Origin of the sequence: Rhodococcus jostii RHA1, assembly GCF_000014565.1 — a bacterium.
Taxonomy (GTDB): domain Bacteria; phylum Actinomycetota; class Actinomycetes; order Mycobacteriales; family Mycobacteriaceae; genus Rhodococcus_F; species Rhodococcus_F jostii_A.
Genome location: NC_008268.1, coordinates 1,005,001 through 1,062,671 on the forward strand (window position 1 = coordinate 1,005,001; position 57,671 = coordinate 1,062,671).

The window sequence follows — 57,671 nt, forward strand, 5'->3', positions numbered from 1 at the left end:
GCGGCCGTGCTGACACCGACCCGGGGGCCACTCACCCAGCCGTCCGACTCCGCGACCTCCAGTCGAACCGGCGAATCGGACTCGAACAGCGCCGCACCGTTCTCCGCGAGGGTCACGCCGGTCGCGGACCCCAGGTTGCCGGGACCGCGCGCCCACTCCGCGGGTCGCGTGACGCGGGGCCTGCGCGCCTGGACCGTCGCGCAACCGTCGAGCACTTCGCCCGCCCGGAGAAGCACCCCGCCCGCGACTCCGACCGGCCCGTACGACACGTTCATGCAGAAGTGCATCCCATAACTGCGGTAGACGTACAGGTGCCCGGCCGGTCCGAACATCACCTCGTTGCGCGGCGTCCTCCCCCGGTACGAGTGCGATGCCGGGTCGGGCCACGGGCCGTCCTTCTCCCCGCCGTACGCCTCCACTTCGACGATGCGGATGCGGACGTCTCCGACGACCAGCGTGGATCCGAGGACGATTCGCGCGGCGTCGACGGGTTCGGCCCGGTGAAGTCGTTCGATGGTCACGTCCCGATTCTCCACAACCGTTGACGCCGCCACCCCTGCGGTCGCATAATTCATCAAGCAATGAATTCACCCTGTGATGAATTGAGGCCCGCCATGACTGGCAGCCCGGCGATCGACATCAGAGATCTGCACGTGCGCAGAGGCAAGAACGAAGTGCTGCACGGCATCGACGTCCAGGTGCCGAGCGGTTCCATCACCGGCCTCCTCGGACCCTCCGGTTGCGGAAAGACCACACTGATGCGGTGCGTGGTCGGCACTCAGATCGTGGAATCGGGGACGGTCACGGTGCTGGGTTCCCCCGCGGGCTCGGTCTCGTTGCGGAGCCGCGTCGGATACGTCACCCAGTCCCCCAGCGTGTACGCCGACCTCTCGGTCAAGAAGAACGTCGCCTACTTCGCCGCGCTCTACGGTCAGCCGTCGAACGCGGTCACCGACGCCATCGACGCGGTGGGACTGACGCGCTTCGCGGCCCAGAAGGCGGCGGATCTGTCGGGAGGACAGTTGGGACGGGTCAGCCTCGCGTGCGCCCTGGTCGCGCGTCCCGAGATCCTCGTGCTCGACGAGCCGACCGTCGGCCTGGACCCACTCCTGCGCGTCGAACTGTGGGAACGGTTCGACGCTCTCGCCGACGCCGGCACCACCCTTCTCGTGTCGAGCCACGTCATGGACGAGGCCGAACATTGCGCTTCGCTGCTCCTCATGCGCGACGGCTACCTTCTCGCGCAGGTCTCTCCCGGCGAACTGCGGGAGCGGACCGGTGAGACGAGCCTCGAAGACGCCTTCCTGAACCTCATTCGCGCATCACATGTCGGGAGCGAGAACTGATGAACGTCACGATCTTCGCGGCCACTGCGGGCCGGATCCTCGCGCAACTGCGAACGGATCACCGCACCGTCGCCATGATTCTGGTGGTACCCAGTCTGCTGATGGTGCTGCTGTACTTCCTGTATCAGAACGTTCCGGCGCCACCCGGCCAGCAGTCGCTGTTCGAGCGCGTCGCGATCACGATGCTCGGCATCCTGCCGTTCGTCGTGATGTTCCTCGTCACGTCGATCGCGATGCAGCGCGAACGCACGTCGGGAACACTCGAACGCCTGCTCACGACCCCGATGGGCAAACTCGACCTGCTCGGCGGATACGCTGCCGCGTTCTCCACGGCCGCTGCTGCGCAGGCGGCGCTGGCCTGTATCGTCTCGTTCGGTTTCCTCGGCCTCACCACCGAGGGCAGCGTGACGTGGGTGCTGCTGATCGCCGTGCTGAACGCGATACTCGGCGTCGCCCTCGGCCTATTGTGCAGCGCCTTCGCGCGCACCGAGTTCCAGGCGGTGCAGTTCATGCCGGTGGTCGTGGTGCCCCAACTCTTCCTGTGCGGGCTGCTCGTACCGCGAGATCAGCTCCCCACGTGGCTCGAGTGGATCAGCAACGTCCTCCCGCTGAGCTACGCGGTCGACGCGCTGCAGCAGGTCGCCACCCATCCCGGCGCGACGGGCGTCATGTGGCGAGACCTGGCTGTGGTCGCCGCCTTCGCGCTTCTCGCACTGTCGCTGGGCGCCGCGACCCTGAGGCGTCGCACACCATGACCGGCCCCGTGACGCGCGCAGATCCCACCCCCGGGCTGCGCACGGGACGCCGCCCGGGCAACCCGGACACACGGTCACGAATCCTGGCGGCCGCACGGAAACTGTTTGCACAGAACGGCTTCGACAAGACCAGCGTGCGTTCCGTGGCCACCGGGGCCGGCGTCGACTCCGCCCTGATCCACCATTACTTCGGAACCAAGCGAGAACTGTTCCTCGCCTCGGTGGACATTCCCGTGGATCCGACGCAGGTGATCGCCCCGGTGCTGGACATCCCGACGGGCGAGGTCGGTAGTCACCTCGCCCGGGCCGTCTTCTCCGTCTGGGAGTCGCCGCACAAGCCCGCCGTGGTCGCGGCGTTCCGATCCGCGATGGCGGGGAACGAACCCAACCTGATTCGCACGTTCCTGCTGGAGGTCGTGCTCCGAGACCTCGGACCGCGCGTCGACGAACCGCCGGGAACCGGGATGCTGCGCATGCAGCTGGTGGCATCCCAGATGGCCGGGGTTCTGGTGACGCGCTACATCCTCGAATTCGAGCCACTGGCATCGCTGCCCGTCGACGACCTGGTCGCGATCGTCGGGCCGACGTTGCAGCGCTACCTCACCGGCGCTCTGCCGTGATCAGGCCTCGCCGGCAGCCCGCGCGAGCAGCGTCTCGTGCTCGTCCGCGCCGACGTCCCGGGCCTCGTCGATGAGGAGGACGGGAATCCCGTTCTCGATGGGATACGCCCGCCGCAGGCGAGGGTTGTAGAGCAGCTCGTCGCCGACCAACAGCAGAGGACCCTTGTCCTGTGGGCACGCGAGAATGCCGAGCAACGTCGGATCAATAACCACGGAAGTCCTCTCCAACCGTTCGGGTGAGCAGTGTCAGGTTACCGCGCACCGGCGGGCACCCCGGCTGAGCCGTTCTGAAACTCCGCGGCCACTGCCTTCGTCAGTCGCTTGTACTGCTGCGATTCCGGATCGACGTACCACACACGGGTTCCCGGCTTGGGCAGTCCGGCTGCGCTCAGCGCGTCTGCATTCGGACGGTACGAGGACCCCAGCGGGATGTCCCCCACCACCTGGATGATGTCGGGCCGCAACGCGGGAGGAAGCATCTCGAAAGCCTCGGAGATCTCCGCCAGCCTCGGCGCCCGCCCGTCGCGGAGAGTGAACGCGGCAACGGCCAGTGTCCTGCCGCCGACCTCCACCCCGTAGGCAACCGCGAGGTCGACCCGATCGACGGACACGAGCGCGTCGACGATCGGCTGGGTGAACACGGCCCCTCTCGGAGTCGCGATCACGGTCTTGCGGTGGTCGACCAGCCAGTAGTCCCCGTCCGCGTCTCGGCGGAAGAGGTTCTCCGTCGGAATCCAGGCGTCGCCCGCGGCGAAGATTCCCCGCATCGCGCCGCCGGACATCTCGGCGTTCACGCCCGCCCGGCCGAGGAGCAGACCGACCTCGTCGTCCTGGCATTCCCGGATGAATCCCTGCTCGTCCTCCAGCAGCCGTCCGGCGATCGGGTCGTAGGCCGCGAGCCGGACCTCCGCGCTCCCCGGGAGGGGGCGCCCCTTCGACCCGACCTTCGCGCCGGCGACGTTCGCGAGAACCACGTCGCCCTCCGTGGAGGCGTAGAACTCGAGGACCTTCGCCGGGGCGAACCGCTCTGTGGTGCGACGCCACAATCCCTGCGGCATTCCGGATCCGATGAAGAGCCGGACGGGGTGACTGCCGTCGAGCGCGAGGTTCTCGGCGTCGAGAATCTCGCGCATCATCGTCCACGTGTAGCTGACCACGGTCACCCCGTAGCGGTGAACTTCCTCGGCGAACCGCTCGGGATCGACTCCGCGCGAAAGCGCGATCCGCGAACCACCTGCCACGGCACCACCGATCGCAGCCAGCAGACTCGACGAATGATGCAGGGGTGCAAGGCAATATACGGTGTCGCCGCGGTCGAGATCGGCGGCCGAAGCCGTTCCGAACGCCGACAGCGCCCACCGGTAGTTGGTGATCTGCTTGGTCTCCCAGTGGCCGTTGGACTCACTGCAGATGATGAAGGCCAGTTCACGGGCCAGGCCGGGATCGGGCCGGTACCAGCCCGGCAGCATCACGGCGGCAGGGTCGATCTTCTCGAGGTCCACGACGTTCGCCGACGGATCCACGTCGAGGTCACGCTGGTCGCCGCCGCCGAGGACCAGGACCTGCATCCCGGTCGCGATCGCCGCGTCGAGATTCTCCGGGTCGGTGACGATGCGTTCGACACCGTCGATGCGGATGGCGGTGTGCACCTCCCGGCCCGGGGGAAGCAGAACAGCCACGGCACCGAGACGGGACAGCGCCGCGATGGTGGCGAGCGCACTCGGGCGCGTCTGCATCACGACGCCGACGTGAGCGGCGGGACGGACACCGGCCTGGATCAGGCCGCGCACCACGTTGTCGATCCGCTGATTGACCGCCTGGTAAGTGTGGACGCGATTGTCGAAGAGGAAGCACTCGCCGCCGGGCGCCTTCCGGGCCTGTTCGGCCAGCAACCGGCTGAGCGAGATCTGGGTGTGAGGCTGGATCTGACCGAGCCGGGCCAGCCGCGGCAGCGCCCGGGTGGCCTCGCCGGACAGCTCCACCGTCCCGCGCAACGCTCCCGAAGCGAAATCGCTGATTCCCTTACCGACACCGACACCGACCTCGGCGACCGACGCCACGGTGTGAATGATGCGGTCGCTGATGGAGACTCCGGACTCGCTGCCGAAATGTTCGTCGTAGCGCATGAGCTCGATGTTGGTGGGCCGCGGGCCGAGACCCTCGTTCCACAGCACCCACTTCCCGGTGGTGGGCCACGTGTGGGTGGCCGCGGCCGAACCGACGACGAGACCGAAATGCCCTGCCCGCAACGTCGATTCGTACACATTTGCCCGCGGGGCGGCCCGGCGGATACCACGGACCGCCAACGGCTGACCGATGTCATCGACCTCCCCGACGAACGCGAGGATGGGGCAGGTCAACTCCGCGAGCGACACCACCTGATCCTTGATCACGAACCCACCGGTCATCATGCGGTTGTGCACGATGAACTGCTTGAGCAACTCCGCGACGGCCGGACCGGACCACGCCACCCAGCCCTCGGTCGCGAGGAACCGTCGCTGCTGCTCCCGCGGCAACAACGCTTCCCGGTCGTGCAACTGACGCAGGAAGTCGAGCCTCGACTTCAGCGTCTTGACGGGATCGAGGAGCTGAAACCCGGTGCGCGCCATCCATCCCGACACCGCGAGCCGGTTGAAGACGTGGTCGGCGAGGAAGCCGGCGGCGTCGGTGGCAAACCCCGCCGGGATGCCGAACGGCAGGCCGGCGAGCGTGTCGACCGGACTGCCGAACGTCACGAGGCCGGCAATGTTGCGACTGCGGCGGTAGGCGGCAGCCTGGTAGGCGAACATGCCACCCTGCGAGTATCCGGACAGGTACACGTCGCGACCGGTGTGCGCCCGCACCTGGTCGATGATCTCGCTGATCGCGACGATGTGGTCGGCGAGATTCCGATCCCACCCGCCCTCTTCGGAATCCGGCGATCCGAAGTCGACCACCCACGGGTCGATTCCCATCGAGTGCAAGATGCCGACTGCGCCCTGATCCCGCGTCACGTCGTAGACGTCGGCCGACATCATCATCGGCGGGACCAGGACGATCGGGGGCCGAGCGTCGGCAGGATCGGTGTCGGGGAAATACCTGCGGAGCCGATACATCGGTGCGCGTTCGACCACCTCGAACGGCGATGTGGTGAGGTCCGTCTCGAGTCCGCCGAGGCGAACTACCTCCAACCCGTTCTGCGCCGTCGCCACCACACGACGGATCGGGCCCATCACCGTTTCGGTATTCAGTCCCACGAACACTCTCCCAGACTCTCGAACTGTGACGCACGTCTCACTGCCGCCCGCCCTCACCCTACTGCGCTCGACGCGTCACACGGCCCCTAATCCGGGGCGTTCGACGCGGGCGTCATCGACACCACTCACGCAGCGACTCGGACAGCTGACGGACCCCGCCCAACTGTTCGGCCACACGGATACCGGCCGTACCGCCGCGGGCGTTACGCGAGGCGATCGAACCCTCGACGGTGAGTACCTCCCGCACGTCCGGAGTGAGCGCCGGATCGACCCCGGCGAGTTCGTCGTCGGTGAGATCCTCGAGTCCGACGCCCCGCGCCTCGGCAACGCGGACACACGCCCCCGCCGCCTCGTGCGCGACCCGGAACGGGACGCCCTGACGAACGAGCCACTCGGCGATGTCGGTGGCCAGCGTGAATCCCGCCGGTGCCAGTTCCGCCATTCGGTCCGTGTGGAATTCGAGAGTGGAGACCAGTCCGGTGATCGCCGGGAGCAGCAACTCGAGTTGCGCCACCGAATCGAAGACCGGCTCCTTGTCCTCCTGCAGATCCCGGTTGTACGCGAGCGGCTGCGCCTTCAGCGTGGCCAGCAGACCCGTCAGGTTGCCGATCAGTCGCCCGGACTTGCCGCGGGTGAGCTCGGACACGTCCGGGTTCTTCTTCTGCGGCATGATCGACGAGCCGGTCGACCAGGCGTCGGCGAGCGTGATGTAGCCGAATTCCGGAGTGCTCCAGAGGATGACCTCCTCGGCCATCCGCGACAGGTCGACGCCGATCATCGCGAGCACGAACGCCGCCTCGGCCGCGAAGTCCCGCGACGACGTGGCGTCGATCGAGTTCTCGGCCGACGAATCGAAGTCGAGTTCCGCGGCGATCGCCTCGGGATCGAGCCCGAGTGACGAGCCGGCGAGCGCTCCGGAACCGTACGGCGACACGGCCGCCCGCACGTCGAAGTCCCGCAACCGCTGAACGTCACGAAGCAACGGATGTGTGTGCGCCAACAGGTGGTGCGCGAGCAGCACCGGCTGCGCGGCCTGCAGGTGGGTCTTGCCCGGCATCACCGCGGAAGGGTGCGCCGCGGCCTGCGTCGCGAGGGCGTCGACGACGTCGAGGACACCCGCCGCCACCCGGCGGACCGCGTCCCGCAGCCACATCCGGAACAGCGTCGCCACCTGATCGTTGCGCGAACGCCCGGCGCGCAGGCGCCCCCCGACCTCGGGACCGACCCGATCGATCAGACCGCGCTCGAGCGCCCCGTGCACGTCCTCGTCGGATTCGCTCGGGACGAACTCGCCGCTCGCGACGTCGGCCGCGAGCCTGCCGAGACCGTCGAGCATCGACGCCAGGTCCTCGTCACCGAGCAGGCCGGCCTTGTGCAGCACCCGGGCATGCGCCTGGGACGCGCGCACGTCGTACGGGGCCAGCACCCAGTCGAAGTGGGTGGACTTGCTCAGCGCCGCCATGGCGGCGGCCGGTCCGGACTCGAACCGGCCGCCCCAGAGGGCTCCTTCGTTGGTGCCGTGAGCACTCATACCTAGAGGCCCAGATCGCGCTTCGCCGCGACCTTCGAGGACAGTCCGTGGATCTGCACGAAGCCCTTGGCGTAGGACTGGTCGAACGTGTCGCCCTCGTCGTAGGTGGCCAGGTTGAAGTCGTACAGGGACTCGTTGCTGCGGCGGCCGTTGACGATGATCGCACCGCCGTGCAGCACCAGCCGGATGTCGCCGGAGACGCGTTCCTGCGTCTTCTCGATGAACGTGTCCAGCGCGACCTTCAGCGGGGAGAACCAGAGGCCGTCGTACACCAGCTCGCTCCAGCGCTGCTCGGTCTGACGCTTGTAGCGGCCGAGCTCGCGTTCCTGCGTGACGTGCTCGAGTTCCTGGTGGGCGTTGATGAGGACCATGGCTCCGGGAGCCTCGTAGATCTCACGGCTCTTGATGCCGACGAGACGGTCCTCGACGACGTCGAGGCGGCCGACGCCCTGTGCGCCTGCGCGGCGGTTGAGCTCCTGGATCGCTTCGAGGACGCTGACCGGCTTGCCGTCGATCGCGACGGGGCGGCCGGCCTCGAAGCTGATGATCAGCTCGTCGGGGGCCTGCCAGTTGACGGTCGGGTCCTGCGTGTAGTCGTAGACGTCCTTGGTGGGCGCGTTCCACAGGTCCTCGAGGAAGCCGGTCTCGACGGCGCGGCCCCACACGTTCTGGTCGATCGAGAACGGCGACTTCTTGGAGACGTTGATCGGGATCTCGTTCTCCTCGGCGAACGCGATCGCCTTCTCACGGGTCCACGCGTAGTCGCGGACCGGTGCGATGACGTCGAGGTCGGGGGCGAGCGATCCGAAGCCGACCTCGAACCGGACCTGGTCGTTGCCCTTGCCGGTGCAGCCGTGCGCGACCGTGGTGCCGCCGTGGGCACGCGCGGCCTCGACGAGGTGCTTGACGATCAGCGGGCGGCTGATGGCCGACACGAGCGGGTAGCGGTCCATGTAGAGGGCGTTGGCCTGGATGGTCGGCAGGCAGTATTCGTCGGCGAACTCGTCGCGCGCATCCACCACGACCGATTCGACCGCACCGCAGTCGAGTGCACGCTGACGCACGACCTCCATGTCCTCGCCGCCCTGGCCGAGATCGATGGCGACAGCAACAACTTCCTTGCCCGTCTCCTTGCCGATCCAGCTGATGGCGACTGAGGTGTCCAGCCCGCCCGAGTAGGCGAGTACGACGCGATCGGCCATGGTCCTTGTGCTCCTTAGGTTGAAGATCTGTAGAGATGATTCAGTTGTCAGGCGAGGGATTCGATCTTGGCCGCGAGTTCCGCCCCGCTCAGCGGCTCCCGTGCCACCACGAGAATGGTGTCATCCCCCGCGATGGTTCCCACGACGTCAGGTAATGATGCCCGATCGAGTGCACTCGCCAGATAGTGCGCTGCCCCCGGGGGAGTTCGCAGCACCGCCATGTTGCCACTGGCATCGGTCGACACCAGTAACTCCCCCAGCAACCGCGACAGCCGGTCGGTTCCGCCGGAGACGCCGCGGACGGGATTTCCGTCCTCGGGCACCACGTAGACCCCGGCGCCGCCGTCTGCGGCGCGAAGCTTCACGGCACCAAGTTCCTCGAGGTCCCGCGACAGCGTGGCCTGGGTGGCGTCGATGCCCTCGGCGGCGAGCAGCGCCGCGAGTTCGGTCTGGCTGCGGACCGGGTTGTTCGACAGGATCGCGACGATGCGCGCCTGCCGTCCCGCCCGTGTGGGTGCCGTCGCCGCGTTGGCGGTGCGCTGCGGCTGAGCCGCACGTGCATTCTGCGGCTGAGCCGCACGTGCACTCTGCGGCGGTGCCGCACCTGCGCGCTGCGGCTGAGCCGCACCTGCACTCTGCGGGGGTGCCGCACTCACGGACGGTCCCCGGTTCGCTGCGCGAGCAGCCACACGAGCAGTGCCTTCTGTGCGTGCAGCCTGTTCTCCGCCTCGTCCCAGACGACGCTCTGCGGTCCGTCGAGGACCTCGTCGGTGATCTCCTCCCCGCGGTGGGCGGGCAGGCAGTGCAGGACCACGGCGTCGGCGTCGGCCTTCGCGAGCAGCGCCTCGTTGATCTGGAACGGGCGGAACGGGCCGACGCGGTCGAGCCCGTCGTTCTCCTGGCCCATCGACGTCCAGGTATCGGTGACGAGTGCGTCCGCGCCGACGACCGCCGTCTGCGGGTCACCGGTGAGGGTGATGGTCGCGCCGGTCTCGGCCGCCCGCGCCCGGGCCGCCTCGACCACCCACGGCAGCGGCGCGAATCCCTCGGGGCTGGCGATGGTCACGTCGACACCTGCGGTCACACCGCCCAGCATCAGCGAGTGCGCCATGTTGTTGGCGCCGTCGCCGAGGTAGGTGAGCTTCAGCCCCTTCAGCGAACCCTTCCGCTCCACGAGGGTCTGCAGATCGGCCAGGACCTGGCACGGGTGGAACTCGTCGGACAGCGCGTTGACGATCGGGACGTCGGCGCCGGACGCCATCGCCTCGAGCCGCTTCTGCCCGAACGTGCGCCACACCACGGCGTCGACGTACCGCGACAGGACGCGGCCCGTGTCCTGCAGCGTCTCCTCGCGGCCGAGTTGGGTGCTGCGCCCGTCGACGACGATCGCGTGACCGCCGAGTTGCGCGATGCCCATCTCGAACGAGAACCGGGTGCGCGTCGAATTCTTCTCGAAGATCACGCCGACCCCACGGGGGCCTTCGAGCGGGCGCTCGGCGAACGGGGCCTTCTTCAGCCTGGCGGCGAGCTCGAGGACCTCGGCCTGCTGCGCAGGGGTGAGGTCGTCGTCCCGGAGAAAGTGTTTCACCACGGTCGTCACTGCTTTCCCGGCTGAGCGGCCGATTGTGCGTTGTCGAGAATCGCGGGCAGCGCCGCGACGAATCCTTCGGCTTGATCGTCCGTGAGGACCAGGGGCGGAGCCAGCCGGACGACGCCCGGTTGTGCGGCGTTGATCAGGTATCCGGCCTCGCGCGCGGAGTTCTCCACGGCGGGGGCCACGTCCTGGGTCAGGACGATGCCGAGCAGCAGCCCGGCGCCGCGGACGTGGTCGATCAGCGGATGCCCGAGACCTTCGATGCCGGCTGACAGCGACTTGCCGAGCGTGTCGGCGCGGGAGATGAGGTCGTCTTCGGCGATCGTCCGCAGCACGGCGAGCGCCGCCGACGCGCAGACGGGGTTCCCGCCGAAGGTCGTGCCGTGCTTGCCCGGCCCGAACAGGTCCGCGGTCGCGCCGGTCGCGATGCATGCGCCGATCGGCATCCCGCCACCGAGTCCCTTCGCGAGGGTCATGACGTCGGGCACGATCCCGACCGCCTGGTGTGCGTAGAACCAGCCCGTGCGCCCGATCCCGGTCTGCACTTCGTCGAGCACGAGCAGGGCGCCGCGATCGGCGGTGATCTGCCGTGCGCCCGCGAGGTATCCCTCGGGCGGAACGACGACACCGCCCTCGCCCATCATCGGCTCCAGGAACACGGCCGCGGTGTCGGCGTCGACGGCGCGGTCGAGTGCGTCGAGATCGCCGTACGGCACGTGCTCGACGCCCGGGGGCATCGGCTCGAACGGCGCGCGCTTGGCGGCCTGGCCGGTGAGCGCGAGCGCACCCATCGTGCGGCCGTGGAAGGAGTTCTCCGCGGCGATGATCTTCGATCGTCCCGTGGCGCGCGCGAGCTTGAACGCCGCCTCGTTGGCCTCGGTGCCGGAATTGCACAGGAAGACACGTCCCGGGGCGCCCAGGTGGGAGAGCAGCTTCTCGGCCAGTTCGATCGCCGGCTCGCTGGCGTACAGGTTCGACACGTGCCCGAGGGTCGACAACTGCATCGTGACGGCCTCGATGATCGCCGGGTGCGCGTGCCCGAGGATGTTGACGGCGATGCCGGCGAGGAAGTCGACGTACTCCTTGCCGTCGGCGTCGGTCAGCACCGCTCCCTGACCACGCGTCAGTGCCACCCGGGGGACGCCGTACGTGTTCATCAGAGCGCCGGACCAGCGCTGCTGGAGCTCCGGGGTTCCGGTCATGAGGCAACTCCCTCGGTAGGTGAAGTAGGGCCGGGCGTGACCATCGTGCCGATGCCCTCGCCGGTGAACAGTTCGAGCAGAACGGAATGGGCGACACGGCCGTCGATGACGTGCGCGGTGGGCACACCGCCGCGGACCGCGCGCAGGCAGGCCTCCATCTTGGGCACCATGCCGGCGTCGAGGCTGGGCAGCAGTTGCGCGAGCGCGTCCACGTCGATCTCGGTGGCCAGCGAATCGCGATCCGGCCAGTTCGTGTACAGCCCTTCGACATCCGTGAGGACCACGAGCTTCTCGGCGCCGATGGCCTCGGCGAGCGCGGCGGCGGCGGTGTCCGCGTTGATGTTGTGCACCACACCGTCCGAGTCGGGGGCGATGGTGGACACCACGGGAATTCGGCCCGCACGGATCAGATCCAGGACGGCCTCCGGGTTCACCGTCGTGACGTCGCCGACGAGACCGATGTCGGTCGGCTTGCCCTCGACCATCACGGTGCGCTTGGTGGCGGTGAACAGGTGCGCGTCCTCACCGGAGATGCCGACGGCATACGGTCCGTGCGCGTTGATCAGTCCGACCAGTTCGCGGCCGACCTGACCGAACAGCACCATTCGGACGACGTCCATCACCTCGGGGGTGGTGACGCGGAACCCGCCCTTGAATTCGCCTGTCATGCCGAGCTTTCCGAGCATGGCATTGATCTGGGGGCCGCCGCCGTGCACGACGACCGGCTGAATTCCGACCGTCCGCAGGAACGCCATGTCGGCCGCGAACGCCGTCTTCAGCGCGTCGTCGACCATGGCGTTGCCGCCGTACTTCACGACGACGACCTTGTCACGGAACTGCTGCAGCCACGGCAGAGCCTCCGCCAGGACGTGCGCCTTCTGGTGATCGGTGATGCCGCTGAGTGCCTCGCTGATCGCTGTCATGACGAATACGCCGAGTTCTCTTCGACATACGCGTGCGACAGGTCGGTGGTCCGGATGGTCACGGCGTGCTCGCCCAGACCGAGATCGATGTCCAGGGAAATGTCGATGTCGCTCAGGTCCACGTCCCGCGCACCCGGTGCGCCCACGCCGTCGATGCAGACGGGAGCGCCGTTGAACGACACCGAGATCGTGTCGGGGTCCAGTTCGATCGGCGCGATGCCGATGGCGGCGAGCACCCGGCCCCAATTGGGGTCGGATCCGAACAGCGCCGTCTTGACGAGGCTGTCCCGCGCCACCGTCCGGGCGCCGATCAGGGCGTCCTCCTCGCTGACCGCGCCGCGGACCGTGATCCGCACCCGCTTGGTGACGCCCTCCGCGTCGGCCATCATCTGATCGGCCAGATCGTCGCAAACGGCCGTCACGGCCGCATTCAGTTCTTCCTGGGTCGGTGTCACGTTGCTCGCACCGGACGCCAGCAGCAGCACCGTGTCGTTGGTCGACGTGGCACCGTCGACGTCCAGCCGATCGAACGTCACCCGGGTGGCCGCCCGCAGCGCGGCGTCGAGTTGCGCCGCGGTCGCGACGGCGTCGGTCGTGACCACGCACAGCATCGTCGCCAGCGCGGGGGCCAGCATGCCTGCGCCCTTCGCCATACCACCCACGTTCCACTTGTCCGCATGGTGCAGGGCGGCCTGCTTCGGCACCGTGTCGGTGGTCATGATCGCGTACGCGGCGTCGGTGCCACCCGAGATTCCCCCGGCGAGTTCGTGCACGGCCTCCGTGACCCCGGCCAGAACCTTGTCCATCGGCAGGCGGTCGCCGATCAGACCCGTGGAACACACCGCGACCTCGACGGCGCCGGTCTCGGTTCCCCAGTTGCTCAGCGCGGACGCCACTTCCTCGGCCGTCTTGTGCGCGTCCTGGAACCCGCCCGCACCCGTGCACGCGTTGGCCCCACCGGAATTGAGCACGACGGCGCGCAGCCTGCCCGTGGTGAGCACCTGCTGCGACCACAGCACCGGGGCGGCCTTCACCTTGTTCGCGGTGAAGACGCCGGCCGCTGCGAGCTCGGGTCCCTCGTTGACGACGAGAGCCAGGTCGGCGTTGCCGCTCGCCTTGATACCCGCCTTGATCCCGGCCGCGCGGAACCCCGCGGGCCCCGACACTCCCTGTGTTCGGACCAGCGTGCCGCCGGCGACCTCCCGGGTCGGGTGCGGATCGATCGTGCTGTCACTGCTCACGGGGCAACTCCCACTGTCGAGAGACCGGCGGTCTCGGGTAGTCCAAGCGCAAGATTCATCGATTGCACCGCTCCGCCGGCGGTGCCCTTCGCAAGGTTGTCGATCACCGCGACCACGACGATCTGACCGGCGTCGGCGTCGACCGTCACGGCGATCTGGACCGCGTTCGATCCGACGACGGCACCGGTCTGCGGCAACACACCCTGGGGCAGGACGTGCACGAACGGCTCGTCCGCGTAGGCCTTTTCGTAGATCGCGCGCACCTCGTCCTCGGACGCCGTGGTGGCCGCGGTGCACGTGGCGAGGATGCCGCGCGGCATCGGCGCCAGCACGGGGGTGAACGACACGGTGACGCGCTCACCGGCGAGTTCGGAAAGGTTCTGGATGATCTCCGGGGTGTGGCGGTGCACGCCACCGACACCGTAGGCACGGACCGAACCCATCACCTCCGAGCCGAGCAGATCGGCCTTGGGTGCGCGGCCCGCGCCGGAGGCACCGGTGACGGCGACGATCGTGACTCGCGGTTCGACGACACCCGCCGCGACCGCGGGGGCCATCGCCAGACTCGACACCGTCGGGAAGCACCCGGGGACGGCGATGCGTGTGGCGCCGACGAGTTTCTCGCGGGCACCCGGCAGTTCCGGAAGTCCGTACGGCCAGCTACCTGCGTGCGGGCTCTTGTAGTACCGCTCCCAGTCCTCGGCGTTCGTCAGCCGGAAGTCGGCGCCGCAGTCGATGATGACCGTGGACTCGGGCAGCGCCTTCGCGTACTGCGCCGAATTGCCGTGCGGCAGACCGAGAAACACCACGTCGTGGCCGGCGAGCGTCTCGACGGTGGTGTCCTCGAGCACTCGGTCGGCGAGAGGAAGCAGGTGCGGATGGTGCGAGCCCAGAGTCGATCCGGCATTGCCGCCGGCAGTGAGCGCGCCGATGACGAGCGAACCGTCCGCGTACGACGGGTGCCCCAGCAGCAGACGCAGCACTTCGCCACCGGCGTATCCGCTCGCGCCGGCGACGGCAATCCTGATCGGTTTTCCCGCGTGCTCAGTCATACGATTGATTATGCATCATCATGCAAGCTAATACACACCGCGGTCTCTCGACGGGACGGAATGCGTGGTCACTGCTTGCCGAGCGACCGCCGAATCTCGTCGAGCTTGGCCTTTCCCGCCTTCTCCCGCTTCTCCCACGCCTCGTCCAACGACTGCCCCGACGGGCTGTCGTGCGCGAGTTCGGAGGAGCCCACCGCCGTCCCGAACCGTCCCTCGATCCGCTCACGCACGCGGTCGAACGTCGGGACCCCGCCCGGCGTGTAGTCCGGCTCGGGCACAGCGGGCGCGATGTGGGGCACGATCTCCGCGGTCACCGGATCCTCCGCCGGAATCGTCGCGCCCACGTCCACCGCCGCGAGGAGCGCCCCGAGGCCCGGACGACCCGCGGCCACCGCGCGCACCACCTCGAGGAACTCGGCGTCGGTCAACTGACTCGCCGCCGCCACGACGTCGCGCACTTGGGTCATCGCACTGCTCCTCACCGCCTCGGGCCCCTCAACCCAGGCTACGGGTCAGCTGCGTAGTTCGGCACCCACAGCAGCGGACGCCGCAGCCACCGCGGCGTCGCGGGCGGCGCTCGCCTCGTCCTCGGTCAGGGTGCGGTCGACGCCGCGGAATCGCAGCGCGAACGCCAGCGACTTCCGGCCCTCCCCGACCTGCTCACCTTCGAATACGTCGAACAGCCGGATGTCCTCGAGAAGCTCTCCTCCACCCGACCGCAGGGCCGCCTGGACCTCGGCGGCGGGTACCGCCGTGTCGACCACGACCGCCACGTCCTGAAGGACCGCCGGGAAGGGCGAGACCTTCGGCGCGGGCAGATTCTCGACCAGGGGCAGGGCGTCCAGATCGATCTCCACGGCACTCGTCCGCGGGGGCAGCCCGGCGCGCTCGAGCACGGCGGGATGCAACTCGCCCGCGTGGCCGACGACGACACCGTTCACGAGCAGCTCCGCGCCGCGGCCCGGGTGCCACGGCAGGTACTGCGTCGACCGGAACTCCACCTCGACACCGACCGCGGCAGCGACCGTCCGGGCCGCCGCGAACGCGTCGGTGGCATCGGCTGCGCGTCCCGCGCCCCACGGGCCGCTCGGCTCACGCTGCCCCGTGAGCACCACCGCCACGTGCACCGGCTGGTCCGGCAACGACTGCAGCAGCGCCGTGATCTGTTCGTCGGTCGGGCGACGATCCACCGGCAGCGCCTCGACCGGCTTGGTGTCGGCGCCGGGCAGCACGACCTGCGCGATGCCGAACAGCGACAGGTCGCGCTGACCGCGGGAGACGTTGCGGGCGAGAACCTCGAGAAGTCCGGGCAGCAACGTGGTGGCCAGTTCCGGCCGATCCGATTCGAGCGGGTTCAGCACGGTACTGGTGTTCCTGCGCGGATCCTCGGGGTCCAGGCCCCACGTGTCGAAGATCCCGGGGGGCAGGAAGACGGGGGGAAGGATCTCGACGTATCCCGCGAACGCCAGGGCACGGCCGACGGCGCGCTTGCGGCGCTGCGCAGGAGTCAACCCACGGCCCGCGGGGGCTGCGGGCAGCACCGACGGAATCTTCTCGAGCCCCTCGAGGCGCAGAACTTCCTCCACCAGGTCGGCGGGCTGCACCAGGTCGGGCCGCCACGACGGCGGGCCGGCGACGAGCTGACCGTGTCCGCTGTCGCTGACCCCGACCTCGACGTTGCAGCCGATCTGCGTCAGCCGGCGCGCAGCGGTGCCGTTGGGGTAGTCGACGCCCGCCACGCGGTCGGGGAGGTCGATGTCCATGTGGATGGGCTCGTGCGGGGTGACCTCACCGATGTCGGTGAGCGCCGGCTCTACCCGCCCGCCGGCGATGTCGACGAGCAGCGCCGCCGCCCGGTCCAGTGCCGCGACGGGGATCTCGGGGTCGACCACCCGCTCGAAACGCTTACTGGCCTCGCTGGTCAGCTTGTGCCTGCGCGCGGTCTTGAACACCGCGAGCGGATCCCACGTCGCCGCCTCGAGCAGGATGTCGGTGGTTTCCGACCCGACCTCGGTGGACGCGCCACCCATGATCCCGGCCAGCGACACGACGCCCGAATCGTCGGCGATCACGACGTCCTCGGGGTCGAGGACGCGCTCGATCTCATCGAGAGTGGTCACCTTCTCCCCCGCCACCGCGCGGCGCACGACGAGTTCACCGCTGATCTTCGCGGCATCGAACGCGTGCAACGGCTGGCCCAGTTCGAGCAGAACGTAATTGGTGACGTCGACGGCAGGCGAGATCGGGCGGACCCCCGACAGCAGCAGCCGACGCTGCAGCCACCACGGGCTGACCGCCTTCGGATCGATACCCGTCACGCGGCGGGCTGCGAAACGCGTCGCCTTCGACTCCGGCTCGACGCGGATCGGCCAGGCCTCCCCCTCCGCCGGGTACGGCGCCACCGACGCCGGGTCGGCGAAGTCCAGGTCGAACCCGCACGCCAGTTCACGGGTGAGCCCGCGGACGGAGAAGCAGTAGCCGCGGTCCGGGGTGATGTTGAGTTCGATGACCGTGTCGTTCAGGCCCATCAACTCGTTGGCGTCCGCACCGGGGAGCGCGGTGCCCGGCTCGAGGACGAGGATGCCCGAATGGTCCTTGCCGATGCCGAGTTCGGCCACCGAACAGATCATCCCGTCGGAGACCTGCCCGTACGTCTTGCGGGACGCGATGGCGAAACCACCGGGAAGCACTGCGCCGGGGAGTGCGACCACCACGAGGTCGCCCTCGGCGAAGTTCCGGGCGCCGCACACGATGCCCTGCGGCTCGGCCGCCCCCACATCAACCTTGCAGAAGCGGATCGGCTTCTTGAACTCGGTGAGCTCGGTGATCTCGAGAACCTTGCCGACCACGAGGGGGCCGTCGACGGGTTCGAGCCGGTCGACTTCCTCGACCTCGAGCCCGACCCGGACGAAACCTGCGTCGAGTTCCTCGGCGGTGACGTCCCAGTCCGGGGTGGCACGCTGCAGGATCTCGGTCAGCCAGGATTGCGCTACTCGCACGTCTGCTCAGCTCTCTCGTTCGTGAAGATGTCGTGACTGTGGTGGGCGGGATTCGGGTGACGCGGGGTCAGCCCTTGACACCGAAGGGCAGCGTGAACCGCACGTCGCCCTCGACGATGTCGCGCATGTCCGGGATCCCGTTCCGGAACTGCAGTGTGCGCTCGAGCCCCATACCGAACGCGAACCCGGTGTATACGTCGGGGTCGATTCCGGAGGCGCGCAGCACATTCGGGTTGACCATTCCGCAGCCGCCCCACTCGACCCAGCCCGCGCCGCCCTTCTTGTTCGGGAACCAGACGTCCACCTCGGCGGACGGTTCCGTGAACGGAAAGTAGTTCGGGCGCATCCGGGTACGGGTCTCGGGACCGAACAGTGCGCGGGCGAACGCGTCGAGCGTGCCGCGCAGGTGGGCCATGGTGAGGCCCTTGTCGACGGCGAGACCCTCCACCTGGGAGAAGACCGGGGTGTGGGTGGCGTCGAGTTCGTCGGTGCGGAACGTCCGCCCGGGGCACACCACGTAGATCGGCACCTCGCGCGAGAGCATGGTGCGCACCTGTACCGGCGACGTGTGCGTGCGAAGTACCTGGCGCGAGCCCTCCGGTGCGATGTGGAACGTGTCCTGCATCGTCCGCGCGGGGTGATCGGGCAGGAAGTTGAGGGCATCGAAGTTGAAGTGCTCGGTCTCCACCTCCGGGCCCTCGGCGACCTCCCAGCCCATCGCGACGAACACGTCCTCGACCTGCTCGGAGATGATGCTGATCGGGTGGCGGGCGCCCACCGGCTGACGCTGCGACGGCAGGGTCACGTCGATGGACTCGGCCACGAGGACGGCCGCGTCGCGCTCGGCGAGCAGGACGGCGCGGCGTTCGTCGAACGCCGCACTGATCCGGGTGCGGGCGACGTTCACGCGCTTGCCTGCGTCGGCCTTCTCCTTGCCCGGGAGGGCTCCGAGTCCGCGGCGGGCTAGGGCGATCGGCGACTTGTCGCCCATGTGCTCGACCTTGGCCTTCGCCAGGTCGTCGAGATCCGCCACCGACGCGAACGCCTTTTCTGCGCTCTCCGCTGCCGCAGTCAGAGCGTCTTCGGTGAGCGCACTCGCATCGACCGCGCCGCCTTCGACGCCCGTGGAGGCAGCGCCCTCTTTTTTAGCCACGACCGGTGCCACTCCTTAAGTTCTTTCAGTCAACACTCTCGACGAAACCGAAACAGCTCGCCGTCAAATCCTATGCGATCCCATTTTCGCCGGTTCAGCTGTCGGTTCGCTTGCGGTTCTGGACCCGCGCGCTCGAATACAGGCAGATCGACGCCGCGGTCGCCAGGTTGAGGCTCTCGGCTCGACCGTGGATCGGAATCCGCACCCGGTGATCGGCTCGCGCCGAGGTGGCCGCGTCGAGGCCGTGGGCCTCGTTGCCGAACAACCACGCCGTGGGGCGGGCCAGCAGTTCGTCGGCGTCGTCCAGATCGACCTCGCCGTCGGCCGCCGTGGCGAGCAACTGAATTCCCGCCGCGCTGATGCTGTCGAGTACCGCCGCGGTGTCCCGCTCACGCACCACCGGAAGGTGGAACAGGCTTCCGGCGGACGCCCGGACGCATTTGCCGTTGTGCGGGTCGACGCTGTCGCCCGCGAGAATGGCCGCGTCCGCGCCCACCGCGTCCGCGACCCGGATGACGGTGCCCGCGTTACCGGGCTCCGCGACCGCGACCGGAACCGCGAGCAGACGGGTTCCGGGGCCGATCGCCTCCGCCAGCGGAACGTCGAGGAGATCGCACACCGCGACGAGACCCGGCGGGGTCACCGTGTCGCTGAGCGCTCGGACCGCGCGGTCCGTCACCAGCGACGTCCGCACACCCGCGGTGTGTGCCCGGTCGATCAGCCTCGCGTACCGCTGCTCGGCGTCCTCGGTGTAGAAGAGATCGTGCACGGGACGGGTGTCGAGTGCCTCGCCGACGGAGTTCTCGCCCTCCACCAGGAAGCGCCCGACCTTGCGGCGTTCCGCGGTGCGCAGCAGCTTGACAGCAGAAACGACCCGTGGGGTGCGCTCGGTGAGCGGGTCCACGGGTCGTTTCCGAGGCTCTGAAGGCCGGGGCTCTGAAGGCCGGGGTGCTGCGAGACTCAGGCCGCTTCTCCGGCCGGAGCGTTCACGTCTGCCGGGAGCGCCGCCTTGGCGAGGGCCACGAGGCCGGCGAATGCCGCCGCGTCGGACACGGCCAGCTCGGCGAGGTTCTTGCGGTCGACCTCGATCTCGGCCAGACGCAGACCCTGGATCAGGCGGTTGTACGTGATGTCGTTCGCCCGTGCAGCAGCGTTGATACGCGTGATCCACAGCTTGCGGAAGTCGCCCTTGCGTGCGCGGCGGTCACGGTAGGCGTAGGTCAGCGAGTGGAGCTGCTGTTCCTTCGCCTTGCGGTACAGGCGCGAGCGCTGTCCGCGGTAGCCGCTGGAGGCTTCGAGAATCGAACGACGCTTCTTCTGGGCGTTTACCGCCCTCTTTACGCGTGCCACTGAAAAATCCTGTCAATCTTGGGGCGGTGAGCTGCCCCGGGTGGTCAGTAAAAGGGTGTCGACTCAGATGTCGAGCAGGCGCTTGATGCGAGGAGTGTCAGCCTTGCTGACGACAGCCACGCCATCGAGGCGACGGGTCACCTTCGTGGCCTTGTGCTCGAGCAGGTGGCGGCGACCGGCCTTCTGGCGCAGGATCTTTCCGCTGCCGGACACCTTGAATCGCTTCGCGGTGCCGCTGTGGGTCTTCGACTTGGGCATGGAGTCCTCAGTTCTCTGTATCCGGATCGTGATCCGGGTCGTGCTGGTGGAGTCGGACTAGCTGGTCGGCGCTTCGCCGGGCGCACTGTCGCCCGCCTGCTCCGCAGGTGCCGCCGGAGCCTGTGCCGGTGCGGCCGGCGCGGGAGTTGCCCGCTGCGCCGGCGGCGCAGCGGCGCTTTCCTGCGCTTTCACCCGGGTCTTCGCGCCCTTGTGCGGAGCGAGCACCATCGTCATGTTTCGACCGTCCTGCTTGGCGGACGTCTCCACGAACCCGAGATCCGCGACGTCTGCACCGAGACGCTGCAGCAGCCGGAATCCGAGCTCCGGACGCGACTGCTCACGTCCGCGGAACATGATCGTGACCTTGACCTTGGATCCGGCTTCGAGGAAGCGCACGACGTTCCGCTTCTTCGTCTCGTAGTCGTGATCGTCGATCTTGGGGCGGAGCTTCTGCTCCTTGATGACCGTGAGCTGCTGGTTCTTGCGCGACTCACGCGCCTTCTGCGCGGCCTCGTACTTGAACTTGCCGTAGTCCATGATCTTGCAGACCGGCGGGCGAGCGTCGGGGGCCACCTCGACCAGGTCGAGATCGGCCTCGAGGGCCAAGCGGAGTGCATCTTCAACACGCACGATGCCAACCTGTTCACCTCCGGGTCCGACGAGGCGGACCTCGGGAACTCGGATGCGATCGTTGATGCGGGTCTCAGTGCTGATGGGGCCTCCTAGGTTGAACGGTCTTGTCTCGAGACCGCCAGCAGCCCGTACGCCCGGATTCCCAACAAAAAAGCCCCGCGGCGGTGAATGACTCTCACCATGCGGGGCCCGATGTCGACCGATCAGACGAACTCACGGCTCACGCCGATCCCTCATCTCCTCACATTCGAGGAACTCGAACCCGAGTAACCTCGGACCGAGCGACCGGACCACTGAACTGCAGTTTTACCTGCCGCGCAGAGGTGGGAGTCGGACTCCACTTGCTGCCCCCGACAAATCCGAAGGCGGTCGTTGCGTCAAGAGTAACATTTGCGCACGTCGTGAGCTAATCGATACCGGGACGTTGCGCCACAGGGCCCTGGTGGAATCCTCTAAGGCATGACGGACAACATCGATGACACCCCGAACGACGGCACCCCGACCGGCGGTGACCAGAATACCGACGTCCGGGAACTGGCCGACGTCCCCTCGGTCGAGGTCATCAGCCGCGCCGCGGTCATGCTCATGAGTTCGGCAGCCGAGAAACTCGGCCTGTCCGACGCCGACCCCGACGCCAGCCCCCACCGCGACCTCGACGAGGCCCGCCGGGTCATCACCGCCCTCGCCGGCCTGGTGACCGCGTCCATCGAGTACCTCGGACCGCACGCGGGACCGATCCGCGAAGGCCTCCAGGCGCTGCAGCGCGCGTTCCGTGAAGCGTCCTCGCACCCGGACGAGCCGGGCAAGGGTCCGGGCGAGAAGTACACCGGCCCCGTGTACTGAATGGCGAGCCGCAACAAGACCGCGCGGACGCCTGCCGGCGTCGACGAGTTCCTCGGCACGATCGCCGACCCGGTCAAGCGCGCCGACAGCGCACGACTGGTGGAGTTGCTCACCGCCGCGAGCGGAGAGCCCGCCGCGATGTGGGGCACGAGCATCGTCGGGTTCGGCTCCCGCCACTACAGGTATGCCAGCGGACACGAGGGCGATACTGCACTGATCGGCTTCTCGCCCCGGGCCGCGGCGCTCACCCTGTACCTCTCGCTCGACTTCGCCGAGCACGAGGCCGAACTCGCCGCACTCGGTAAGCACACACTCGGCAAGGGCTGCCTCTACGTCAAGAGGCTCGCCGATGTCGACGAGTCGGTTCTCGTCTCGTTGCTGAACCGGTCCGTGGCAGCCGCCCGCGCGCTCTGATCGAATTCACTGTTCGAACACGCTGCGCGCATCGGCGGGCGGTTCGCCGAAGAGGCTCGGATCGCGTGGGACGAACGACCGGCCGGTGAGGGTGGCGTCGGACACCCGGTCCAGCCGGAACCACCGCACACCCGCCCGGCTCAGGCACCACGCGACGAGGAACCACGATCCCCTGGTGTGAGCGAGGAGGTGCGGTTCGACGACGCGTTCGGTGCGCTCGCCGTCCCGGTCCACATATCGGAGCGACACCATCAGTTCGCGCTGCAATCCGTCTTCGACGACGCGGCGGATGCGTGGTTCCGCGCCCGCCGTGTCGGCATCGCGGCGGATCCACACCTTCACACCGAGTCGCTCCACCCGCTCCCGCGACTCGGCATCCATCACGTCGAGCAGCTTGGCCAGCGCGGCGCGGCCGTCGGTCGCGAACGGAGCATCGCGAAACGCCGTCAGGGCCAGTGCCACCGAAACCGCTTGAGCGGGAGTGAAATTCACAGGCGGCAACGTGCCGCTCCCGATGATCCCGTATCCCCCACCCGGCCCGGCAGTGGCCCGGATCGGGGCGCCCGAGGACTGCAGCACGGCGACGTCCCGCTTGATCGTCCGGGCGGTCACCTCGAACTGCGCCGCCAACTGCTCCGCGGTCCGGCCCCGGTCCCCCGCGCGGCGTAGTTCTTCCGTCAGGGCGTGGAGGCGGGCTGGACGGTCCATGAGGGCAGTCTGCCGAACGACCGCCGCAAAGTCCCGATTCTCGCCGACCGATTCCGTTATACGACTGTGACACATACGGTGACACGCAGATGTCACCGTTACGGGTTCACTCTTGTCCCATGACCCAGACAAGCGAATCACACGACAGCACAGGCACTCACATCATCCTGGCTCCCGGATTCTGGCTCGGCGCATGGGCCTGGGAGGCAGTGGCTTCCGACCTGGTCCGGCGAGGACATCACGTCACCGCGGTGACCTTGCCCGGACTTCACTCCGCGGACAGCGATCGCGCCGGCATCCGACTGGACGATCACATCTCCGCCATCGCGGACGTCGTCGCGAACACACCGTCGTCGGAGCGGGTTGTGCTCGTCGCGCACAGCGGTGCGGGACCGGTGGCCTACGCTGCGAGCGATCGGGTGCCCGACCGACTGGCCCACATCGTCTACGTCGACTCGGGACCATTGCAGAACGGCACCGCACTTCGTGACGATCTCGATGCTTCGGTCACCGAGATCCCGCTCCCGTCGTGGTCCGAACTCGAGGCCGAGGGCAGCAGTCTCGACGGACTCGACGACGTCGCGCTCGAGACGTTCCGCAGCCGCGCGGTGCCGGAACCGGCCGGTCCCGCGAGGGACAGGCTCGAACTCCGCGACAGCGGCCGTCTGGACGTGCCGACCACGGTGATCTGCACCAGTTTCCCGTCGGAGGTCATCCAGCAGATGGCCGGCGCGGGCCATCCGATGGCCGCCGAACTCGCGCAGATCGCGAAGGTCGACTACGTCGATCTGCCGACCGGCCACTGGCCGATGTGGTCGCGGCCCGCAGACCTCGCGACCGCGATCGACACGGCCGCGAGGGACTGACCGAACTCAGCCGACTGCTGCGGCCTTCTTCGGCGCGCGCTTGCGCGGCGTCGCCGTGGCGGCCGCGGCAGTCTTCTTCGCCGACGCAGACTTCCGCGTCGACGACGACTTGGCCGCCTTCGACTTCGCCGCGGCGGGCGGCGCCGGCGCTTCGAGGACGTTTTCGAGGAACCGACCCGTGTAACTCTCCGGAACCTGTGCCACCTCCTCCGGGGTGCCCTGCGCGACGACGGTGCCGCCGCCGGACCCGCCCTCGGGCCCCATGTCGATCACCCAGTCGGACGTCTTGATCACGTCGAGGTTGTGCTCGATCACGATCACCGTGTTGCCCTTGTCGACCAACCCGTTGACGACCCCCAGCAGCTTGCGGATGTCCTCGAAGTGCAGACCCGTGGTGGGCTCGTCGAGGATGTACACCGTGCGGCCCGTCGAACGTTTCTGCAGTTCGGCGGCGAGTTTCACGCGCTGCGCCTCACCACCGGACAGCGTGGGCGCGGGCTGACCGAGCCGCACGTACCCGAGACCGACCTCGACCAGGGTCTTGAGGTAGCGGTGGATCGAGGTGATGGGCTCGAAGAACTCCGCGGCCTCCTCGATCGGCATGTCCAGGACCTCGGCGATGGTCTTGCCCTTGTAGTGGACCTCGAGCGTCTCGCGGTTGTACCGGGCGCCGTGGCAGACCTCGCACGGCACGTACACGTCGGGCAGGAAGTTCATCTCGATCTTCAACGTGCCGTCTCCGGAGCAGGCCTCGCAGCGGCCGCCCTTGACGTTGAACGAGAACCGGCCCGGCTGGTAGCCGCGCACCTTCGACTCGGTGGTGGCGGCGAACAGGGTCCGGATCTTGTCGAACACCCCGGTGTAGGTGGCCGCGTTGGACCGCGGGGTGCGGCCGATCGGCGACTGGTCGACCTGGACGAGCTTGTCCAGCTGGTCGAGCCCGTTGATGCGGGTGTGCCTGCCCGGCACCTGGCGGGCGCCGTTGAGCTTGTTCGCCATCACGGTCGCGAGGATGTCGTTGACGAGCGTCGACTTACCGGACCCGGACACACCGGTGACCGAGGTGAGCACGCCCAGCGGGAAGCTGACGTCGATGCCTCCGAGGTTGTGTTCGCGCGCACCGATGACCGTGACCTGCCGTTTGCGGTCGACCGGCCGGCGGATGGCCGGAATCTCGATGTGACTGCGGCCCGACAGGTACGCGCCGGTGAGGGATTCCTCGCAGTCGAGCAGTTCCTCGTACGGCCCGCTGTGGACGACCTTGCCTCCGTGCTCGCCTGCGAGCGGTCCGATGTCGACCACCCAGTCGGACGTGCGGATGGTGTCTTCGTCGTGTTCGACCACGATGAGCGTGTTCCCGAGGTCGCGCAGGCGCGTCAGGGTCTCGATGAGACGCCGGTTGTCGCGCTGATGCAGACCGATCGAGGGCTCGTCGAGCACGTACAGGACGCCCACCAGGCCCGAGCCGATCTGGGTGGCGAGGCGGATACGCTGCGCCTCACCACCGGACAAGGTGCCGGCGGCGCGGGCGAGCGACAGGTATTCGAGGCCGACGTCGAGCAGGAAGCCGAGACGTGCCTGGACCTCCTTGAGCACCTGGCCGGCGATGGCCTCCTCGCGGCTGCCCAGCGTGAGGCTGTTCAGGAAGTCGGCGCAATCGGAGATCGAGAGTTCGCAGACCTCGGCGATCGACTTCATGCCGAACTTTTCGCTCGCGATCGTGACCGACAGGATCTCGGGGCGCAGCCGCGCACCACCACACGCGGGACAGGGGGTGTCACGCATGTAGCCGTCGTAGCGTTCCTTCATCTGGTCCGACTCGGTCTGCTCGAGGCGGCGGTGCAGGAACGGCATGACGCCCTCGAACTCGGCGTAGTAGGAACGAGTACGCCCGTACCGGTTCTTGTACCGGACGTGGACCTGTTCCTCACTGCCCTCGAGGATCGCGCGGCGTGCCTTCGCGGGCAGCTTGTTCCACGGCGTCTTCATGTCGAAGCCGAGAATGTCGCCGAGACCGGACAGCAGGCGGCCGAAGTATTCGGAACTCTGCCCCATCGACCACGGCGCGATGGCTCCGTCCTCGAGGGACAGCTCGGGGTCGGGGACAACGAGGTCGGGGTCGACCTCCTTACGGATTCCGAGACCGGTGCACTCGGGGCAGGCACCGTACGGGGAGTTGAACGAGAACGACCGCGGTTCGAGGTCGTCGATGGAGAGCGCGTGGCCGTTCGGACACGCCAGCTTCTCCGAGAATCGGCGTTCCCGGTCTGCGGCGTTCTCTTCGCGGTCGACGAAGTCGAGGACGACGATGCCCTCCGCCAACCGCAGCGCGGTCTCGACGGAATCGGTGAGTCGCTGCTTGGAGCTGGCCTTGACGGTGAGGCGGTCGACGACGACCTCGATGTCGTGCTTCTCCTGCTTCTTGAGCTTGGGCGGATCGGAGAGCGGATGCACCACGCCGTCGACTCGCACACGCGAATAGCCCTGCATGTTGAGCTGGTCGAACAGGTCGACGAATTCACCCTTGCGGGTCCGCACGACGGGAGCGAGCACCTGGAAGCGGGTGCCTTCCTCCATGTCGAGGACCTGGTCGACGATCTGCTGCGGCGTCTGCCGCGCGATCTGCTCGCCACACACCGGGCAGTGGGCGGTGCCCGCCCGGGCGTACAGCAGACGGAGGTAGTCGTATACCTCCGTGATGGTGCCGACCGTCGACCGCGGGTTGCGGTTGGTCGACTTCTGGTCGATGGACACCGCCGGCGACAGACCTTCGATGAAGTCGACGTCGGGCTTGTCCATCTGGCCGAGGAATTGGCGCGCGTACGCCGACAGCGACTCGACGTAACGTCGCTGGCCCTCGGCGAAGATCGTGTCGAATGCCAGACTCGACTTGCCCGAGCCCGACAGCCCGGTGAACACGATCAGGCTGTCGCGGGGCAGATCGAGATCGACCCCTCGCAGATTGTGCTCACGGGCACCCCGCACGATAAGGCGATCCGCCACTCCAAGTCCCTTCATTGTTCGACAGCCGAGGGCGCGCATGAACGCTGAGCCCTCTGGCCGTGCCATGGTAAGCCGGGGCACCGACAGGTTCTGTGGGACGGATGGCCGCCCTGCCACTCACCTGCCTGTATTCGACGGTAGCCTCCCCATCATGACCGAGCAGCCCATGGTGATAGAAGACTCGTACACCGGCCACGTCTCCCCCGGTTCGGCGCCGCAGCGCCGGACGGTTCCGGGAGCCACGATCACGAAGATGTCCGTCGGCCCCATGGACAACAACGTGTACCTGGTCGTCTGTTCCGCAACCGGAAAATCCGTCCTCATCGACGCCGCCAACGAGGCGGACCGCGTCAACCAACTGATCACCGAACACGCTCCGTCCCTCGAGCTGATCGTCACCACCCACCAGCACGGCGACCACTGGCTGGCACTCGAGGACGTCGCGACCGCTACCCGCGTGGAGACCGCCGCGCATCCACTCGACGCCGACGCTCTGCCCGTCCGGCCCGACCGTCTCCTCGAAGACGGTGACACGGTCACCGTCGGCGACGTCACCCTCGACGTGATCCATCTCGCAGGCCACACCCCCGGCTCCGTCGCCCTCGCGCTCACCGAGGCCGGCGGCACACGCGTCCACCTCTTCACCGGCGACTCCCTCTTTCCCGGCGGGGTGGGCAAGACCGCCGACGAAGGCAAGTTCGCATCACTGCTCACCGACGTCGAAACCAAGGTCTTCGACCGCTACGGCGACGACACGGTCGTCTATCCCGGCCACGGTGACGACACCACCCTCGGCGCCGAGCGCCCCCACCTCGGGAAGTGGCGCGAGCGCGGCTGGTGAACCGCACCCGATCGCCGATTGCGCGCCGAACGGTCCGCGATTGGCGATCGGCCTCCCTGGGTACTGGTGAATGGGCAGCCCGTCGGTGCGGCAACAGTCGTACGCCGACGACTGCCCAGAACTCTCGTTAGTGTGAGACGGGAGAACTAGAGATTGGGAGGCCAGGAATGCTTGTCCGTCGTATCGCTCGCCCACTGCTGTCCGCAGTCTTCATCAGCGGAGGGATCGATGCACTTCGAAATCCGGCGCAGAGAGCACAGGCCGCCGCACCACTGATCGACAAGTCCACCGAGGCGCTTCCCGGGTCCGTCACGCAGAAGATTCCGTCCGACCCGGAGACGTTGATCAAGATCAATGCCGCCGTGCAGATCGGCGGCGGAGTGCTCCTCGCCACCGGGAAGGCGCCGCGACTCGCATCGCTCGCGCTCGCCGGCAGCCTCGTGCCCACTACCCTTGCGGGGCACGACTTCTGGAACGAGACCGACCCGGCGAAGAAGGCAGCTCAGCGCACTCAGTTCCTCAAGAACGTCAGCCTGCTCGGCGGGCTGCTGATCGCCGCCGTCGACACCGAGGGCAAGCCGTCCCTCGGCTGGCGTGGACGCCGCGCCGCCCGGCACGCCCAGGAGGCCGTGGCCGCAGCTCTGCCGATCGGGTCAGGTCACGACCACCACGGCCCCGAGCTCGGGGAGGCATTGGCCGCGGCGTCGGAGCGTGCACGCATCCTCTCCGGTGAGGCCGCCGAGCGCGGATCCGGTCTCCTCGAGATCGCGAAAGATCGTGGCGCCGAATTCGCGAAGGTCGCGGCGGATCGCGGCCCCGAGTGGGCGGACGTCGCGAAGGAACACGGCACCGAGTGGGCCGAGGTCGCCAAGGAACACGGCACCGAGTGGGCCGAGGTCGCCAAGGAGCGCGGCGCGGAACTCGTCGAACTGGCGAAGGAGCGCGGCGCGGAACTCGTCGACGTCGCGAAGGAACGCGGCCCGGAGTTGGCCGAGGTCGCCCGTGAGAAGGGCGAGGAATGGGCCGGCACCGCCGCGGAACGCGGCGAGGTGCTGAGCAAGCGGGCCCGCAAGCAGGCGGAAGCCGCGCTCGAGAAGGCCCGAGCGAAGCGGGACGAACTGTCCCACTGACCCGAGGCGCGGCGCAGGCAGACGCCGGATAATCGATCTGATCGGCCCCGGAGATCGCCCCTGACCTGCAATGTCAGCGGGCCGTCTCCGGGGCCGACTAGACTGTCCAGGCACTTTTGCAGCCGGTCCGGTTGCAGCCGAACCAGTCAAGGAGACCTCTTGCCCGACGAGGACACGTCACGCGACGAGCGCGAGCTCGAGCAGCAGTACGTGACGATGCTCTACACCCGACTGGACGGCCTTCGCCAGTACGCGGCGAACCGGCTGAGCCGTGTACTGCTCGAAACCGGCGGGACCCCGCAGGCCCGCAGCGAGCGGGAGTCGTTCAACCAGCTCTACACCGAAGACCTCGCCAAGTACGACGCCGCCGAGAACGGACTGTGCTTCGGGCGCATCGATCTCGACGGCGAGCACCGCTACATCGGCCGACTCGGCATCCTCGACGAGGAGAACGACTACGAGACGATGCTCCTCGATTGGCGTGCACCCCTTGCCCGCCCGTTCTACCTTGCCACCCCCGCCGCCCCCGACGGCGTCTCCCGTCGGCGGCACATCCGGACGCGGAGCCGCCGCGTGACGGCCGTCAACGACGAGTATCTGGATCTGGCGGCGGCGGAGGCCGCGGGCACGATCACCGGTTCGGACGGCGTCGCGGGTGAGAGTGCGTTGCTCGCGGCGCTCAACGCGGCCCGCACGGGTCAGATGAACGACATCGTCGAGACGATCCAAGGCGAGCAGGACGCCATCATCCGGTCGGAGCACAAGAGTGTGCTGGTGGTCCAGGGAGGACCGGGAACCGGCAAGACCGCGGTCGCTCTGCACCGCGCCGCCTACCTGCTCTACACCTACCGGCAGCAGCTCGCGAAGGCCGGCGTCCTGATCATCGGCCCCAACGCCACGTTCCTCGACTACATCGGCCAGGTGCTGCCGTCGCTCGGCGAGACCGGTGTGCTGCTCTCGACCATCGGCGACCTCTACCCCGGCGTCCGCGCCACCGTCGAGGACACTCTCGACGCCGGCGAGATCAAGGGCTCGCTCGACATGCTGGACGTCCTCAAGAAGGCGGTCCGGGATCGGCAGGAAGTGCCGTCGCGTCCCGTCGAGCTGACGTTCGACACCTATCGGATCACCCTCGACCGCAAGGTCGTCACCCGCGCACGTGGCCGGGCGAGGTCGTCACGGCGCCCGCACAACCTGGCGCGGCCCATCTTCGTCTCGTCGGTGATCGAGGCACTCGCCCAGCAACTCGCGGACACACTGGGCGCCAACGTCGTCGACGGCGGAAACCTGCTGAGCCGGGACGACATCGCCGACATGCGGGACGAGATGCGTGAAGACCCGGAGATCATGACGGCGATCAGCGCGCTGTGGCCCGAACTGTCGCCGCAGCAGGTCCTCGCCGAGCTGTACGCCTCGCCGAAGCGTCTGACCGATGCCGCGCCGAATCTGACCGAAACGCAACGTGAGTCGCTGCGACGCCCCGTCATGCGCGGCTTCAGTGCCGCCGACGCGCCACTCCTCGACGAGTTGGCGGAACTGCTCGGCGTCGACGACGCCGCCGAACGGGAGCGCGCCCGCCGCCAGTGGCGAGCGCAGATCGCGGATGCCCAGGGCGCTCTGGACATCCTGACCGGTTCGGCGCCACAGGATCTCGAGGACGAGCTGGACCCGGAAATTCTGATGGCCTACGACCTGATCGACGCCAGCCAGCTCGCCGAACGCCACGACGTCGGACAGCACCAGACCACCGCGGAGCGCGCAGCGGGCGACCGAACCTGGACCTACGGCCACGTGATCGTCGACGAGGCGCAGGAGCTCTCGGAGATGGCCTGGCGAATGCTGATGCGGCGCATACCGAATCGCTGGATGACACTCGTCGGCGACACGGCGCAGACCGGCGACCCGGCGGGAACATCGTCGTGGCAGCGGATCCTCGAGCCATACGTGGCCACCCGGTGGAAGCTCACGGAACTGACCGTCAACTACCGCACTCCGGCGGAGATCATGACGTCGGCACGGCGGGTTCTCGCCGAGATCGACGCCGAACAGACCGTGCCGCGGTCGGTGCGCGAATCCGGTTTCGCGCCGTGGGCACTGCAGGTATCCGAACCTGAGCTGGCGGAGACCGTGCGCACGTGTGTGTCCCGGGAAACCGGACCGGGCACGACTGTGGTGATCGGGGGCCACGACCTCGTCGCCGCACTGGCCGATTTGAATTCGGACACCGTCAGCGTCCTGACGGTGCGGGACGTCAAGGGGCTGGAGTTCGACTCGGTGCTCATCGCCGAGCCACAGGACATTCTCGACGAGTCGCCGCGGGGGATGAACGACCTCTACGTCGCCCTGACCCGCGCGACACAACGACTGGGTGTGGTGCACACGAAAACGTTGCCCGCAGTGCTGTCCGAACTCGGTCCGGCTGAGGTCGGGATCCTGTCGTGACACCGGGCGGACGCGGTCGCCTGATCGGGTGTGGGCTCGTCCTCACCACGATCGTGCTGACCGCGTGCTCGGAGGCCACCGTCTCCGACCCGCCGTCGACGGCCTCTGTCGCCTCCACCACTGCCGCATCACACCTCGACGCCCGTGGCCTGCGCTACAAGGAGTCGCTGACCGGGGCCGGCATACCGGCGTTGCCCGACGACACGGTCATGGCTCTCGCCAACGGGATCTGTGGTCAGCTGTCCGAGGGGACGGACGAGGTCACGATCCTCGCGCATCTGACCCCGATGGCGCAGTTCGCCTCGGCGACGTCGGATATCGGCCTCACCACCGAACAGGTGGCGCAGGTCTATCTCGATGCCGCCGAGGCGAATTACTGCTGATCCGACTGGTGCGTCAGCGCACCGTGTGGACGATGAGGACGTCGGACGTCGACTTGCGTGCGGCATCCGACGGAACGGAACCGAGGAGACGCCCGGTAAGGGTGTTGAGTCCGCGGTTGCCGATCACCAGAAGACCGGCCTCGACCTCGTCGACCAGGTTCAGCAGCGACTCGACGGGCGCACCGACGACGGCGCGTTCCACGACCTCCTTGGCGCCGGCGGCGTGGGCGCGCTCCTTCGCGGTGCGGAGGATCTCGTACGTCGGGGCCGAACCGGTGATCTGGTAGGCCTCGTCACCGAGCGCGTCGGCGGCCTGCCCGACGTCCTTCGGATCGGCCGGGTAGTACGCGCAGGCGATGATCAGCTTGGCACCGGCGTCCCCCGCGATGGCAGCAGCCTTCTCGACGGCCAGAAACGACGACTCGGAGCCATCGGTTCCGACGACAACGGTCCGGTAGGCGCTCATTCATTCCTCCATGTCTGCGGTGGTCAATTGGCTGGGGTCCGGACATACGTCTTGACTGGACCCAGCAGCCACTGCGCTGACCCTAGCTGTATCGGTGCCCGCATAGGTGCATTTGCAACACATGCCACAGGGGATATCCCCAGTGCATGACGGATCACATTCCGGAGGCGCTTCGGCTGTGATCAGCGTCAGCGCGACGTGCCGACCTTGGGACCGAACACGCCGGCGGGGAACACCCCCGCCGCGACGATCGCGTCGCGCCACGGGGTTGCGAGTTCGACGAGCCGGGCCGCCCCGTCCTCCCCCAGCGCGGCCCACGGAGCCAGCGCGAGATCGTCGGTGAGATCCTCGACCAGTTCGCGCAATTCCTTGCCGTCGGCGGTGAGTTCGCCCCGCGCATCCAGGATCTCCCGGTCACGGAGACTCTCGCATGCCGAGTCCCACTGGTCCTGGGTCCAGGCGCGGCGCGTGATCGCGAACTTCTTCTGGAATCCGAACCCGGTCGCGGTGTGCGTGATCAGCGATTCGAGTCCGCTCAGTCCCGCCGTCTGCAGGGCGGCGACGTGACCGTCGCCGCGGTACTCCCGCAGCAATGTGAGGGCATGCCAGAAGGCGAGGTGCGGTGCGTCCGGCCACGCCACCTCCGCGTACCCCGCATACAGCGGCCTGCCCTGGACACCCGGGATCCCGCGGGCCGCGATCGACGCGAGTTCGGCGGCCTCGGCCATCTCCGGCGAATTCGTCACCGATTCGCCGAGAAGTCGCACATACGCCTCCCCGACCGCCCGGTACCGCGCGTCGACGACGGCCGCGGGCGTGGCCAGACCCCACGCACGCGGAATGACCGACTCGATCACGGCCGGACTGAAGTTGAAGAAGGTCGCAGTGACGACGCCCGCACCGACCGCGCCCATCGGCGCGGAGCGGCCCGCGAAGTAGCCCATCCGACCCGGCTCGAGGCCCGCCTCGATCAGGCGATCCTCGACCTCGGGAACGAAATAGCTGAGGGAATGAAGCAGCTCCAAGGACCGGGCGGTACGACCTGCGTTGTGTGCATCCATGCTTCAGACCGTACTGCCTCGGCGCGCCCGCTATTTCAGGCCCGCGGCGTCCATCCCGCGCAGTTCCTTCTTCAAGTCGGCGATCTCGTCGCGTAGTCGTCCGGCGAGCTCGAACTGCAGGTCACGGGCGGCGTTCATCATCTGATTGGTCAATTCCTTGACCAGATCTGCCAACTCCGCCCTCGGCATCGACTTCGTGTCGCGGCCCTCGTACACCCCGGCGCTGACCGAGCGCCCGGCCTCGCCCTGGGCGCGGCGCCCGCGGGTGGCGTTGCGGCCCGAACCGCCGACGTCGACTCCGCTGGCCGTGTCCTCGGCTTCCTCGTAGACCTGGTCGAGGATGTCAGCGATCTTCTTCCGCAGCGGCTGCGGATCGACGCCCATCTTCTCGTTGTAGGCGATCTGCTTCTCCCGACGCCGCTCGGTCTCCTCGATCGCGTGCTGCATCGAGTCGGTGATCTTGTCGGCGTACATGTGGACCTGGCCGGAGACGTTACGAGCCGCGCGGCCGATCGTCTGGATGAGACTGGTCGAGCTTCGGAGGAAGCCCTCCTTGTCGGCGTCGAGGATCGCCACCAGCGACACCTCGGGAAGGTCGAGGCCCTCACGCAGCAGGTTGATACCGACCAGCACGTCGTACTCCCCCAACCGGAGTTGCCGGAGCAACTCGACCCGTCGCAGGGTGTCGATGTCCGAGTGGAGATACCGGACCCGGATACCGAGCTCGAGGAGATAGTCGGTGAGATCTTCCGCCATCTTCTTCGTCAGCGTGGTGACGAGGACGCGCTCGTCCCGGTCGGCACGTTCGCGGATCTCGTGCACGAGGTCGTCGATCTGCCCCTTGGTCGGTTTGACGACCACCTGGGGGTCGACCAGACCGGTGGGGCGGATGACCTGCTCGACGAACTCGCCGCCTGCCTGCCCCAGCTCGTACTTGCCGGGTGTGGCCGACAGGTACACCGTCTGCCCGATGCGCTGGGTGAACTCCTCCCACGTCAGCGGACGGTTGTCGGTGGCGGACGGCAACCGGAACCCGAACTCGACGAGATTCCGTTTGCGGGACATGTCGCCCTCGTACATCGCGCCGATCTGCGGGACCGTCACGTGGGACTCGTCGATGACGAGGAGGAAGTCCTCCGGGAAGTAGTCGATCAGCGTGGCGGGCGCCGTACCCGGCCCGCGACCGTCGATGTGACGCGAGTAGTTCTCAATGCCGGAGCAGAACCCGACCTGCTTGATCATCTCGAGGTCGTACTGGGTGCGCATCCGCAGCCGCTGCGCCTCGAGCAGCTTGCCCTTGCCCTCGAGGTCGGCGAGCCGTTCCTCGAGTTCGGCCTCGATGTCCTTGACGGCACGTTCCATCCGCTCGGGACCCGCGACATAGTGCGTTGCCGGGAAGATGCGCACCGAGTCGACCTTCCGCACCACGTCCCCGGTGAGGGGGTGCAGGTAGTACAGCGCCTCGATCTCGTCGCCGAAGAACTCGATCCGGACCGCCAACTCCTCGTACGAGGGAATGATCTCGACGGTGTCGCCGCGCACCCGGAAGGATCCGCGGGTGAACGCCAGATCGTTGCGGGTGTACTGCACGTCCACCAGCAGTCGCAGCAGAGCGTCGCGCGGGACCTCCACCCCGACCTCGAGCTGCACCGAGCGGTCGAGGTACGACTGCGGGGTGCCGAGACCGTAGATGCACGACACGGACGCCACAACCACCACGTCGCGCCGCGACAGCAGGCTCGACGTCGCCGAGTGGCGCAGTCGCTCGACGTCGTCGTTGATCGACGAGTCCTTCTCGATGTAGGTGTCGGTCTGCGCGATGTACGCCTCGGGCTGGTAGTAGTCGTAGTACGAGACGAAGTACTCGACAGAGTTGTTGGGCAGCATGTCGCGCAGCTCGTTGGCCAACTGCGCGGCGAGCGTCTTGTTGGGCGCCATCACCAGGGTGGGCCGCTGCACCTTCTCGATCAGCCACGCCGTGGTGGCGGACTTACCGGTACCGGTGGCGCCGAGCAGGACCACGTCCTTCTCGCCGGCGTTGATGCGGCGTTCCAGATCGGCGATCGCGGCGGGCTGATCGCCGGCCGGCTTGTGGTCGCTGACGACCTCGAACCGCGCTTCCGACCGCTCGATCTCCCCAATGGGACGGAACTCGGAATGTGCCACCACGGGGTGCTCGGATGCAAACGCCATGCAACCAGGGTAGGCGCAGGTACCGACAAATTCCCCGACGATCTCCGTCAGCTGAAAACCCGGTAGGTTCCCCACCATGGCAGGCGCGAGTCACGACATCCACCCACCGAAGGTCGAATACTTCGACCTACGAGATCACACCAACACCGACCCCAAGGGGTTCGTCCGCCACGTCGATCATTACCGCGTCGAACCGTGGGGGCTGTACATGGCGCGCACCTCCGACCACCCGCAATTCCACTACCTGGAGTCGTGGCTGCTCCCCGACCTCGGCCTGCGGGCGTCGATCTTCCACTACCACCCCTACCACCAGCGCGATCAGGACCACTACGTCGACATCGGCACCTTCACCCGGGGTGACGACGTGTGGAAGTCCGAGGACCACTACCTGGACCTGGTCGTCCGCACCGGCCGCGACACCGAACTCCTCGACGTCGACGAGCTGATGGAGGCGCACACCACCGGCCTGCTCGACACCGCGACGGCCGAGCAGGCGATCCTCACCGCCACCACGGCGATCGACGGCATCGCCGCGCACGGCCACGACCTCGGCCGCTGGCTGGCCTCCATCGGGATGCCGATCGACTGGCGGTGACCTACCCGCTCCAGCCGGTCCGCTCGGCCCATTCCCACGCCCGGTGATAGGCGCGGTCGAACCACGGGGTCTTCGCGTCCACGTAGGCGGTGATCGCGTCCCGGTAGTCCGTGTGACCGGCCGCCTTCTCCGCCGCACCTTCCTTGACCGCGAGGTACTCGGTCCGGGCCTCGGTGTCGGCGCGGAGCCAGTCGCGGAAGACGAGCGCGAACTGCTGTCCGGGCCACCCGTCGACGCGAAGGTGGATGTTGACGGGCCGTCCCGGATCGGCACCCCCGTGGATTCGCTTGCCCCACAGCGCCGGGTCGGTCTCTCCGCCCTGGTACGAGGGCTTCGGGTCGTCGGCGGTGATGTGCTCGATGCGGGGGAACCCGGCGTCGGCGAGTGATTCGGCGAGATCGTCCGCGGTCTCGAGGTTCGCGACGGTCACCTGGACGTCGATGACGTCCTTGGCGGGCAATCCCTCGACGGCCGTCGACCCGATGTGGTCGACCCGGACGGCGCGGTCGCCGCACACCAGTTTCACGCGAGCGATCAGCCGGTCGGCCTGCGCCGGCCACTGCGAATTCGGCGGAGCGAGTTCGGGCAGGACCCGGACGACGGTCCGCGTGCGGATGTTGGACTCGAAGGGCACGAGACGCTCCGACCACAGTGCCCGGATCTCCGGCTCGAGCGCGCCCGGGGCACCGCTGTTGTCGAGCCAGACGTCCGCCGCCGCCCGCCGCTGATCGTCGTCGGCCTGGGCTGCGATCCGCGCCCGCGCATCGGCCTCGGGCATCCCCCGCGATCCGACGAGCCGCTGCACCCGCTCCTCGGCATCGACGAACACGACGACGACCAGGTGGAAGGCCGCGCCCATTCCGCCCTCGACCAGCAACGGAATGTCCTGGACGAGGATGGCGTCCTTGGGCGCCGATTCGATCGTCTCGGCGGTGCGCGCCCCCACGAGCGGGTGAACGATCGCATTCAGCGCGAGCCGCGATTCGTCATCGGCGAAGGCGCGGGCAGCCAGGGCGGGCCGGTCGAGTGCGCCGTCCTCCGTCAGGATCTCCTCGCCGAACCGGTCGACGAGCGCGGCGAGGCCGGGTGTTCCGGGTTCGACGACCTCCCTCGCAATCAGATCGGCGTCGACGATCACTCCCCCGAGTTCGGCGAGGACCTTCGACACGGTGGACTTACCGGCTCCTATGCCTCCAGTGAGGCCGATTCTCAACACGCCTCCCAGTGTTGCACCCCCCGCGCACCGAGTACGCACGTCCCTCGCCGATCTCCACCCCCTTCTCCCTCTGCAGACTCACCTGCCCCAAATACCACAGATGTCCGACACGGTCGGTTATGTTCTAGCGAACGCACCCGACCTGCACCTTCTCGAAGAAGAGGAACGCCATGCGCGATCACCGCAACCAGTTCGGTCGGCACCGCCTCGGCATTGCGGGCGGGGTGCATTGCATCGAGATCCCCGAGGTGGCCTCCGCGCTCGCCGACCACCGCCGGACCTGGCTCACGGCACTCATCAGCCAGGGCAGGCACAGCTTCGCAACGATGCGCAGGCGCGCCGACGTACAGCCGTCGTCCGGTTACTGGATTCCCGCCACCGCGAACTGAACACCGGCCTCACCCCCACACCACCGTGGCCCGACCTCCGGAGAGGTTGGGCCACAGTCATGTTCGGACGTCCTGCAACGACGAGACCCCGCCCCTGCAATGCAGGCGCGGGGTCTTCGGCTTTGCCTGACGAGTCAGGCGGACTTGCTAGGCGTTGCCCGACAACTTCTCGCGCAGAGCGGCGAGCTGTGCGTCGCTGGCCAGCGATCCGCCGGCAGACTCGGACGACGAGGTGCTGGCGGCCGAAGCGACGTCGGCGTCGCCGGCACCCGACTCGGAGGAGTAGCCGGCAGCAGCGGTGGCAGCCTCGGCGGCCTCGTCTGCAGCGGTCTTCTCCATCTGAGCGGTGTGCATCTTGTGACGACGCTCAGCCTCGGCGTAGCGGTTCTCCCACTCTTCACGCTGCTTGTCGAAGCCCTCGAGCCATTCGTTGGTCTCGGGATCGAAGCCCTCGGGGAAGATGTAGTTGCCCTGCTCGTCGTAGCTGTCCGCCATGCCGTACTTGGACGGATCGAACTCGGCGTTGTAGTCCTCGTTGGCCTGCTTCAGCGACAGCGAGATGCGACGACGCTCGAGGTCGATGTCGATGACCTTGACGAGCGCATCGTCGTTGACGCCGACAACCTGGTCCGGGACCTCCACGTGGCGCTCGGCCAGCTCGGAGATGTGGACGAGGCCTTCGATTCCCTCTTCGACGCGCACGAAGGCACCGAACGGAACCAGCTTCGTGACCTTGCCGGGCACGATCTGGCCGATGGCGTGCGTGCGGGCGAACTGACGCCACGGGTCTTCCTGCGTCGCCTTGAGCGACAGGGAGACGCGCTCGCGGTCCAGGTCGACGTCGAGAACCTCGACGGTGACCTCGGTGCCGACCTCGACAACCTCGGACGGGTGGTCGATGTGCTTCCAGGACAGCTCGGACACGTGCACCAGGCCGTCGACGCCGCCCAGGTCCACGAAGGCACCGAAGTTGACGATGGAGGACACGATGCCCTTGCGGACCTGGCCCTTCTGCAGCTGGTGCAGGAACTCGCTGCGAACCTCGGACTGCGTCTGCTCGAGCCATGCACGGCGCGAGAGGACGACGTTGTTGCGGTTCTTGTCGAGCTCGATGATCTTGGCCTCGATCTCCTTGCCGACATACGGCTGCAGATCGCGGACACGGCGCATCTCGACGAGCGAAGCGGGAAGGAAGCCGCGCAGGCCGATGTCGAGGATCAGGCCGCCCTTGACGACCTCGATGACGGTGCCCTTGACGGCCTCGTCCTTCTCCTTGAGCTCCTCGATGGTGCCCCAGGCACGCTCGTACTGAGCGCGCTTCTTCGACAGGATCAGTCGGCCTTCCTTGTCCTCCTTGGTGAGGACGAGAGCTTCGACCTCATCGCCCACGGAGACGACCTCGTTGGGGTCGACGTCGTGCTTGATGGAGAGCTCACGGGAAGGGATGACGCCTTCGGTCTTGTAACCGATGTCGAGCAGGACCTCGTCGCGATCGACCTTGACGATGGTGCCTTCGACGATGTCGCCATCGTTGAAGTACTTGATCGTTGCGTCGATGGCGGCGAGGAAGTCCTCGGCGGAGCCGATGTCGTTTACGGCTACCTGCGGCGAGGTCACGGTGGTGGAGGGCATGTGTTGAGTTGCTCCGGACGGGTTGTGGTCGGTTGATGGTGTTCTGTCGGACAAGCAACCTGAACCGACGGAGCATTCCGCCGCATCAGATCACCGCAAGCGCAGTGAACGACACCCGACTGGAACCGAACAAACTCGAACTGAACCGAATCCGATGCCGCACACATAGACACTCGCGTGCAATAGGCTACGCGCCCGTGGGCAAGCTGGGCAAACCCGGGCACGTTCCCACGCTCTACTCTGTTGCCCATGCCCGATCCTCGCCCGTCCGATTCTCCTCTCTCTCCGGAAGACGACCGTCACGGCACCGCCAACAGCGTGCTCGGAACGTCCGGAGTGAGCCGCGTCCGCGTCGATTCCGAGTCCAGCGAACGCGCGAGTCGTGCCTGGTGGGACGCCGATGCGGACGACTACCACCGCACCCACGGCGAGTTCCTCGGCGTGGACTCGTCCGAGGGTGAGTTCGTCTGGTGCCCGGAGGGACTCCACGAAGGCGACTACCACCTTCTCGGTGACGTGGCGGGCAAGGACGTCCTCGAGGTGGGCTGCGGTTCCGCGCCATGCGCGCGGTGGCTCGCCGGCCGGGGCGCCCGGGCAGTCGGGCTCGATCTGTCGATGTCGATGCTGACCCGCGGGGTCGAGGCCATGCGGGCGGGCGGCGCGACCGTGCCGCTCGTTCATGCGGGAGCCGAGCACCTCCCCTTCGCCGACGCGAGCTTCGACATCGCATGTTCGGCTTTTGGGGCGGTTCCGTTCGTGGCGGACTCCCAGCAGGTGATGAGTGAGGTGGCCCGGGTTCTCCGCCCGGGTGGTTTGTGGGTGTTCGCCGTCAACCATCCGATCCGCTGGATCTTCCCGGACGACCCGGGCCCACGAGGGCTCACCGCGTCGCTCCCCTACTTCGACCGCACCCCCTACGTGGAGGTCGACGGCGACGGCATCCCCACCTACGTCGAGCACCACCGGACCATCGGCGACCGGGTGCGCGAGATCGTGGCGGCGGGACTGGAGGTACGCGACATCATCGAGCCGGAGTGGCCCGAATGGCTCGACCGGGAATGGGGGCAGTGGAGCCCGCTGCGGGGACAGATCTTCCCCGGCACCGCCATCTTCAGCTGCCGCAAACCCGTGAGTACTTCTTAACCGCCCGCGGTTAAGAAGTACTCACGGGCCGGAGGCCACTACAGCAGCTTCGACAAGAACAACTTGGTGCGGTCGTGTTGCGGATTGGCGAGCAGCTCGCGGGGGTTCCCCGATTCGACGACGACGCCGGCGTCCATGAACACGAGCTGGTCGGCCACCTCGCGTGCGAAGCCCATCTCGTGCGTGACGACGACCATCGTCATGCCGCCGGCCGCGAGATCCTTCATGACGGTCAGCACCTCCCCGACCAGCTCCGGGTCGAGGGCGGACGTCGGCTCGTCGAACAGCATCAGTTTGGGGTCCATCGCCAGCGCGCGGGCGATCGCGACGCGCTGCTGCTGACCACCCGACAGTTGCGCCGGGTACGCGTCCGCCTTCTCGCTCAGGCCCACCTGCTCGAGGAGATCGCGTCCTCGCTCGAGCGCCTTCTTCTTGCTCAGCTTCTTCACCTGGATGGGCGCCTCGATGATGTTCTCGAGAGCAGTCCGGTGCGGGAAGAGGTTGAAGTGCTGGAAGACCATCCCGATGTCGCGGCGCTGCTTCGCGGCCGCCCTGGGATGGAGTTCGTAGAGCTTGCCGCCCCGCTCGGAGTACCCGACGATCTCGCCGTCGACGTACAGCCGCCCGGCGTTGACCTGCTCGAGGTGGTTGATGCACCGCAGGAAGGTCGACTTCCCCGAGCCCGACGGCCCGACCAGGCACAGGACCTGGCCGGGGTCGATCTCCAGCGATACACCCTTGAGTACCTTCAGCGCCCCGAAGTTCTTGCAGACCCGGTCCGCCTTGACCATCGGCGTCATCGTCGTTCCCCTCCGGGTGTGTCGGGCAAGGTCTCGGGCCCGGGTTCGATCACCAGCGGCTTGCCCTGCGCGTCGGCGAGCGCCTGCAGTTGCCGCGGGGTGAGCTTTCGGGACGCACCCTTCGAGTAGTACCGCTCCAGGTAGAACTGGCCGATCATGAGCAGGCTGGTGATCGCGAGGTACCAGGTGGCGGCAACCATCAGCAGCGGGATGGGCTGGAAGTTCGCACCCGAGATGTCTCTGGCACGTCCGTACAACTCCAGGCTGTACGGCACCGCGGTGACCAGCGATGTCGTCTTCAGCATGCTGATCAGCTCGTTGCCCGTGGGCGGGATGATCACCCGCATGGCCTGTGGCAGGACCGTGCGGCGCATGGTCTGCGACCACGTCATGCCGAGCGCCACCGACGCCTCGGTCTGCCCCTCGGCCACCGAGTTCACGCCGGCCCGGACGATCTCGGCCATGTACGCGGCCTCGTTGAGTCCCAGACCGATCACCGCGAACAGGAACGCCGCGTTGATCCCCTGCAGGTCGATGTGCACGAACTGGTGGACGAACGGGATGCCCAGATCCAGCTGCTTGTAGATGGACGGGAACAGTCCCCAGAACACCAACTGCACGTAGACCGGGGTCCCGCGGAAGATCCACAGGTAACCCCACGACGCCGCCTTCAGCACCGGGTTCGGTGACAGCCGCATGACGGCGAGGACGACACCCAGGATGATGGCGATCGCCATCGACAGGATCGTCAGCTGGATGGTGTTCCACGCCGCGGCCGAGATCCGTGCATCGAACAGATAGCGGGCGTAGACGTCCCAGCGGTACGCCTCGTTGGTGCGCGCACCGTTGACGAACAGCGCCAGCAGCAGACCGACGACGATCGCGGCGATCCAGCGGCCGGGCCGCCGCAGCGGGATCGCCTTGATCGGTTCCGGTTCCTGTCCCGTCTCGGTGCCGGACCGGTCCGGAGCCTTCTCCACGTCAGACACTCGTCAACCGCTCAGCTCGTGGCGCCGTTGATCTGGGACGTGGTGATGACGCCCGCCTCGACACCCCAGTTCTCCGCGATCGTCCGGTAGGTGCCGTCGTCGATGAGGTGCTGCAGCGCCTGCTGGAGGGTCTGCGCGAGCGGCGAACCCTTCGCGACGGGCCAGCCGTACGGCGCGGCGTCGAAGACCTCGCCGGCGGCCTCGATCTTGCCGTCGCTCTGCTTGATCGCGTACGCGGTGACGGGCGAGTCGGCGGACATCGCGTCGACCTTGCCGAGTGCGACGGCGTTGGCGGCGTCGTCCTGGCTGTCGAACTTCACGATCTCGATGGGCGGCTTCCCGGCCGCGACGCACGCCGCGCTCTTGGCGGGCACCTCCTCGAGATCCTCGATGGTGGTGGTCTGCACGCCGACCCGCAGGCCGCACGCGTTGGTGGGGTCGACGGACTTACCGGCGGGCTGCGCCCACTGCACTCCGGCACTGAAGTAGGTGGTGAAGTCGACCGACTGCTCGCGTTCCTTGGTGTCCGTGAACGACGACATACCCATGTCGTAGCTGCCGGCCTGGATGGACGGGATGATCTTGTCGAAGTCCGCCTCGGTGTACTCGGGAGTCACGCCGAGCACCTTGCTCACGGCGTCCACGAGGTCGACGTCGAAGCCGACGATCTTGCCGCTCGGATCCTTGAACTCGTTGGGCGAGTAGGGAATATTGACACCGACGATGATCTTGCCGGACGAGGCGATCTTCTCGGGCAGTGTCGCCGCGATGGCATCCACCTTGTCGACTTCCACGGCGACGGTCTCTTCTCCGGAAGGCGTACCGCCGCCCTCGGTGTTGCTGGCGCATCCGGCGAGCAGCAGAGCACTGCCGCCCGCCAGTGCACAGATGGTGCGGGCCACTCGGCCTCGCGCGAAGACGGATCGACCAGACACTGGCATGTCCTCCAAGGAAATCGTGGTACACCGAGCGAGCTACGGCGACGGAGAACTCTCGAACTCCGAATAGTCGAACGGTAGGTTACGGCACCCGCATCTGCGGGCGTCGTTACCGAACATTAACGGCCTGTCCCGGCCCGTGGCGGCAGTTTCAGCGACGCAGTGTCCGGGCGAGGACCGTCTCGGTGAATTCACTGGTCGACGCGAGTCCACCCAGGTCAGCCGTGGCGACTCCGGACGCGATCGTCGCACGGACCGCGTCGCGGATCCGGTGTGCCGCGCCGCCCAGATTCCGGTCCGCGCGGCGGTCCCCGAGCCATTCGAGCATCATCGCGGCCGACAGCATCAGCGCCGTGGGATTGGCCCGGTTGTGCCCGGCGATGTCGGGCGCGGCTCCGTGCGCCGCCTGCGCCATCACCTTGGTCTCGGAACTGTTGATCGACGGGGCCGTGCCGAGCGAGCCGGACAGCTCACCCGTCAGGTCCGACAGGATGTCGCCGAACATGTTCTCCGTCACCACGACGTCGAAGTCGCGTCCCCTGCGAACGAGGTGCGCGGTCATGGCGTCGACGTGTTCGTCGTCGATCCGCACGTCCGGGTAGTCGCGCTGCCCCACCTCCCGGCAGACGTCGCGGAACAGTCCGGTCGTCATCGACAGGACGTTGGCCTTGTGCACGATAGTGACGTGCCGGCCGCGCGTGCGCGCCAGCGCGAATGCGGTGTGCGCGATGCGCTCACACGCCTTCCTCGTCACGACGCCGACCGCCAGTGCCACGTCGGGGGTCGGCATGAACTCGCCGCTGCCGGCGAACATGTTCCGGTCCGCGTACAAGCCTTCGGTGTTCTCCCGGACGATCACCAGGTCCATGTCCGGGACCGTCGAGGCGACGCCCTCGAGCGATCGGGCGGGGCGGATGTTCGCGAAGAGGTCGAATCTCTTGCGCACCACCCCGCCGGGGGTCAACCGGCCGCGGAACGGTTCCGGGTAGGCGGCGCTGTCGTGCGGACCCAGGATCCACGCGTCGAGTGCGTCCAGCGCGGAGAGCGTGGAGTCAGGGATCGGCGTTCCGTGCGACTCGATGGCGCCCAGGCCGAGGGGCAGTTCCACCCAGTCGACGGCGCCGCCTCCCGCCGCGACCACCGCGGCCGAGACCACCCGCTGGGTTGCCGGGACGATCTCGTGACCGATGCCGTCGCCGAGGAGCACCCCGATCCGGGTATCGGAAATGTTTGCCGTAGCACCGCTCATGAGGCCATCATTGCCTACCATGGTCCAGTCGGTGGAACTGCTGTTCGACGAAGCGACCGACGTTGCCGTGCGCGCGGAGTGGCAACGCCTGTGGGATGCGGGGATGCCCAGCCGCACTCGCGTTCGCGCCGAATCGAATCGGCCCCACATCACCTTGTTCGTGGCACGCCACATCCCACCCGAGATCGACGAACTGCTGGGCCGCCGGATCGCGACGCCCTCGTTCCACATCCGGCTGGGCGGGCTCGTGATGTTCGGCGGCAGGCACGTCACGCTGTCCCGGTTGGTGGTGCCGTCGAAGGCCCTGCTGTCCCTGCACCGCAGCGTGTTCGATCTCGCGGCGCACGCCACGGAGATCACGCCGCACATCCGCCCGGGCGAGTGGACGCCGCACGTGACTCTCGCGCGGCGACTGCCCGCCGATCAGATCGCGGAGGCCGCGCGGCTGCTCGACGGCGGCGACATCATCGGCCGGGCGTCGGTGGTGCGCCGGTGGGACGGGGACGCCAAACGCGAGTGGGTGGTCACGGCACCACCGTGATCACGGTGGTGCCGTGACCGTCTCGGCGGCCTTGCGCGAAGACCGTTGGGTGACGACGATTCCCGCGATCACCGCGAGTGCCCCGACGGGCTGGTTCCAGGAGATCTGCTCGTCGAGTGCGACCGCACCGAGCACGACCCCGACCACCGGCGTCAGGTAGGTGACGGTGGAGGCCGCGGTGGGCCCCCAGCTGCGCACCACGTTCGTGTTCCACACGAACGCCAGCCCGGTGCCGAACGCCCCGAGCCCGATCATCGAGGCGACGATCGCGGGGGTCAGGTGCATCGGCGTGCTCGCGACCCACGGGGCGGCGAGGAGCATGGCGGCCGCGGCGATCGACACCTGCATGAACGCGATGGTGGGTGTTCCGACGCCCCGCGGGAGGATGAACCGCCTCAGGTAGACCAGTGCCACGCCGTACGACGCGGTGGCACCGAGGCACGCGAGCTGGGCGGGGACGCTGCCGATGATCCCCGCCTGCCATGGCGCCAGCACCACGACCACCCCGGTGAATCCGAGCAGGAGGCCGAACAGCTTTGCGTCCGTGAGCTTCTCCCCTGGCAGGAACGCCAGCGCCACCGACATCGTCATGAGCGGTGTGGTCGCGTTGTAGATGCTGGCCAGGCCCGAACTGATGCTCTGCTCGGCCCAGCTGAACAGCAACCACGGCACCACACACTGGGCGACCGCCAATACCGACAGGTGCGCCCATGTCGCCGCTTCGCGCGGCAACCGCGTCCGGGTGAGTCCGAGGACGGCACCGAGGGTCACCGCCCCGAACAAGAGTCGCCACAGCACGACCTGTGTGAAGGACAGGCCCTCGAGCCCGACCTTGATGAAGAGGAAACTCGCGCCCCAGGCGAGCGCCGTGCCCGCGTACTGGACCGCCAGATTCCCCCTCAAAACCGGAAGTCCCCGTGCTGGATGACTTCGTTGTGCGTGTCGGGCGTGCGGCCGGCGAGCGCCAGCGCGTCGAGCGCCAGGAACACGAGGAGTACCACGACCAGGATTGTCATGTCTTCAGCCTCGTAGCACCGGCGTCCGAGAGAAAGTGGCAGAAACGACATTGTTGAGCGTATTTCTGCCATACTGGGATGGTGCTGAAAAAGGTCGTCGTCCCGCTCATGCCGCTCACCGAAGCGTTCGAGCTCGGAGTCGCCTGCGAGGTGTTCGGTTTCGACCGATCCGACGACGGACTCCCCACCTACGACTTCTCCCTCGTCGCCGGCTCACGGGAACCCATCCGCACCCGATTCGGTTACGGCATCGACGTCCCGTACGACCTCGACCGGCTCGACGACGCCGACCTCATCGTGGTTCCCGCGGGCGGAACCTACGCCGAGGCGGACGGCACCTTCGTCTGCGCGAAGGACCCCGACCCGTGCATGGACCCGCTTCTCGACAAACTCCGGGCCGCGGTGGACCGGGGCGCCAAGGTCGCCAGCCTCTGCAGCGGCGCCTTCGTGCTCGGCGCGGCCGGACTGCTGGACGGACGCAAGTGCACCACCCACTGGCGGCACGCCCAGCGGCTCGCCGACCTCCACCCGGCTGCGACGGTCGACCCGAACGTCCTGTACGTCGACGACGATCCCGTCCTGACCAGCGCGGGCACCGCTGCGGGTATCGACCTGTGCCTGCACATCGTGCGCAAGGAACAGGGCAGCCGGGTGGCCAACGGAATCGCACGGCGCATGGTCGTCCCGCCGCACCGGGACGGCGGTCAGGCGCAGTACGTGGCGATGCCGCTGCCGTCGACGACGATCGACACCCTCGGCCCGCTGCTCGACTGGATGACCGAGCACCTCGCCCTCGACCTGTCCGTGACCGCGGTCGCGGCCAAGGCCAACATGTCGCCCCGCACGTTCGCGCGGCGGTTCCAGGCCGAGACCGGGACCACCCCCGCCCGATGGCTCAGCGATCAGCGGGTGCTGGCCGCGCAGCACCTGCTGGAGAACTCGGACCTGTCGGTGGACGTGATCGCCGAACGGGTCGGTTTCGGCGGCGGCGCCGTGCTGCGGCAGCATTTCCTGCGGCTGCGGCACACCACCCCGCAGGCGTACCGCCGCACGTTCCGGGACACGGAGCGCACCGGCTGAGGAAGCCGCAGGGAAGAATCGACAGCGGCGCGGCGTTGCACACGCAAAGCAGTCACCGAACGAAAGGACCCTTGTGGCAACCAAGACTCTGACTCAGCAGAACTTCGACGAGACCGTGACCGGCAACGACGTCGTTCTGGTCGACTTCTGGGCATCGTGGTGCGGTCCGTGCCGCTCCTTCGCCCCCACCTTCGAGGCCTCGTCGGAGCAGCACCCCGACGTCGTGCACGCCAAGGTCGACACCGAAGCGGAACAGGGCATCGCCGCTGCCGCGAACATCCGGTCGATCCCGACCATCATGGCGTTCCGCGAGGGTGTGCTGGTGTTCAGCCAGCCGGGTGCGCTGCCGCCCGCGGCGCTCGAGGATCTTCTCACGCAGGTCAAGGCTCTCGACATGGACGAGGTGCGCAAGCAGATCGCCGAGCAGGCGCCGGCCGAATAGGGCGGAGGACCGCCGCCGCCTAGTGAGCGGCGGCGTCCCAGCTGCGACCGGTGCCGACGGACACGTCGAGCGGCACCGACAGTTCGATAGCCGAGGACATCTTGTCGCGGACCAGCTGTTCGACCTGTTCCCGTTCCGAATCGACGACCTCGAGCACCAGCTCGTCGTGGACCTGCAGCAGCATCCGCGACTTCAGGCCCGCGTCGCGCAGTGACCGCTGCACGTTGATCATCGCGACCTTGATGATGTCGGCGGCCGTGCCCTGGATGGGGGCGTTGAGCGCGGCGCGCTCGGCGACCTCCCGCCGCTGGCGGTTGTCGCTGGTGAGGTCGGGCAGGTAGCGGCGACGCCCGTACAGCGTCGACGTGTAGCCGTCCTTGCGGGCCTGTTCGACGACCTCGTGCAGGTAGTCGCGTACCCCGCCGAACCGGGCGAAGTACGCCTCCATCTGCGATTTGGCCTCTTCGGTCGAGATTTTGAGCTGGGCGGCCAGACCGAACGCGCTCAGCCCGTACGCCAGCCCGTACGACATCGCCTTCACCCGGCGGCGCAGCTCCGGTGTGACCTCCTCGATCGGGACGCCGAACGCACGCGCGCCGACGAAGCTGTGCAGGTCTTCGCCGGTGTTGAACGCCTCGATCAGGCCCTCGTCACCGGACACGTGGGCCATGATCCGCATCTCGATCTGGCTGTAGTCGGCCGTGAGCAGCGAATCGTAGCCCTCGCCGACGACGAAGCCGTCCCGGATCTGCCGGCCCGCATCCGTGCGCACCGGGATGTTCTGGAGGTTCGGCTCGGTCGACGACAGCCGGCCGGTGGCCGCGACGGTCTGGTTGAACGTCGTGTGGATCCGCCCGTCCTCGGCGACCGTCTTCAGCAGACCGTCGACGGTGACCTTCAGCCGCGTCGCGTCGCGGTGCGCGAGCAGGTGCTCGAGGAACGGGTGCGACGTCTTCTCGAACAGGTTCTGCAACGCCTCGGCGTCCGTGGTGTACCCGGTCTTCGTCTTCTTCGTCTTGGGCATCTCCAGCTCGTCGAACAGCACGACCTGCAGCTGCTTGGGCGAGCCGAGGTTGATCTGCTTGCCGATGACCCCGTAGGCCGCCTCCGCCGCCGCGGAGACCTCGGCCGCGAACCGGCTCTGCAAGTCGTGCAGGTGGGTGCCGTCGACGGCGATACCGGACGCCTCGATGTCGGCCAGCACCTCCAGCAGCGGCAACTCCATCTCGGACAGCAGCGCCGTCGATTCGATGTTGTCGAGTTCGGTGTCGAGCGCGGCCGCGAGGTCGAGGACGGCGCGGGCGCTGAGAATTTCGGTCTCGGCGGCTTCTGCGTCGACCTGGTCGGCGTCGTCGAGCAGCGACAGCTGCTCTTCGCCGGTCTCCTCCACCCGCAGCTCCCTGCGCAGGTACCGCAGCGACAGGTCGTCGAGGTTGAACGTCCGCTGCCCGGGACGCACCAGGTAGGCCGCCAGCGCGGTGTCGCTGGTGAGACCACCGAGCACCCAGCCGCGTCCGCGCAGTGCGTGCATCGCCCATTTGGCCTCGTGCAGGGCCTTCGGCTGATCGGCGTCCGCGAGCCAGTCGCCGAGCGCCTTCTCGTCCTCCGGGGTGGCGGACGCGGTGGCGATGTAGGCGCCCTCGCCGTCTGCGGCGGCGACGGCGATCGCCGTCACGTCACCGCCGTACGGGGTGCGGGTGCCGACCACCGACACGCCGGATCGCTCGCCCGTCGACGCGTGCGCCGACAGCCAGTCCGCGACCGCCCCGGGATCGAGCGCGCTCCCCCGCACCTCGAAGCCCTCCTCGGCCTCCGCTTCGACGGGGGCCAATGTGGCGAACAGCCGGTCGCGCAGCACCTTGAACTCGAGGTCGTCGAACAGCGCGTGGATCTTCTCCCGATCCCACTGCGCGAGCATCAGCTGGTCCGGGGTGTACGGCAACGGGACGTCGCGCACCATCTCGGTCAGTTCCCGGTTGAGTAGCACGTTCGGCAGGTTCTCCCGCAGCGCGTCACCGACCTTGCCGCGGACCTTGTCGACGTTGTCGACCAGGCCGACGAGATCGCCGTACTCCTTGATCCACTTGGTGGCGGTCTTCTCCCCCACCCCCGGGATGCCCGGCAGATTGTCGCTCGGGTCGCCGCGCAGCGCCGCGAAGTCGGGGTACTGCGCAGGTGTGAGCCCGTACTTCTCCTCGACGGCCGCCGGCGTGAACCGGGTGAGGTCCGAGACGCCCTTCTTCGGGTAGAGCACCGTGACCCCGTCGGTGACCAACTGGAGCGAGTCCCGGTCGCCGGTCACCACGAGGACGCGGTACCCGAGCGCCTCGGCCTGGGTGGTGAGCGTGGCGATGATGTCGTCGGCCTCGAAGCCTTCCTCGGCCATCACCGGGATGCCGAGGGCCCCGAGGACGTCCTTGGTGATCTCGACCTGCCCCTTGAACTCGTCCGGCGCCTTGCTGCGATTGGCCTTGTACTCCGGGAACTTCTCGGCCCGGAACGTCTGCCTCGACACGTCGAACGCCGCCGCCACGTGGCTGGGCTGTTCGTCGCGCAGCAGGTTGATCAACATCGACGTGAACCCGTAGACGGCGTTGGTGACCTGACCGCTGTGTGTCTTGAAGTTCTCGGCGGGCAGGGCGTAGAACGCACGGAAGGCCAGCGAGTGGCCGTCGAGCAGCATCAGGGTGGGGCGATCGTCGGACGACGCTGCTGCGCCGGACGCGGGGGACGTGGTGGACCGGGGGGTGGTTGCAGGGCTCACGGTTGCCCAGTCTAGGGAGCGGATCCGACACCGATCAGCCGGATGGTTCGATACCCAACCGAAACGTGCCGGAAATCCGAGAACCCCATTTCGCGCGACCGGAGCCGTTAGAGTCCGGAAATTGCGGCACGGGCGGTAGTCGAGTCCGTCGCAAGCACGTTCCTGACCGATCTACACGTCCCCGGAGGACCTGCGTGGCCCCAACCGTGAGGAAGCGACTCCCAGCAGTGAGGACGCGACCGAAATCCGCGAGGAAACGCACGAGGCGAGGGTCGGTCACCCGGCAACTCGGCCGTGCGTTCGTCCTCGTCCTGCTCGGCCTCGTCGCGGCGATCGCCTTCGGCGGTCCCGCTTCGGCGCAGGAACCCACCCCACCGCCCCCACCGCCCGCGACGAGCGGGCAACCGGTGCCCCCGGAGAACGCGGTCCGGGTCAGCGGCAATCTGAACAACGCCGGCGAACGGCTCGCGGACGTCGAGGTGCGCGCTCTCGATTCGTCGGGCAACGAGGTGGCGAAGGCGACGTCGGAGTCCAACGGCCGCTGGGAACTCCAGGTCGCGCCCGGCACGTACACGTTCGAGATCGTGGCGGACTCGCTTCCCGACGACGTCAGCGTGCAGGCCACGGTGCAGCGGGAAGTGGTGGCCGGTCGCACCAACACGGTGATCTTCTCGTTCGGCGAGGCCCGCACCGGTTCCGCGGTCCCGTTCTACGAGAAGCTGATTCGCCAGACCATCGACGGACTCCGATTCGGTCTCGTGATCGCCATCGCCGGCGTCGGGCTGAGCCTGATCTACGGCACCACCGGCCTGACGAACTTCGCGCACGGCGAACTCGTCACCCTCGGCGCGGTGGCGGCGTGGGTGATCAACGTGACGTTCGGTGTGCAACTGATCCCCGCCACGATCCTCGCGGTCTTCGTGGGAATCCTGATCGGACTGCTGAACAATGCCGGGATCTGGAAACCGCTGCGGCGACGCAAGACCGGCCTGATAGCGCAGCTGGTGGTGTCGATCGGGCTCGCGATCTCCCTGCGCTACCTGATCCTGATCTTCTTCTCCGATCGCGCGGAACCGTTCGTCGACTACCAGGCCCAGGTGGAGAGGCACTGGGGTCCGATCGCGATCACCGACGCCAACCTCGTGAGCATCGGCATCAGTCTCGTCGTTCTCGTCGGAGTGGCCCTGCTGCTGCAGAAGACGCGCATCGGCAAGGCCATGCGCGCGGTGTCCGACAACCGTGACCTGGCCGCGTCGTCCGGCATCGACGTCGAACGGGTGATCCGCTTCGTGTGGGGTCTCGGCGGCGGTCTCGCCGCGCTCGGCGGCGTCCTGTTCGGCATCTCCGAACTCGGCGGCCGCGTGCAGTGGGAGATGGGCTTCAAGCTCCTGCTGCTGATGTTCGCCGGCATCACGCTCGGCGGACTCGGCACCGCCTACGGCGCGCTGCTCGGCTGCGTGATCGTCGGTCTGCTCGTCCAGCTGTCGACGCTGGTGATCAACCCCGACCTCAAGTACATCGGAGGACTGCTCATCTTGATCGTCATCCTGGTGGTCCGGCCTCAGGGCATTCTCGGCAGCCGGCAAAGGATCGGGTGAGGGCATGGACATCGCAGGAGCACTCCAGGTCTCGCTCGCCCAGCTGATCGGCCCGTCCGCGATCTTCTACGCGCTACTGGCGATCGGCCTCAACCTGCACTTCGGCTACGCCGGACTGCTCAACTTCGGTCAGATCGGTTTCGCCCTCCTCGGCGGCTACGGCGTCGGGATCATGACCGTCACCTACCAGCAGCCGCTGTGGGTCGGCATCCTCGTCGGTCTCGCCGCGGCCGGACTGCTGGCCGTCGTCCTCGGTATCCCGACGCTGCGGTTGCGGGCCGACTATCTCGCCATCGTCACGATCGCCGCATCCGAGATCCTGCGGCTGATCTTCCGCTCCACCGCATCGGATTCCATCACCGGATCCACCAACGGGCTGTTCGGCTTCGCGGACCCGTTCACGACGCTCAGCCCGTTCGACTCGGGTAAGCAGTACAACTTCCTCGGCGTGAAGTTCTACGGCGACGACCTCTGGTCGATGGTCGTGGGGTGGACTCTCGTCCTGGTGCTGTGCGGGTTCGTGTTTCTCCTGACGCACAGCCCGTGGGGCCGTGTCCTCAAGGCCGTCCGCGAGGACGAGGACGCCGCACGCGCCCTCGGCAAGAACGTGTTCGTCTACAAGATGCAGGCGCTGGTCCTCGGCGGCATGATCGGCGGGCTCGGCGGCGTGTTCAACGCACTGCAGACCAAGTCGATCAACCCCGACTTCTACTCCACCGCACAGACGTTCTTCGCGTTCGGCGCCCTCATCCTCGGCGGCGCGGCCACGGTCTTCGGACCGGTGGTCGGCGCGATGCTGTTCTGGTTCCTGCTGGCCATCCCGGACGCCCTGTTGCGACAGGCGATCTCCGGGCCGGAGCCGCTGCTGCCGCTGACGGAACAGCAGGTCGGGGCCATGCGGTTCGTCCTGCTCGGCATCATGATCGCGGTGCTGATGGTCTTCCGGCCACAGGGCATACTGGGCAACAAGCGGGAGGTGCAGCTCAATGCCTGACCACAGACTGCCGGATCATCTGCAGACCGACACCGTGCTCACCGCCGAGGAACGGGCCTCGATCTTCACCGACGTCCCGCACTCCCCCGGCGCACCGAAACCCGACCCGATCCTCGTGGTCGACAACGTGTCCCGGACGTTCGGCGGGCTCAAGGCCGTCGACGTGGCGCATCTGGAGATCCAGCGCGGCTGCATCACCGGACTGATCGGGCCGAACGGCGCAGGCAAGACCACCCTGTTCAACCTGCTCACCGGTTTCGACCGGCCGGACAGCGGTTCGTGGTCGATGGATGGCCAGTCCCTGGGCCGGATGTATCCGCACCAGGTGGCCCGCCGCGGCGTCGTCCGCACGTTCCAGCTCACCAAGGCGCTGTCGAAGCTGACGGTGCTCGACAACGTGCGGCTCGGCGCCACCGGGCAGCGCGGTGAGCGGATCTTCAACACGCTCCTGCCGTGGACGTGGAAGGCGCAGGAACGGGCCGTCACCGAACGAGCCAACGAACTGCTCGCGCGGTTCAAGCTCGACACCAAGTCCGACGATCTCGCCGGCTCGCTGTCCGGTGGTCAGCGCAAGCTGCTCGAGATGGCGCGGGCGCTGATGACCGAGCCGACCGTGGTGATGCTCGACGAGCCGATGGCCGGCGTGAACCCGGCGCTCACCCAGAGCCTGCTCGGCCACATCAAGTCGCTTCGGGACGAGGGCATGACCGTCGTGTTCGTCGAACACGACATGGACGTCATCCGCGACATCAGCGACTGGGTGGTGGTGATGGCGCAGGGCAGTGTGATCGCCGAGTCCACACCGGGACACCTCTCGTCCAACAACGCGGTGGTCGACGCCTACCTGGGCAGCCACCACGATCAGGCGCTCGAGTTCGACGACGAGGGAAATCCGGTGGGCGCGACGGCCGTTCTGGCCGAGGCACTCGAGAACGCCGAGGCCGAAACCCTCGAGACCGGCGGCGACCTCTCCGAACCCGACATCACCGAGCTGAGGCGTGAGAACACATGACCGAACTGACCCCAGCGGAATTCGCGGCCACACCCGAGGAGCACGCCCGGCTCGCCGAGGGTGCCCTCGTCCGCGCGGACGGTGTGGTGGCCGGGTACATCCCCGGCGTCAACATCCTCCGCGAGTGCAATTTCTTCCTGCGCGAGGGTGAGATCGTCGGCATCATCGGTCCCAACGGCGCCGGGAAGTCCACGCTCCTGAAGTCGCTGTTCGGGCTGATACCGGTGCGTGAGGGTTCGGTGACCCTGCGCGGTGAGGACATCACGTCCAAACCCGCCCACGTTCTCGTGCAGAAGGGTGTCGGCTACGTCCCGCAGACGCAGAACGTCTTTCCGTCGCTCACCATCGAGGAGAACCTCGAGATGGGGATGTATCTGCGGCCCAAGCTCTTCGCGGAGAGATTCGCATTCGTCGGCGACCTCTTCCCGCTGCTCGTCGAACGGAAGAAGGTGAAGGCGGGCGCCCTGTCCGGCGGTGAACGGCAGATGGTCGCCATGGGACGGGCACTGATGATGGAACCGTCCGTGCTGCTGCTCGACGAGCCGTCCGCCGGACTGTCCCCGATGTTCCAGGACGAGGTGTTCATCCGCTGCAAGCGGATCAACGCGGCGGGCGTCTCGGTGATCATGGTCGAGCAGAACGCCCGCCGGTGCCTGCAGATCTGCGACCGCGGCTACGTCCTCGACCAGGGCCGCAACGCCTACACCGACTCGGGACCCAACCTGATGCACGACCCGAAGGTGATCGAGCTGTACCTCGGGACCCTCGCGGGAAGTCAGGAGAAGAAGTAGGTCCGGTGGTTCCGGACACGACTGTGGGCCAGGTTTCCCTGGCCCACAGTCCGTTTCAGGTGAGTGCGATCATCCGCCGACGACGATGTATCCGTCCGTCGTCAGCTTGTTGTCGGCACCGAACTTCAGCTTGCCGTACGAACCGATGGACGGCTCGCCTGCGGCGGTGAAGTCGAGCTTGCCGGTGATGCCGTTGTAGTCGACGTCCGTGCCGGCCTGCACGAGCGGCAGGCACTCCTGGTACGACGTGCACGGGGTTCCGCCCTCGGTGACGGCGTTGATGTTCGCGGCGATGTCGCGACCTGCCGTCGACTTCGCGGCTTCCGCGGCGAGCGCGGAAACGACGACGGCGTCGTAGGACTCACCGGCGTAGTTGAAGTCGATCAGCCCCGGGTTGATGCCCTTGAGACGATCCTGGAAGGCCGGACCGACGTCGGTGAGCGGCGTGGTGCCCTGCATGCCGTCGAGCAGCGGTGCGGCCACCGACTCGCCGAGCGCGTTACCCATGTTGCCGTCCACGCCGTAGACCTTCATGCCGTCGGACGGGCCGATGCCGACCTCGTGCATACGGGTGATGATCTTCGCCGACTCCTCGAATCCGACCACCGCGACGGCGTCGGGGGCGAAGTCCTTGACCTGGTCGATCTCGGAGTTGAACGACTGCGCGTTGGGGTCGTAGATGATCTTCTGGATCTGATCCTCGGGGATGCCCGCGTCGACGAGGTTCTTCTGGATGTTGTCGGCGAGCCCGGTTCCGTACGGGTCGTTGAGGGCCAGGATGGACACGCGCTGGCCGCCGTCGTCCGAGATGAGCTGCGACACAGCCTGAGCCTGCAACACGTCGGTGGGCGCGGTGCGGAAGTACTGGCCCTTGTCCGGGTAGCAGACGAACTGGTCGGACGTGTTGGCCGGGGAGAACATCACGACGCCGGCGCTGGACACCTTGTCGATGACCTTCAGCGACACCGAAGACGACGCCGCGCCGATGATCACCTGGGTGCCGGCGGCCAGTTCCCGGTCCACGGTGGTGTTCGCCGTGTCGGTGGTGGTGTCGCCCGAGTCGCCGGGAATCAGCTGGACCGGCTGGCCGAGAACACCACCGGCCGCATTGACGTCGTTGACGCCGAGCTGGGTGCCCGCCACCATCGGCGGTCCGAGGAAGGAGAGGCTTCCCGTGTCGGGAAGCAGAGTGCCGATCTTCAGCGGCGCCGTGGACGGGGCACCCGCTGCCGCCGCCTCTTCGGGCGTGCAGTCGGTGGAAACAGTGGTGGCCGAGGCAGAGCTGTCACTCCCACTCGCGGAGTCGTCGCCACTGTCCGAACTACAACCTGCCAGTGCGAGTGATGCCGCGCCGAGAACCGCGGCCGCCCGCACGAGGGTCCGTTTAGCCATCCAAACTCTCCTTAGATCACCTGAGTGCGGGCGCCACCCGAGTTGGCGTCCGCTGTGGGATCAGACGCTAGCGGTCCGGCGGCGTTCGCGATCCGTCCAGAAAGGCTCGTGACCTTACTGTGATCTGAATACGACGAGTGTTTACGCGGCCGTAGCGTGGCGGGCCTCAGGCGCCGACGAGAAGGCGCACGGAGTCGACGACCACCTGGCGCCGGCGGGCCCGGTCCGCGGGGGCCGACGCGCCGAGTTCCGGTGTCTGCGTGTGCCAGGACATCGCGACGGATCGAACGACGGTGAGCAGTTCCACGGGCTCGAATCGGGTTGGCAGCACACCACTTCTCTGCGCTCGCTCGATGTCGGCGAGCTTGGACCGATTGGACGCGACCACCACCTGGAGTGGGTCACCGTCGGGGCGCTCGAGTTGGTACCAGGTGGCGAGCCGGAGCGTCGCCGGGTTGTCCTCGTACAGGTCGAACGAGCGCCCCGCGTACCCGGGGAGGTCGGCGGCGTCGAACCGCACCTGCTCGGTGAACGCCACCACGTGGGCGGAGAAGACCGCGTCGAAGAGTTGCCCCTTGTCGCCGAAGTACGCGTAGATCATCGACTTGTTCGCCTTGGCGGCCAGGGCGATGCGGTCGACCCGCGCCCCGGCGATGCCGAATTCGGCGAACTCGGCCGCCGCCGCGTCGAGTAGTCGCTTCTTCGTTGCCTCTGCGTCGCGCACCATGCGTCCAGGCTAGCAACCAAATAGTTGGTTGACAGCGTGCTTCGGCAGGTGTTTCATGGATTTCATAAACATCCAACCAGTCAGTTGCAAGCATGCGGGATGGAGTACACCATGGCGAAGACGTGGCTCGTCACCGGAAGCTCACGCGGTTTCGGCAGGGAACTCGCGACAGCAGTCCTAGGCAGCGGCGACAACGTCGTCGCCACCGCCCGGCAGCCCGAACAGCTCACCGACCTGGTCGACACGTACGGCGACCGGGTCCGGGCGGTCGCCCTGGACGTCACCGACGCCGCGGCCGCCCGCGCGGCAGTCGCCACCGCGGTAGGCGAGTTCGGGGGCCTCGACGTGGTGGTGAACAACGCCGGCTACGCCAACAGCGTCCCGATCGAGGAAATGGATGACGAGGATTTCCGGCAGCAGATCGACACCAACTTCTTCGGCGTCGTCAACGTCACCCGGGCCGCACTGCCGATCCTGCGCGAACAGCGCAGGGGCTGCTTCGTGCAGTTCTCCTCCGTCGGAGGCCGTGTCGGTGGCACGCCGGGGCTGAGTGCCTATCAGGCAGCGAAGTTCGCCGTCGAGGGATTCTCCGAAGTCCTGGCGGCGGAGGTGAAACCGTTCGGCGTGACGGTGCTCATCGTGGAACCCGGGGCGTTTCGCACCGACTGGCAGGGTTCGTCGATGAAACGCAGCTCGGTCGGCCCCGACTACGAGGCGACGGTCGGCGCGATGAACCGCTATCGGCAGGACACGGACGGCACTCAGCCCGGCGACCCGGCCCGGGCCGCTCGGATCATCATGGATGTGGTTGCCGCCGAGGACGCCCCGCTGCGTCTGCTGCTCGGGGCCGGCGCCGTCGAGATGACCGAGAAGTCGTCCCGCGAGCGCGCTGCCGAGGCCGTCCAGTGGGCGGACGTC

The 57,671-nt window shown here is 67.7% G+C and carries 54 protein-coding genes (2 of these 54 only partly in view); 21 read left to right on the top strand and 33 right to left on the bottom strand.

The features are described 5' to 3' along the window. Positions 1-575 carry the 5' portion of a DNA-3-methyladenine glycosylase gene (locus RHA1_RS04520; RefSeq protein WP_011594137.1) on the bottom strand. It extends 97 nt beyond the left edge of the window, so the window shows 575 of its 672 coding nt (coding positions 1-575); its start codon is at positions 573-575; the stop codon falls past the left edge of the window. Between the two features lie 39 nt (positions 576-614). Here RHA1_RS04520 and RHA1_RS04525 point away from each other — a divergent pair, with 39 nt between their 5' ends. Genes RHA1_RS04525 through RHA1_RS04535 form a run of 3 tightly spaced genes read left to right on the top strand, consistent with a single transcriptional unit; the run spans position 615 to position 2,721 of the window. Next, positions 615-1,346 (top strand): ABC transporter ATP-binding protein, encoded by a 732-nt coding sequence (locus RHA1_RS04525; RefSeq protein WP_009473609.1) that lies wholly within the window; start codon positions 615-617, stop codon positions 1,344-1,346. After that, positions 1,346-2,101: an ABC transporter permease gene (locus RHA1_RS04530; protein ID WP_011594138.1), complete on the top strand. Its 756-nt coding sequence runs from the start codon at positions 1,346-1,348 to the stop codon at positions 2,099-2,101. The genes RHA1_RS04525 and RHA1_RS04530 overlap by 1 nt, the downstream gene beginning before the upstream one ends. Continuing rightward, entirely contained in the window at positions 2,098-2,721 is a 624-nt protein-coding gene (locus RHA1_RS04535) for a TetR/AcrR family transcriptional regulator (protein ID WP_011594139.1), read from the top strand. Before RHA1_RS04530 ends, RHA1_RS04535 begins: the two co-directional genes overlap by 4 nt. On the opposite strand, the gene RHA1_RS04540 is transcribed toward RHA1_RS04535, so the two are convergent. The 17 genes from RHA1_RS04540 to infC all read right to left on the bottom strand — a co-directional run bounded on the left by RHA1_RS04540 (position 2,722) and on the right by infC (position 21,176). Then, a complete protein-coding gene (locus RHA1_RS04540) occupies positions 2,722-2,934 on the bottom strand; it encodes a Trm112 family protein (protein ID WP_005247353.1) in 213 nt (70 codons plus the stop codon). A 38-nt stretch (positions 2,935-2,972) separates the two neighbouring features. Then, positions 2,973-5,963: an acyl-CoA synthetase gene (locus RHA1_RS04545; RefSeq protein ID WP_081437409.1), complete on the bottom strand. Its 2,991-nt coding sequence runs from the start codon at positions 5,961-5,963 to the stop codon at positions 2,973-2,975. Positions 5,964-6,069: 106 nt separating this feature from the next. Beyond that, a complete protein-coding gene (gene argH / locus RHA1_RS04550; RefSeq protein ID WP_011594141.1) occupies positions 6,070-7,488 on the bottom strand; it encodes an argininosuccinate lyase in 1,419 nt (472 codons plus the stop codon). Between the two features lie 2 nt (positions 7,489-7,490). Further along, entirely contained in the window at positions 7,491-8,690 is a 1,200-nt protein-coding gene (locus RHA1_RS04555) for an argininosuccinate synthase (protein ID WP_009473614.1), read from the bottom strand. 47 nt (positions 8,691-8,737) lie between these two features. Further along, positions 8,738-9,346: an arginine repressor gene (locus RHA1_RS04560; protein WP_011594142.1), complete on the bottom strand. Its 609-nt coding sequence runs from the start codon at positions 9,344-9,346 to the stop codon at positions 8,738-8,740. Then, positions 9,343-10,290: an ornithine carbamoyltransferase gene (gene argF, locus RHA1_RS04565; RefSeq protein ID WP_009473616.1), complete on the bottom strand. Its 948-nt coding sequence runs from the start codon at positions 10,288-10,290 to the stop codon at positions 9,343-9,345. Before argF ends, RHA1_RS04560 begins: the two co-directional genes overlap by 4 nt. Then, positions 10,287-11,486 (bottom strand): acetylornithine transaminase, encoded by a 1,200-nt coding sequence (locus RHA1_RS04570; RefSeq protein WP_009473617.1) that lies wholly within the window; start codon positions 11,484-11,486, stop codon positions 10,287-10,289. The genes argF and RHA1_RS04570 overlap by 4 nt, the downstream gene beginning before the upstream one ends. Then, positions 11,483-12,409: an acetylglutamate kinase gene (gene argB / locus RHA1_RS04575; protein WP_009473618.1), complete on the bottom strand. Its 927-nt coding sequence runs from the start codon at positions 12,407-12,409 to the stop codon at positions 11,483-11,485. The genes RHA1_RS04570 and argB overlap by 4 nt, the downstream gene beginning before the upstream one ends. Beyond that, positions 12,406-13,650, bottom strand: a complete 1,245-nt coding sequence (gene argJ / locus RHA1_RS04580; protein ID WP_009473619.1) for a bifunctional glutamate N-acetyltransferase/amino-acid acetyltransferase ArgJ — start codon at positions 13,648-13,650, stop codon at positions 12,406-12,408. Before argJ ends, argB begins: the two co-directional genes overlap by 4 nt. Continuing rightward, on the bottom strand, positions 13,647-14,702 hold the full coding sequence (gene argC / locus RHA1_RS04585) for an N-acetyl-gamma-glutamyl-phosphate reductase (RefSeq protein ID WP_011594143.1): 1,056 nt from the start codon (positions 14,700-14,702) through the stop codon (positions 13,647-13,649). Before argC ends, argJ begins: the two co-directional genes overlap by 4 nt. Positions 14,703-14,770: 68 nt before the next feature. Then, a complete protein-coding gene (locus RHA1_RS04590; protein ID WP_011594144.1) occupies positions 14,771-15,169 on the bottom strand; it encodes a hypothetical protein in 399 nt (132 codons plus the stop codon). Positions 15,170-15,214: 45 nt separating this feature from the next. Then, on the bottom strand, positions 15,215-17,701 hold the full coding sequence (gene pheT, locus RHA1_RS04595) for a phenylalanine--tRNA ligase subunit beta (RefSeq protein ID WP_011594145.1): 2,487 nt from the start codon (positions 17,699-17,701) through the stop codon (positions 15,215-15,217). 67 nt (positions 17,702-17,768) lie between these two features. Continuing rightward, a complete protein-coding gene (pheS, locus tag RHA1_RS04600) occupies positions 17,769-18,854 on the bottom strand; it encodes a phenylalanine--tRNA ligase subunit alpha (protein WP_011594146.1) in 1,086 nt (361 codons plus the stop codon). A gap of 94 nt (positions 18,855-18,948) precedes the next feature. Further along, positions 18,949-19,758 (bottom strand): TrmH family RNA methyltransferase, encoded by an 810-nt coding sequence (locus RHA1_RS04605; RefSeq protein ID WP_011594147.1) that lies wholly within the window; start codon positions 19,756-19,758, stop codon positions 18,949-18,951. A gap of 56 nt (positions 19,759-19,814) precedes the next feature. Then, entirely contained in the window at positions 19,815-20,204 is a 390-nt protein-coding gene (rplT, locus tag RHA1_RS04610) for a 50S ribosomal protein L20 (RefSeq protein WP_005247385.1), read from the bottom strand. Positions 20,205-20,267: 63 nt separating this feature from the next. Beyond that, positions 20,268-20,462, bottom strand: coding sequence for a 50S ribosomal protein L35 (gene rpmI, locus RHA1_RS04615; protein ID WP_005247390.1), 195 nt, complete (start codon positions 20,460-20,462; stop codon positions 20,268-20,270). Positions 20,463-20,519: 57 nt separating this feature from the next. Next, a complete protein-coding gene (infC, locus tag RHA1_RS04620; protein ID WP_080606194.1) occupies positions 20,520-21,176 on the bottom strand; it encodes a translation initiation factor IF-3 in 657 nt (218 codons plus the stop codon). 378 nt (positions 21,177-21,554) lie between these two features. On the opposite strand from infC, the gene RHA1_RS04625 reads away from it, so the two are divergent. Then, complete coding sequence (locus RHA1_RS04625; protein WP_011594150.1) at positions 21,555-21,938, top strand: DUF1844 domain-containing protein; 384 nt, start codon at positions 21,555-21,557, stop codon at positions 21,936-21,938. Beyond that, the gene (locus tag RHA1_RS04630) at positions 21,939-22,352 is read left to right on the top strand and encodes a DUF1801 domain-containing protein (protein ID WP_011594151.1); all 414 of its coding nucleotides are present in this window, start codon (positions 21,939-21,941) and stop codon (positions 22,350-22,352) included. It begins immediately after the preceding gene. A 6-nt stretch (positions 22,353-22,358) separates the two neighbouring features. Here RHA1_RS04630 and RHA1_RS04635 read toward each other — a convergent pair whose 3' ends face one another. Beyond that, entirely contained in the window at positions 22,359-23,060 is a 702-nt protein-coding gene (locus RHA1_RS04635; RefSeq protein WP_029537409.1) for a helix-turn-helix transcriptional regulator, read from the bottom strand. Between the two features lie 119 nt (positions 23,061-23,179). On the opposite strand from RHA1_RS04635, the gene RHA1_RS04640 reads away from it, so the two are divergent. Next, positions 23,180-23,926, top strand: coding sequence for an alpha/beta fold hydrolase (locus RHA1_RS04640; RefSeq protein WP_029537407.1), 747 nt, complete (start codon positions 23,180-23,182; stop codon positions 23,924-23,926). Between the two features lie 6 nt (positions 23,927-23,932). Here the strand turns inward: RHA1_RS04640 and uvrA are convergent, their stop codons facing one another. Next, entirely contained in the window at positions 23,933-26,929 is a 2,997-nt protein-coding gene (uvrA, locus tag RHA1_RS04645) for an excinuclease ABC subunit UvrA (RefSeq protein ID WP_029537405.1), read from the bottom strand. A 151-nt stretch (positions 26,930-27,080) separates the two neighbouring features. Here uvrA and RHA1_RS04650 point away from each other — a divergent pair, with 151 nt between their 5' ends. The 4 genes from RHA1_RS04650 (at position 27,081) to RHA1_RS04665 (ending at position 31,725) form a co-directional block, all read left to right on the top strand. Then, a complete protein-coding gene (locus RHA1_RS04650) occupies positions 27,081-27,770 on the top strand; it encodes an MBL fold metallo-hydrolase (RefSeq protein WP_050787245.1) in 690 nt (229 codons plus the stop codon). 167 nt (positions 27,771-27,937) lie between these two features. Beyond that, positions 27,938-28,900, top strand: a complete 963-nt coding sequence (locus tag RHA1_RS04655; RefSeq protein ID WP_009473632.1) for a DoxX family membrane protein — start codon at positions 27,938-27,940, stop codon at positions 28,898-28,900. Between the two features lie 159 nt (positions 28,901-29,059). After that, entirely contained in the window at positions 29,060-31,342 is a 2,283-nt protein-coding gene (locus tag RHA1_RS04660) for a HelD family protein (RefSeq protein WP_011594156.1), read from the top strand. After that, positions 31,339-31,725, top strand: coding sequence for a DUF732 domain-containing protein (locus RHA1_RS04665; protein ID WP_009473634.1), 387 nt, complete (start codon positions 31,339-31,341; stop codon positions 31,723-31,725). Before RHA1_RS04660 ends, RHA1_RS04665 begins: the two co-directional genes overlap by 4 nt. Positions 31,726-31,738: 13 nt before the next feature. Here RHA1_RS04665 and RHA1_RS04670 read toward each other — a convergent pair whose 3' ends face one another. The 3 genes from RHA1_RS04670 to uvrB all read right to left on the bottom strand — a co-directional run bounded on the left by RHA1_RS04670 (position 31,739) and on the right by uvrB (position 35,445). Beyond that, positions 31,739-32,191, bottom strand: a complete 453-nt coding sequence (locus RHA1_RS04670) for a universal stress protein (protein WP_005247414.1) — start codon at positions 32,189-32,191, stop codon at positions 31,739-31,741. 188 nt (positions 32,192-32,379) lie between these two features. Beyond that, complete coding sequence (locus tag RHA1_RS04675) at positions 32,380-33,252, bottom strand: SCO6745 family protein (protein ID WP_011594157.1); 873 nt, start codon at positions 33,250-33,252, stop codon at positions 32,380-32,382. A 30-nt stretch (positions 33,253-33,282) separates the two neighbouring features. Continuing rightward, on the bottom strand, positions 33,283-35,445 hold the full coding sequence (gene uvrB / locus RHA1_RS04680) for an excinuclease ABC subunit UvrB (RefSeq protein WP_029537398.1): 2,163 nt from the start codon (positions 35,443-35,445) through the stop codon (positions 33,283-33,285). Between the two features lie 76 nt (positions 35,446-35,521). Between uvrB and RHA1_RS04685 the strand changes: the two genes are divergently transcribed. Next, entirely contained in the window at positions 35,522-36,040 is a 519-nt protein-coding gene (locus tag RHA1_RS04685; protein ID WP_009473637.1) for a ribonuclease FAU-1 family protein, read from the top strand. 1 nt (position 36,041) lies between these two features. Here RHA1_RS04685 and coaE read toward each other — a convergent pair whose 3' ends face one another. Continuing rightward, entirely contained in the window at positions 36,042-37,256 is a 1,215-nt protein-coding gene (gene coaE / locus RHA1_RS04690; RefSeq protein ID WP_016880091.1) for a dephospho-CoA kinase, read from the bottom strand. 170 nt (positions 37,257-37,426) lie between these two features. Between coaE and RHA1_RS04695 the strand changes: the two genes are divergently transcribed. Next, the gene (locus RHA1_RS04695; RefSeq protein ID WP_016880090.1) at positions 37,427-37,645 is read left to right on the top strand and encodes a hypothetical protein; all 219 of its coding nucleotides are present in this window, start codon (positions 37,427-37,429) and stop codon (positions 37,643-37,645) included. 147 nt (positions 37,646-37,792) lie between these two features. Here RHA1_RS04695 and rpsA read toward each other — a convergent pair whose 3' ends face one another. Next, positions 37,793-39,277 carry a 30S ribosomal protein S1 gene (rpsA, locus tag RHA1_RS04700; RefSeq protein WP_011594160.1) on the bottom strand — a complete coding sequence of 495 codons (1,485 nt, stop codon included), beginning with the start codon at positions 39,275-39,277 and terminating at the stop codon, positions 37,793-37,795. 249 nt (positions 39,278-39,526) lie between these two features. On the opposite strand from rpsA, the gene RHA1_RS04705 reads away from it, so the two are divergent. Beyond that, the gene (locus tag RHA1_RS04705; RefSeq protein ID WP_011594161.1) at positions 39,527-40,420 is read left to right on the top strand and encodes a class I SAM-dependent methyltransferase; all 894 of its coding nucleotides are present in this window, start codon (positions 39,527-39,529) and stop codon (positions 40,418-40,420) included. Between the two features lie 38 nt (positions 40,421-40,458). Here the strand turns inward: RHA1_RS04705 and RHA1_RS04710 are convergent, their stop codons facing one another. The 4 genes from RHA1_RS04710 to RHA1_RS04725 form a co-directional block, all read right to left on the bottom strand. Then, positions 40,459-41,220 (bottom strand): amino acid ABC transporter ATP-binding protein, encoded by a 762-nt coding sequence (locus tag RHA1_RS04710; RefSeq protein WP_009473642.1) that lies wholly within the window; start codon positions 41,218-41,220, stop codon positions 40,459-40,461. Then, a complete protein-coding gene (locus RHA1_RS04715) occupies positions 41,217-42,200 on the bottom strand; it encodes an amino acid ABC transporter permease (RefSeq protein ID WP_005571114.1) in 984 nt (327 codons plus the stop codon). Before RHA1_RS04715 ends, RHA1_RS04710 begins: the two co-directional genes overlap by 4 nt. Before the next feature lie 20 nt (positions 42,201-42,220). Then, positions 42,221-43,150: an ABC transporter substrate-binding protein gene (locus RHA1_RS04720; protein WP_050787246.1), complete on the bottom strand. Its 930-nt coding sequence runs from the start codon at positions 43,148-43,150 to the stop codon at positions 42,221-42,223. Between the two features lie 148 nt (positions 43,151-43,298). After that, complete coding sequence (locus RHA1_RS04725; protein WP_011594164.1) at positions 43,299-44,396, bottom strand: isocitrate/isopropylmalate dehydrogenase family protein; 1,098 nt, start codon at positions 44,394-44,396, stop codon at positions 43,299-43,301. Between the two features lie 19 nt (positions 44,397-44,415). On the opposite strand from RHA1_RS04725, the gene RHA1_RS04730 reads away from it, so the two are divergent. Continuing rightward, entirely contained in the window at positions 44,416-44,937 is a 522-nt protein-coding gene (locus RHA1_RS04730; RefSeq protein WP_005571116.1) for a 2'-5' RNA ligase family protein, read from the top strand. On the opposite strand, the gene RHA1_RS04735 is transcribed toward RHA1_RS04730, so the two are convergent. Further along, a complete protein-coding gene (locus tag RHA1_RS04735) occupies positions 44,938-45,840 on the bottom strand; it encodes a DMT family transporter (RefSeq protein WP_011594166.1) in 903 nt (300 codons plus the stop codon). 191 nt (positions 45,841-46,031) lie between these two features. Here RHA1_RS04735 and RHA1_RS04740 point away from each other — a divergent pair, with 191 nt between their 5' ends. Together RHA1_RS04740 and trxA are read left to right on the top strand one after the other, a co-directional pair. Further along, positions 46,032-47,033, top strand: coding sequence for a helix-turn-helix domain-containing protein (locus RHA1_RS04740; RefSeq protein ID WP_009473645.1), 1,002 nt, complete (start codon positions 46,032-46,034; stop codon positions 47,031-47,033). A 73-nt stretch (positions 47,034-47,106) separates the two neighbouring features. Further along, the gene (gene trxA / locus RHA1_RS04745) at positions 47,107-47,475 is read left to right on the top strand and encodes a thioredoxin (protein WP_005260388.1); all 369 of its coding nucleotides are present in this window, start codon (positions 47,107-47,109) and stop codon (positions 47,473-47,475) included. Between the two features lie 19 nt (positions 47,476-47,494). On the opposite strand, the gene polA is transcribed toward trxA, so the two are convergent. Beyond that, positions 47,495-50,239 carry a DNA polymerase I gene (gene polA, locus RHA1_RS04750; RefSeq protein WP_011594168.1) on the bottom strand — a complete coding sequence of 915 codons (2,745 nt, stop codon included), beginning with the start codon at positions 50,237-50,239 and terminating at the stop codon, positions 47,495-47,497. 227 nt (positions 50,240-50,466) lie between these two features. Here polA and RHA1_RS04755 point away from each other — a divergent pair, with 227 nt between their 5' ends. Genes RHA1_RS04755 through RHA1_RS04770 form a run of 4 tightly spaced genes read left to right on the top strand, consistent with a single transcriptional unit; the run spans position 50,467 to position 54,634 of the window. After that, a complete protein-coding gene (locus tag RHA1_RS04755; protein ID WP_016880088.1) occupies positions 50,467-51,837 on the top strand; it encodes a branched-chain amino acid ABC transporter permease in 1,371 nt (456 codons plus the stop codon). Between the two features lie 4 nt (positions 51,838-51,841). After that, a complete protein-coding gene (locus RHA1_RS04760; RefSeq protein WP_009473649.1) occupies positions 51,842-52,831 on the top strand; it encodes a branched-chain amino acid ABC transporter permease in 990 nt (329 codons plus the stop codon). Further along, positions 52,824-53,843 (top strand): ABC transporter ATP-binding protein, encoded by a 1,020-nt coding sequence (locus RHA1_RS04765; RefSeq protein ID WP_009473650.1) that lies wholly within the window; start codon positions 52,824-52,826, stop codon positions 53,841-53,843. The genes RHA1_RS04760 and RHA1_RS04765 overlap by 8 nt, the downstream gene beginning before the upstream one ends. Beyond that, positions 53,840-54,634, top strand: a complete 795-nt coding sequence (locus RHA1_RS04770; RefSeq protein ID WP_005247455.1) for an ABC transporter ATP-binding protein — start codon at positions 53,840-53,842, stop codon at positions 54,632-54,634. The genes RHA1_RS04765 and RHA1_RS04770 overlap by 4 nt, the downstream gene beginning before the upstream one ends. 69 nt (positions 54,635-54,703) lie before the next feature. On the opposite strand, the gene RHA1_RS04775 is transcribed toward RHA1_RS04770, so the two are convergent. Next, a complete protein-coding gene (locus RHA1_RS04775; RefSeq protein WP_007295814.1) occupies positions 54,704-56,026 on the bottom strand; it encodes an ABC transporter substrate-binding protein in 1,323 nt (440 codons plus the stop codon). Positions 56,027-56,192: 166 nt separating this feature from the next. Continuing rightward, positions 56,193-56,753, bottom strand: coding sequence for a TetR/AcrR family transcriptional regulator (locus tag RHA1_RS04780; protein WP_009473651.1), 561 nt, complete (start codon positions 56,751-56,753; stop codon positions 56,193-56,195). A gap of 111 nt (positions 56,754-56,864) precedes the next feature. Here RHA1_RS04780 and RHA1_RS04785 point away from each other — a divergent pair, with 111 nt between their 5' ends. Next, positions 56,865-57,671, top strand: the 5' portion of a protein-coding gene (locus tag RHA1_RS04785) for an oxidoreductase (RefSeq protein WP_011594170.1). 33 nt of this gene lie beyond the right edge of the window; only the first 807 of its 840 coding nucleotides appear in the window; it begins with the start codon at positions 56,865-56,867; the stop codon falls past the right edge of the window.

What these genes read in the sequence shown, in the direction of transcription:
- RHA1_RS04525 (WP_009473609.1), top strand. Translation starts at nt 615, where the DNA reads ATGACTGGCAGCCCGGCGATCGACATCAGAGATCTGCACGTGCGCAGA.
- RHA1_RS04530 (WP_011594138.1), top strand. Translation starts at nt 1,346, where the DNA reads ATGAACGTCACGATCTTCGCGGCCACTGCGGGCCGGATCCTCGCGCAA.
- RHA1_RS04535 (WP_011594139.1), top strand. Translation starts at nt 2,098, where the DNA reads ATGACCGGCCCCGTGACGCGCGCAGATCCCACCCCCGGGCTGCGCACG.
- argH (WP_011594141.1), bottom strand. Translation starts at nt 7,488, where the DNA reads ATGAGTGCTCACGGCACCAACGAAGGAGCCCTCTGGGGCGGCCGGTTC.
- RHA1_RS04555 (WP_009473614.1), bottom strand. Translation starts at nt 8,690, where the DNA reads ATGGCCGATCGCGTCGTACTCGCCTACTCGGGCGGGCTGGACACCTCA.
- RHA1_RS04570 (WP_009473617.1), bottom strand. Translation starts at nt 11,486, where the DNA reads ATGACCGGAACCCCGGAGCTCCAGCAGCGCTGGTCCGGCGCTCTGATG.
- argB (WP_009473618.1), bottom strand. Translation starts at nt 12,409, where the DNA reads ATGACAGCGATCAGCGAGGCACTCAGCGGCATCACCGATCACCAGAAG.
- argC (WP_011594143.1), bottom strand. Translation starts at nt 14,702, where the DNA reads ATGACTGAGCACGCGGGAAAACCGATCAGGATTGCCGTCGCCGGCGCG.
- RHA1_RS04590 (WP_011594144.1), bottom strand. Translation starts at nt 15,169, where the DNA reads ATGACCCAAGTGCGCGACGTCGTGGCGGCGGCGAGTCAGTTGACCGAC.
- rpmI (WP_005247390.1), bottom strand. Translation starts at nt 20,462, where the DNA reads ATGCCCAAGTCGAAGACCCACAGCGGCACCGCGAAGCGATTCAAGGTG.
- RHA1_RS04625 (WP_011594150.1), top strand. Translation starts at nt 21,555, where the DNA reads ATGACGGACAACATCGATGACACCCCGAACGACGGCACCCCGACCGGC.
- RHA1_RS04630 (WP_011594151.1), top strand. Translation starts at nt 21,939, where the DNA reads ATGGCGAGCCGCAACAAGACCGCGCGGACGCCTGCCGGCGTCGACGAG.
- RHA1_RS04635 (WP_029537409.1), bottom strand. Translation starts at nt 23,060, where the DNA reads ATGGACCGTCCAGCCCGCCTCCACGCCCTGACGGAAGAACTACGCCGC.
- RHA1_RS04640 (WP_029537407.1), top strand. Translation starts at nt 23,180, where the DNA reads ATGACCCAGACAAGCGAATCACACGACAGCACAGGCACTCACATCATC.
- RHA1_RS04650 (WP_050787245.1), top strand. Translation starts at nt 27,081, where the DNA reads ATGACCGAGCAGCCCATGGTGATAGAAGACTCGTACACCGGCCACGTC.
- RHA1_RS04655 (WP_009473632.1), top strand. Translation starts at nt 27,938, where the DNA reads ATGCTTGTCCGTCGTATCGCTCGCCCACTGCTGTCCGCAGTCTTCATC.
- RHA1_RS04670 (WP_005247414.1), bottom strand. Translation starts at nt 32,191, where the DNA reads ATGAGCGCCTACCGGACCGTTGTCGTCGGAACCGATGGCTCCGAGTCG.
- RHA1_RS04675 (WP_011594157.1), bottom strand. Translation starts at nt 33,252, where the DNA reads ATGGATGCACACAACGCAGGTCGTACCGCCCGGTCCTTGGAGCTGCTT.
- uvrB (WP_029537398.1), bottom strand. Translation starts at nt 35,445, where the DNA reads ATGGCGTTTGCATCCGAGCACCCCGTGGTGGCACATTCCGAGTTCCGT.
- RHA1_RS04685 (WP_009473637.1), top strand. Translation starts at nt 35,522, where the DNA reads ATGGCAGGCGCGAGTCACGACATCCACCCACCGAAGGTCGAATACTTC.
- RHA1_RS04695 (WP_016880090.1), top strand. Translation starts at nt 37,427, where the DNA reads ATGCGCGATCACCGCAACCAGTTCGGTCGGCACCGCCTCGGCATTGCG.
- rpsA (WP_011594160.1), bottom strand. Translation starts at nt 39,277, where the DNA reads ATGCCCTCCACCACCGTGACCTCGCCGCAGGTAGCCGTAAACGACATC.
- RHA1_RS04705 (WP_011594161.1), top strand. Translation starts at nt 39,527, where the DNA reads ATGCCCGATCCTCGCCCGTCCGATTCTCCTCTCTCTCCGGAAGACGAC.
- RHA1_RS04710 (WP_009473642.1), bottom strand. Translation starts at nt 41,220, where the DNA reads ATGACGCCGATGGTCAAGGCGGACCGGGTCTGCAAGAACTTCGGGGCG.
- RHA1_RS04720 (WP_050787246.1), bottom strand. Translation starts at nt 43,150, where the DNA reads ATGCCAGTGTCTGGTCGATCCGTCTTCGCGCGAGGCCGAGTGGCCCGC.
- RHA1_RS04725 (WP_011594164.1), bottom strand. Translation starts at nt 44,396, where the DNA reads ATGAGCGGTGCTACGGCAAACATTTCCGATACCCGGATCGGGGTGCTC.
- RHA1_RS04730 (WP_005571116.1), top strand. Translation starts at nt 44,416, where the DNA reads ATGGTCCAGTCGGTGGAACTGCTGTTCGACGAAGCGACCGACGTTGCC.
- RHA1_RS04740 (WP_009473645.1), top strand. Translation starts at nt 46,032, where the DNA reads ATGGTGCTGAAAAAGGTCGTCGTCCCGCTCATGCCGCTCACCGAAGCG.
- RHA1_RS04760 (WP_009473649.1), top strand. Translation starts at nt 51,842, where the DNA reads ATGGACATCGCAGGAGCACTCCAGGTCTCGCTCGCCCAGCTGATCGGC.
- RHA1_RS04765 (WP_009473650.1), top strand. Translation starts at nt 52,824, where the DNA reads ATGCCTGACCACAGACTGCCGGATCATCTGCAGACCGACACCGTGCTC.
- RHA1_RS04770 (WP_005247455.1), top strand. Translation starts at nt 53,840, where the DNA reads ATGACCGAACTGACCCCAGCGGAATTCGCGGCCACACCCGAGGAGCAC.
- RHA1_RS04775 (WP_007295814.1), bottom strand. Translation starts at nt 56,026, where the DNA reads ATGGCTAAACGGACCCTCGTGCGGGCGGCCGCGGTTCTCGGCGCGGCA.
- RHA1_RS04780 (WP_009473651.1), bottom strand. Translation starts at nt 56,753, where the DNA reads ATGGTGCGCGACGCAGAGGCAACGAAGAAGCGACTACTCGACGCGGCG.